This window comes from Nostoc sp., from assembly GCF_036917515.1.
In the GTDB taxonomy this organism is placed as follows: Bacteria; Cyanobacteriota; Cyanobacteriia; order Cyanobacteriales; family Nostocaceae; genus Nostoc.
The window spans coordinates 1-49,405 of sequence record NZ_JBALDE010000056.1; the positions used below are offsets into that span (position 1 = coordinate 1).

Consider the following 49,405-nt stretch of genomic DNA (forward strand, 5'->3'; position numbering starts at 1 on the left):
CCGAGACTTTTATTTATATTGCGATGATACGTATTATGCTTCGACGACTCGCATGAGTTTTTACTTTCTTGGACTTTTAAAACATCCTCTAAGTTGTATGTGGTTGGTGAGCCTGATGTACTTATCTGCTTAACTTCCCTAGCATCAAGAAAAGTTGCTTCTTTGATTGCACCATGTTTAGGCTGGTTAGTAGGAGTGGTAATGAAAGTGGTTGTAGGGTCCAGAATTGAAACCGCACAAAGAGCTGTGTCAATTGCTGAATAATCAGCTAGCTGCAAACCAGTATTAGGCACTGTAGTATTAGTTCCAACTTTTGCTAGAGCATCTTGTAAAGGTTTATTAACCCAGCGCCCGTTGGGGAATTTCAAGTTGGCTTGTCGTTGTAGACGAGTCTTATTACTCGTAAAAAATGCGCCTCTTCCATTTGTCGGGTAATCGTAAACAACACCATTGTTTGACCTGCCGTTAGTACCACTTAAAGGTAGTGTAGGTGTATTATTTTTTGTCTCCTCGGTTGAGGGATCGTAGTAGCTACTTACACAAGCGATCGGTTCTTGGTCAGTGCCATAATCTACTTTGTAGTGATAAACAGCCGTGGCTCGCATGAGTAGATCGCCTTTGCGAGTCTCTCCAGGTGCTGACATCAGCATTGTGTCAGGCCAGACAACTGTACTACTACCCGTAAGCGGTAAAAATGAATTAGTACCTCGTGGGTAAAACGGACCAGTTGTTGTGTTTACAGTATTACCAATGCCATCTACATAAATACCTGCGCCAGTAACAATCCGCACACCACCCACGTTATCTAAATCGTTTATGGGATTTGCTGCAGCATTTTCTTCCCAAAAGCCATTACGGTCAGATAAACCTAAGTCAGTAACTGCCTGTATTTGAGTGTTACGCCATCTTGCTGGTGGTTCTGAACCATATCTAGTCCAGTTAATCGCAGTGCCAGAACTGTTCAAAATTGGCTGTTCAGCCTCTGAACCAACATATTTTCCGTCTTTTAGCCACAGAGCAGGGAGGTTATTGCCGACAAAAACGCGATCGCCTAATTTGGTTTGAACGCCTTCTTTCTTTTGTAAATTTGGTTGTGTGGCTTCTAATTGAGATGTATCTACAGAGGGAGGTGATGTTGTTACACTAGTGAGCTCGTTACTGGATGTTAGTGGTTGCCTCCAACTTGCCTGAGGTTCTAAAGTGGCACCAATAGCAGTATATCCAGTTGTTGCGTATGCTCCTGTGGCGTCTGACACTTCTGCAAAAGGTACTCGACGAGTACGATTTTGCAAATAAATTTGTATTTCGTCGTAGAGGATATTTTTGGCTGTAGTAGCATCGTCAGTATTTAATACTTTGACATCGACGTTGGTTTTCACATCTGTCGGATAACCACTTAATTTAACAGCCGCTTTAAGAGTAGTACCGTTAGTTGCACTATTGCAATCTGTACATAAAGCGATCGCAGTAGTCTTCATTGCAGCAATGCGTTGATTGTATGCCGCATCGTTGAATCCGATACTACTACCACCAGTAGCGCTTGTAGATTTATTGGTGCTGTTAATCGCAGCAGTGCTGATACTCTTCCCAAAACCTTGGTATAGGTCAACGGTTACATTTTTAGTACTAGTTTGAGCGAGACTACCATTTCCGACGTTCCCCCCAACGCTAATTTGCCCGTTTTCTTGATTATAAAAACAGGATGTTTTGCTGCTAACTTGCCGGAAAGTTATATTACCGTCACTGTCAATAACCCCAACTAGCAAGTTGCCATTGGTGTGAACTCTTCCATTTAAAAGTAACTCTGTACTACCAACTATGACTTCTAGATCATTCTCAAAGAAAACAGCGTTATTTGCTAGAGGAACGCGACTACGGTCTTGCTGAAACTCTAGTGCTACAACACTTTTGTTACCTTTGTATTCTTCAGAATTACTTTTATTAATAGACGTAGTACTTGCTGGGAGACTATCATAAATCTGTTTAGTAATTGGCACGTTAACGGTATAAACAAAGAAGCTTTTACCCAGATTGCCACTATTTAATTTATACCAACTAGAATTGCCCACTAAGCTAGAAAAACCAGATGCATTACACTGCTGGTTTGACGCATCATTATCCATTGGTGGGGTTCTCGCATCTAGGGGTTTTCTTTCGCGATTAAACTGCCCTGTAGTAGAGTCTCTACTGGGTGAGCGGAAGAAGATTCCATAAAGAGTAAAAGTATCTTTTTTGCCGTTATTATCTGTGTCAACGGCATATTTCCAAGCTGTTTTTAGTGTTTCATCATACTCTATTGGTGTGGTGCTGGTTGGATTTTGAATGCCCGCAGTATTAGCAGTGCCATCAGGATTTAAAGGAAGTTCAAAAGCCAGCTTCAGGCGAGTTTCATCACCAAGTCTATATTTGTCTTTTTTAAAAGCATCATATAAGGCGCTATCAGTAGGAGTTCCTCGTGGTAGTGTTGGGTCTTCTATCAATGCATCTAATTTAGCTCTAGCACGATCAATAGCTGGCGTAGCAGCGTTAAGCACAGCCTCATTAACGCGGACATTACTAGCATTTTTAGATCGTTCAAAAGACCGAAATAAAATTGCAGTTGTTAACAGTACGACTACCAAAACTACCATCGCCACTGTTGGCAACACAAAGCCAGAATTAACCGAACTGCGACTTCTTCGAGTACCAGAAATAGTTCGCAAAAGCCAAATAATTTGCTTGTTAATTGCAGATAAAAATTGCTTGCTAGTGTGTCTGAAGGTTTTTTTAATTACCTTGACTAGCTGACGTTTTCGAGACATAGCTGCTTCCAGTTCAAGTAGGATATAGGAGATTTTCTCTTTTCCAAAGTCTTCATTGATGCCTATTAATTATTTATACAGAATCAAATGAGACAATGTTTATTTAATTACTATATTTGGCCTTACTAACTTCCAAATAAAAGAGCTATAACAAAAGATAATTTATTAAAGTTATATCATTTATGAATTGTTCATTTTATCCGGTAAATACTGATTTTTTCAGAATTATTTAGTTCAAGTCTGATAAATAATAAGAGCATTACTTCACAGTATATTTGCGTAAATGTGTTTTATTTGAAGACAAATTTATGAAGATGTTGTCAGCAGAGTAGGCTTATAATACCCATCTATTAAAGAAAAGATATCAGTGAGATACAAAATAATCAGATGTGCGGTTTAGATTCCCGACTTCTTTAATTAAGAAGTCGGGAATCTTGTTGTTCACATTGCTTTAATTAATTACTAATTACTCACTAGTAAACCTTGACGTAAATCCCACTACTACCTTGAAAAACAAGCAAGCTTCTGCCACAAGGTACGAAAAATTAGTACCTTGTGGCAGAAGCTACTAGGCATCATAGATGCAACATGCAGTCACATTAATGTTAAAAAGATGGTTATAAACCGCAACTATACGGGGTTTAAACATCTCCGTGGGTTTCAAACCCTCAATTATTCTTAGACTTTGTTTGTCTATCCAAGGCAGTTTGGTTTTTTAGTTTTCTCCCTACAACCCTTTGGATACGCCAGGTGCTAGCCTCTCTTGTTGAGTGAAGGGGAGACACCAGATGCTATGTAGCAATTTGTGGTACTGACACCTTCACCAGCATTTTTTTGCTAAAAGACAGCCCGTTTTCATTTTTGTCGATGATAATCGTGTCTCCAGAGATAAAAGTATTCTCCAATAACTTGGTGGCAAGGGGGTTTTCTACTTCTCGCTGAATTGCCCGTTTGAGTGGGCGGGCACCGTAAACTGGGTCATAGCCTGATTCGACAAGGTGATCGCAGGCAGATTGGGATATCTCAAAAAAGATTTTTTGCTCGCGTAAGAGATTTTCTACACGCTTGAGTTGAATACGGATGATATGCCGCATTTCCGTGCGACTGAGGGCATGGAAGAGAATAATATCATCAAGGCGGGTGAGAAATTCTGGGCGGAAATGCGATCGCAAAGCATCCATTACGCGCTTCCGCATCGTTTCATACTTGGAATCATCACCAGATACATCCAAGATATGTTCGCTACCAATATTACTGGTCATCACAATGACAGTGTTACGAAAATCTACCGTCCTTCCTTGAGAGTCAGTAACTCTCCCATCATCCAACACCTGCAATAAAATATTGAACACATCAGGGTGCGCTTTTTCCACTTCATCCAACAGCACCACTGAGTAAGGACGGCGACGAATCGCCTCGGAAAGTTGACCGCCTTCTTCATATCCTATGTATCCAGGAGGCGCACCCACTAAGCGAGAAACTGAGTGTTTTTCCATATATTCAGACATATCCAAGCGCACCAATGCATCATCAGAATCAAAGAGAAACTGAGCTAAAGCACGGGCAAGTTCGGTTTTGCCTACGCCCGTGGGGCCCATGAACAAAAATGAACCAATAGGACGAGAGGGATCTTTCATCCCCGCACGAGCACGGCGAATTGCGGCTGCTACTGCTTCTACAGCCTCTTCTTGCCCAATGACTCGTTGATGCAAATGACTTTCTAATTGCAGTAATTTTTGTCGTTCCGATTCCAACAAGCGATTGACGGGGATTCCTGTCCACTTTGCGACGATTTCGGCAATATCGGCTTCGGTGACTTGTTCTCGCAGCAACGTGGAACCTTGGTTTTGAATTTCTAAAAGGCTCGCTTCTTTGGCTTCGCGCTCATGCTGCACTCCCTCCAATTTGCCATACTTCAGTTGGGCAGCTTTATTTAGATCATAGGCGCGTTCTGCCTGTTCAATTTGCACTCGCAGCGCATCTTCTTCTTTCTTTAAGGCGCTTATAGCCTCCAATATCTGCTTTTCACCTTGCCATTGCTCATTAAATATTTGCTGTTTTTCCGTTAAATTGGCGATTTCTTGTTCAATGCGCTCTAAACGTTCTTTCGTTTGGAGAGTACCCTTTTCTTCGCCAGCTAATGACAGCTTTTCCATTTCTAACTGCATGAGGCGGCGCTCAATAGTTTCCAATTCCGCTGGTTTGGAGGTAATCTCCATTTTCAACTGTGCTGCTGCCTCATCTACTAAGTCAATGGCTTTATCTGGTAAGAAGCGATCGCTAATATAACGTGCTGAAAGAGTTGCTGCTGCTACCAAAGCCGAATCAGAAATTTTGACGTTGTGATGAACTTCGTAGCGTTCTTTCAATCCCCGCAGAATGGAAATAGTATTTTCCACACTTGGCTGATCGACAAATACTTGCTGAAAACGGCGTTCTAGGGCAGCGTCTTTCTCAATATGTTTGCGGAATTCGTCGAGGGTAGTAGCACCAATACAACGCAGTTCTCCCCGCGCCAGCATTGGTTTGAGCAGATTTCCCGCATCCATTGCCCCTTGTTGAGTAGAGCCTGCGCCGACTACGGTGTGCAGTTCGTCAATAAACAGAACAATGTCACCATTAGATTCAGTAACTTCCTTAAGAACCGCTTTTAGGCGTTCTTCAAATTCACCTCGTAATTTTGCACCAGCAATTAAACTGCCGATATCTAACGAGATCAACTTGCGGTTTTTCAGAGATTCAGGAACATCACCGTTTACCATTCGTTGTGCTAAAGCTTCGGCGATCGCTGTTTTACCTACTCCAGGTTCACCAATCAGTACGGGGTTATTTTTACTACGACGAGACAATACTTGAATTATCCGCCGAATTTCATCATCCCGCCCAATCACCGGGTCGAGTTTTCCAGTTTTTGCTTGTTCTGTCAAATCTCTACCAAATTTTTGTAGGGCTTCATAGCGGGATTCTGGGCTTTGATCTGTTACCTTTTGGCTACCGCGAATAGTTTTGATCGTAGCTTCAAGTTTAGGTGCATCCGCACTAAAGCCTTTGAGCATCTTTCGCCCAATGCGATCGTCTTCAGCAAAGGCCAAAAGTATATGTTCCACAGAAATGTAGGAGTCTTTCATCCTAGCTCTAGCTTCTTCGGCTCGGTCTAGTAAAACATCTAAACTGCGGCTAAGGTAAAGCTGATCGCTTTTACCAACTTTCGGCTGACGTTGGGTAAAGGCTTCTAGCTGCTGCTGCAAGCGGATTGGATCGACCTCAGATCGAGCCAGGATACGTATTGCTAGACTAGTGGGTTCTTCTAACAGGGCAATAATTAAATGTTCAACATCTAGTTGCTGTTGTTGATAAGCACGGACTATATCCTGAGATTTAACAATTGCTTCCCAGGCTTTATCAGTAAATTTATTGGGATCTGTAGGTTGCATCTTTAAAAAAATTTTGGAATTTGGATTTTTAGTTTAGGGATTGGGAGTTGGGATTGGGAGTGGGGATTGGGCATTGGGGATTGGGCATTGGAAAAACTTTTCCCTAGTCACTAATTCCTAGTCTCTAGTCCCCAGTCCTAATTATCCAAACATTCTTAGCGTATATCCGCGTGTATCTCCTGTGGCAATTTAGGATTGGCAATTGATGATAGTTTGATCCATTACCTATTTCCTAATTTAAAACGAAAACACTGTTATGAGCAGACTTTCCCCAATGGTATTGTTGCGAGCGTTATTAGTGTTGATCGTTAACGACAGTGTGGGGGTAATATGAATAGGATTTACCCAGAGAAGATCCCTAACCCGCCTAAAAAGAGAGGCAAAAAGGGAAAAGTCTCGCTTATCTGGGTTGATTGGCACGATATCCCAGTATGCTAGAAGAATCAATCTCCCTCTAGCTCAACTTTTCAAGACATCAGTGTAGATTTTCTTATCGCTCTTAAGCAAAAGTTGCTGCCCAGATCCCCAACTTCTTTAAGAAGTCAGGAATCTGAATCCAGCTTAAACCAGTGACATTCCACCCTACCGGATAATTTATTTTTTGGAAATTCCTGATAGAAATTACTGACTTACAAGTTGCTCTTGTGATTCTTGTTTGACTGCCGAGCCTTGAGTTCCCAGTTGAATCAGTTCAATTTTATACCCATCTGGATCTTCTACAAAAGCAATTACTGTCGAACCATGTTTCATCGCCCCTGGTTCGCGCACAACTTTGCCACCCTGATTGCGAATTTCTTCACACGTAGCGTAAATATCATCAACGCCAAGGGCAATGTGACCGTAAGCATTACCTAATTCGTATTTTTCCACGCCCCAGTTGTAGGTTAGTTCGATCACCGAGTTATCGCTTTCATCGCCATAGCCAACAAAAGCCAGGGTAAATTCTCCCCCCGGATAATCTTTTTGGCGCAGTAGTTTCATTCCTAGAATTTCACAGTAGAACTTTAAGGACTCTTCAAGGTTGCCCACCCGCAGCATTGTGTGTAGTAATCGCATATTGACTTGTTCTCTGTAATTGATTTAGTGTTACTCTCTGCCAACAACATTTTAAAGGAGTTCAGGAGTTCAGGAATTCAAAAGTTCAATAACTCAGATGTTGCATCTATCAACAGATAAACCAGAAATAAATCTATTTAATTCGCTGCTACATAAGCAAATTGCGTGTAGGCGGGTTTCAGAATCTTATCAACTCTCCTGTTAGTTGACTCCAACTGTGGAAATCTTCTTTAATCTCAGCCTACAAAGTCACTTAAACGCCTATGCTAGCGATTGGGTAAGCTACTGGATTGTGTGCGGTAAAGGCTAAGAACGCACTTGAATAAAGGACAAAAACAGATGACTAACATTTTAGATACTGCCATTGAGGCGATCGCAGCCCGTGAAATTCTTGATTCACGCGGTAGACCGACAATTGAAGCCGAAGTACATTTAGCCAACGGTGTTGTAGGATTGGCGCAAGTTCCTAGTGGTGCTTCTACTGGCACTTTTGAGGCTCACGAACTGCGTGATGGCGATAAAAGCCGTTATGGGGGCAAAGGCGTACTCAAAGCAGTAAAAAACGTCAAAGAAGCACTTGCGCCAAAATTGTTAGGCTTGGATGTCCTCAACCAAGAACTGCTAGACCGCACAATGATTGCGATAGATGGTTCTGCTAACAAAAAAAATTTGGGAGCTAATGCGATTTTAGCAGTTTCCCTCGCAGCAGCTAAAGCTGGTGCTGAGTCTCTAGAAATTCCTCTATATCGCTATTTGGGTGGTCCTTTAGCGAATTTGCTCCCAGTGCCGTTGATGAACGTGATTAACGGTGGCGCACACGCCTCAAATAACGTGGATTTTCAAGAGTTTATGATTGTTCCAATTGGCGCAACTTCCTTCCGAGAAGCGTTGCGCTGGGGTGCAGAGGTGTTTGCTACCCTCAGTCAAGTATTAGATGAAAAGGGTTTGCTTACTGGTGTGGGTGATGAAGGCGGCTTTGCCCCTAACCTAGAGTCAAATCAGGTGGCTTTGGAATTGTTGGTTGCTGCGATTAAGAAAGCTGGTTACAAACCAGGGGAGCAAGTAGCTTTGGCGTTAGATGTAGCGGCTAGCGAATTTTACAAGAATGGCCAGTATGTTTACGATGGTAAACCTCACGCCCCAACTGAGTTTATTGATTATTTAGGACAACTAGTTGACCAATACCCAATTGTGTCAATTGAGGATGGTTTACACGAAGAAGATTGGCAAAGTTGGCAATTGTTGACCCAGAAGTTAGGTTCGCGGGTGCAATTGGTAGGGGATGACTTGTTTGTGACTAACGCCACTCGCTTGCAAAGAGGCATCCAGGAAAAAGCCGCTAATGCCATTTTGATTAAACTCAATCAAATTGGTTCACTCACCGAAACCTTGGAAACGATTGATTTGGCAACTCGCAATAGTATCCGTTCAGTAATTAGCCATCGTTCTGGTGAAACTGAAGATACAACGATCGCTGATTTAGCTGTAGCCACTCGTGCCGGTCAAATCAAAACAGGTTCTCTGTGTCGCAGCGAACGAGTAGCAAAATATAATCGCTTGCTGCGAATTGAAGATGAACTAGGGGATCGTGCCATTTATGCTGGTGCTGTGGGGTTAGGGGCGAAGTAGGGACTAGGGACTGGGGCAAGAATTTTTCCCAATACCTAATTCCCAATCCCCAATCAAGGATAAAACCCCAACTTGGGCAACCCCAAGGTTTCATCCCAGCCCATCATTAGGTTCAGACATTGAATAGCTTGGCCCGCCTGTCCTTTAATTAGATTGTCAATTGCTGACATGACAATTACGCGACCCGTGCGTGGGTCAACTTCTACACCGATGTAACAAAGATTGCTGCCGTTAGCCCACTTGGTTTGCGGGTAAACGCCGCTACCGCAAACTCTTATCCAAGGAGAGTTGCGGTAGAAGGCCGAGAAAATTGTGATTAAGTCATCTCGCACTAGACCGGGGTCGCTCATTGTGGCATATACTGTTGCCAAAATACCGCGTACTATTGGGATAAGGTGCGGTGTAAATTGGATCGTGAGTTCGTGACCGGCTAAGTCACTGCAAATTTGCTCAATTTCTGGAGTATGACGGTGACGACCAACATTGAAAGCTGCGATGGAGTTGTCTGCTTCAGCTAGTAATAAGTTGGTTTGAGCCTGCCGTCCACTGCTAGATGTGCCAGACTTAGCATCGATAATAGCTGTTTCTGGTCTGATTAAGCCTTGCTTTAAAAGTGGCGAAAGCGCAAGGAGACTAGCAGTGGCATAGGAACCAGGGCAACCAATAAGTTGAGCTTCAGCAATGCGATCGCGGTAAAGTTCTGGTAATCCATAAACTGCTGTCGCTGCAATTGTGCGATCGCTTCTCTCTGTACCATACCAATTTGTATAAGTTGTCAAATTACTAAATCGATAGTCTGCACTCAAATCTAGTACTTTACATCCTTTTTCCAGCAGTTTGGGTGCGATTTGGCAAGCCAGACCATTTGGTAAAGATAGGAAAACTACTTCACAGCGGTGAGCAATTATTTCTGGTTCTATTGTCTCTATTAGCAAGTTAGTTGCATGAGCCAGATGCGGGTAGAGATCCCCAAAGGATTTCCCGATACTACTCTCACCTCCTAAATAAACCATTTCGACTTCTGGGTGATCCATCAGTAGTCGTACTAACTGCACTCCACCATAGCCCGACGCGCCAACAATCCCAACGGGTACGCGTCTAAATTTGCCCATGATCCCAAATCCTTATCCCATGAATGGTTAATTCGTTCTCAGCTATCAACAATATCAGCGACTAGACGCGCAGCGCACAAAACGTCTCAAACCCCTCTACTTTGTTCTAGAAAGATGGGGGAGCAAACAAACAATTATTCCTCATCCCCTTCATCCTTGTACTGTCGACTACACTTGATCGCCACTTTTAATGGCAAAAATTTTTGCCCCGTTATCAAATCATTGCTAGTCTACTTCTCTGCCTTATAAAGGAGTTACAATCTAAAAGAAGAAATTGTTAAAAAAATTTACGTTTATAGCTGGAAATCTTTCTGTGTCACAGACTAATCCTACCCAAGCTTTTAAATTTGATTCGATTGATGCCGCTTTAGCAGACCTAAAAGCTGGTCGCGTCATTGTAGTGGTAGATGATGAAAATAGAGAAAATGAAGGCGACTTAATTTGTGCTGCCCAATTTGCCACACCAGACACAATTAATTTCATGGCGGTGGAAGCAAGAGGACTAATTTGTTTGGCAATGATGGGCGATCGCTTAGACGAGCTAGACTTACCCTTAATGGTAAGCAACATTACAGATACTAACCAAACTGCCTTCACTGTCAGTATTGATGCTGGGCCAGAATTAGGTGTCACCACAGGCATTTCAGCAGAAGACCGCGCCCGAACTATCCAAATTACTCTCAATCCAGCCACAAAACCTACCGATTTACGTCGTCCTGGTCATATTTTTCCCATTCGCGCTAAGGCTGGAGGCGTACTCAAACGCGCAGGACATACGGAAGCGGCTGTGGACTTAGCTAGGCTAGCAGGGCTATACCCGGCGGGGGTAATTTGTGAAATTCAAAACTCCGATGGTTCAATGGCGCGGTTGCAGCAGTTGGGTGAATACGCTAAACGTCACAATTTAAAAATTATTAGTATTGCGGATTTAATCAGCTATCGCCTACAGCACGATCGCTTAGTATATCGTGAGGTAATTACCAAACTGCCTAGTCAATTCGGTCAGTTTGAAATTTACGCCTACCGTCACACTTTAGATAATACAGAACATGTGGCAATTGTCAAGGGCGATCCAGCTAACTTCAAAGATAAGCCAGTGATGGTGCGGATGCATTCAGAATGCCTAACTGGTGACGCTTTGGGTTCTTTGCGCTGCGACTGTCGGATGCAGCTTGTAGCTGCACTGAAAATGATTGAGTCTGCTGGTCAAGGTGTAGTTGTATACCTGCGTCAAGAAGGGCGGGGAATCGGCTTGATTAACAAGCTGAAAGCCTACTCGTTGCAGGATATGGGACTGGATACAGTAGAAGCAAATGAGCGTTTGGGATTTCCTGCTGACTTGCGAGACTACGGCATGGGGGCACAAATGCTCATGGACTTGGGCATCAAAAAGATACGTTTGATTACCAATAATCCCCGCAAAATTGCTGGTGTCAAGGGTTATGGGTTGGAAGTAGTGGATCGCGTGCCATTGTTAATTGAGGCAAACGACTACAATTCCTATTATTTGGCGACAAAGGCGAAAAAGCTGGGTCACATGCTGTTACAGACTTATCTAGTAACAGTAGCAATCCACTGGCAAGATGACCCGGAAGCTGTGACGGAACGTTATGAACGCTTAGAAAAACTGCGACACTTAGCCAGAAGTAACGATCTATTGTTGCAGGAAGAGGCGCGTCCCTTGGCGATCGCTCTATTTGACGAGCCATCTTTAACAGTACACTTGGGTTTCGATCAGGCAAAAGTTGCTAGCTGTGATTGGTATCAGCAAAGTGGTCATCCTTATATACACGCAATCTTCCAAATTCTGGATAACTTAGTAACTGTGCCTAACATCCAGAAACTAGAATTTCTGATTTCTTCTGGTTGCGATCCTTTGAGTAATTTACAAGTCCAACTAGATCGGCAGACATTCCCGCATGGTACATTGCCTTCATCGATTAGCGATCGCTTGGAAACGCAGCAAATTTACAGCTTTAGCAAATAGCCACAACTTTAAAAGCCAACTTTTTAAGGGGTTGGAGGATTTATTGTGTGTAAGTCCTACATTCCTCCCGAACTTTTCAGCCGTTCTTTTATATGACAATGAGAGCAATCAAAATTATTGTTGAAAAATATAATGACGGTTACGTAGCATATCCCTTGGGTATCAAGGGGGTTGTAGTTGGCGAAGGTGACAGCTATGAAGAAGCACTAGCTGATGTAAAATCTGCTATCCACTGCCATATAGATATATTTGGTCAAGAGGTTTTAAAAGAGGAATCACCAGTCCTAAAAGCTTTTGTGGCGGAAGCTGAGGTTCCTATTTAATAGTTAAATTCCCAATAGACGTACCTAAAGCTAAAGTAATTAAGACATTGAATTTCTGGGATTCACTGTTATTAGGGAGCGGGAAAACGAAGATGGAACAAAAACTCCACTGACTATGCTAACCATTCTCAAATTAAAGGTTCGACGTTGAGATCCATCTGTACTCAAGCGGGTATCTCAAGAGAGGATTTTTTATCTGCTTATGAGCAAATCTGAAAGTCTGTATTCCGTTTTCACTCAAAACACTCTAAAATATACAGTCACAAATAAATTCTTTTACTAAGCGATCGCATCTCTCCAGACAAGCTTACCAATAGACAATTCGTGAAAACAAGATGATCGGCGATCGCTCTCCAAACTTCTATTTTTTAGCTGAAACAAAAAGAAGACTCTCACTCACACGAAGGGGAATGATCAGATTAACTTTTGGGCGATGAGGAGTTGACTTCATGCCCCATTCCCCATACCCAATTAATAATGAGTTGCTGACTTGCGATGATGCACGGCTGTAACGCCATCTGTATCTAACAATTTGCCACTCTCAACAGTCGCATAAACCAGCCAGTGGTCGCCAGATTCCATCCGGTTTTGTACGGAACATTCGAGATATGCTAGAGCATCCGTGAGTATGGGAGAACCGCTTTCAGCTTCTTCGGCGGCGACATCAGTAAATCGGTCTTGTCCTGGACCAAAAGGTTTGAGGAAGTGCTTCATCAACCCCAAGTGATTCCCCTCTTTGAGGATATTAAGGACAAATTTGTTTCCTGTATGCGTTAGTGTTTCTACTGCGCGGTCTTTGGCGACGGCGATGGTTAAACCAGGTGGACTAAAGCTGGCTTGAGACACCCAAGAAGCTAACATGGCACTAGAGCGATCGCCTTCCTTGGCAGTGAGAACGCAAAGAGAACCGACAATCCGACCAACTGCTTGTTCTACATTTGTTGCTGGTTGACGTGGCGATCGCACTTTCTTAGCTTTCTTCAGTGCTTGGGCAAAGTCGGTTCCAGCTTCTTCGCATAATTGTAAGGTGGCATCGTCGGGTTTGAATTTTACGCGGATGGTATCAAAACCAAACCGATAGCCAGCATCTTTTAATTTACTCTCAATTAAATCAACCGCTTCCCCACTCCAGCCAAAGGAACCAAAAGCACCAGCAAGTTTATTGTTAGTAGCGGTGGATAGCACAATTCCTAATGCTGTTTGTACAGGCGTAGGTGCATGACCGCCGAGAGTAGGAGAACCGATGATAAAACCACCGGCTTTTTCCACAGCCGCTCGGATTTCTTCTGGTTCCGTAAATTCGCAGTTAATCGATTCTACGGCAACGCCAGCTTTTGTGATCCCACGAGCGATCGCTTGGGCTAATGTTGCTGTATTCCCATAAGCGGATGCATAAATCAGCGCTACTGTCAAGTCAGCAGATGCTTGCTGTTGAATCCATTCCCGATAAGCTTTGGTTAAGTCGATTAAGCCATAGCGCACCAAAGGCCCGTGTCCAGTGCCATACATTCTCGCAGGAAAATCGACTAGTTTATCCAACGCTGTTTCAACTTGACGAGCGTGGGGAGCCATAAGGCAATCAAAATAATAGCGCCGATCTTCGTTATATACTTCCCAGCCTTCATCAAATACCTGATCTCCACAAACGTGTGCCCCAAATAACTTATCTGTGTACAGAATTTCCGTTTGGGGATCGTAAGTGCAGAGTTGATCAGCATAGCGGGGATTGGGAGTGGGAATAAATTGTAAATTATGTCCATTACCCAAATCTAGAGTTTCTTCGCCCCGCATGACAAGAATTTGCAAATCTGGATTTTCCAGCGCCGCACGTAAATTTCTCGCCCCTGGATTAGAACACACAAAGGTAATTTGCGGAGCAATTTCTAACAAAGCTTTTAAAGTTGCAGCACGGTTAGGATTTACGTGTCCCAAAATTACATAATCTAAATCTTCAAGATGGAAACGTTTTTGCAAAGCTTCTAAATAAATTTGCGTAAAGGTTTCCCCTGGAGGATCTATAATGGCACTTTTTTCACTTTCGATTAAATAAGAATTAGCAGTTGTACCTTTTGCAAGAGCATATTCAATTTCAAATCTCAGCCTTGACCAACTGCGCGATCGCAGTATTCTCGTATCTGTAGCAATGGGGAAAACTTGAACGTCACGAGGTTTATTTTTTGACATAGCTTTATTGGGGAATAGGGCATGGGGCATTGGGCATTGGGCATTGGTTATTAATTATTCTCCCTGCTCCTGTGCCCCTCTGCTCCTCTGCTTTGCTTGTTAATAATGGTTGCCGACTTTGCGGTGATGCACAGCAGTTAAAGCATCTGGCTTAGAAACCCTTCCGGCGTAGACTGTACTATATACTCCCCAATGGTCGCCGCAATCCATTCTACTGATGACTTCGCACTCCATGTAGGCGAGGGCGTCGTTAAGGATAGGCGCACCATTTTCGGCTGGCTGAGTTCTTACACCTTGAAAACGATCTGCACCAGGGACAAACCGTTTCAAAAAGTGTTTCATTAGTGGTTGGAAATTGCCTTCTTCTAAGACATTGAGAACAAAGCGATCGCCTACTTGCATGAGTGATTCAATTGCCCGATCTTTGGCGACTGCAATGGAGAATCCCAATGGTTTAAAGCTAGCTTGAGCAACCCAGGATGCTAGCATGGCACTGGAAACATCGCCTTTTTTGGCAGTAATAATATATAACCCACCGCTGATTCTACCTAGTGCTTTATCTAAGTCAGCACCAAGGGATTTCATCGCTTTGATGTTGCGATCGCGTGTTACCCATTGAGCTAAGTCTGTACCTGCTTCTTCACACAACTTGTAGGTATTTTCCGTAGGCGTTTGTTTAATCCGAATCGCTGGAAAAACTGTTATCAAACCCAAATTACGGAATTTACTCACCAAAGGATCTATCGGCTCATCATCGCCACTGCCGGTTTCAAACACGCCGATAGCTTGCTTTTCTTTGGCAGATCCTAAAACTGTGCTGAGTGCAGCTTGGATATTCGCACCACCAGAAGCCGGAGGTAATCCAACGACTAGTCCAGCACAACGGCTAACTATTTCCCGCAGTTCTTGTAAATCGACTTCAGATCCCAAATCGACAATTTCCACGGCGACACCAGTTTTACTGATACCGTTGGCAATTGCTTGCGCGAGGCGATCGCTATATCCGTATTCGGAAACGTAAAATATTCCAACTGCCGTTTCTGCCTTGGTTTGGCTTTGGCTCCAAGTGCGATAACGTCCAACTAGTTCTTCAACATTGTGAGATAATAATGGCCCGTGTCCTGTGGCAATCATGTCGATGGTTTTCAGTTCCGCCATCCGCTTCAGGGCAGACAGAACTGACCGGGCATTCGGCCCCATCAAGCAATCGTAGTAGTAATGAAAATCTTCTTCGATAGCTGCTAAGTCCTCATCAAAGGTGCTATCTGAGCAATAGTGCAACCCAAAAGCGTCGCAAGTATAGAGAGTTTTGGTTTTGTGGTCAAAGCTGAAAATGGTATCAGGCCAATGTAAATTTGGAGCAATCACGAATTCAAATTCATGCCCATTGCCCAAATCTAAGCGATCGCCATTTTTCACAATCCGCCGTTTAAATGGCTGATGTACCAAATTCTCCAGAAACTGAATCGCCACTTTAGAACCAACAACGGTTATTTCTGGAGCCATAAGCAGCAAATCTTTAACTAAACCGCTGTGGTCTGGCTCAGTGTGGCTGATAATTAAATAATCAATCTCTGTTGGATTGATTAGTCCAGTGAGCGTATCGAAGTATAGTTGACGAAACTTTTCATGGGAGGTATCAACTAAGGCGGTCTGCTCCCCACGGATGATAAACGAGTTATAGGTGGTGCCGTTTTGCAGACCAAACTCAATATCGAAGCGATCGCGATCCCAGTCCAAAGAGCGAATAGCCGTCGTCTCTTGAGCAATTTCTACAGTCTGTATAGTGAGGCGTTTTTCAGTTTTTTCGGTGAGCGCTACCATAACTCCCCTCCTTGACAAATTGAGTATTTATTCCTCTAGGTTTATTGTTACACGGCTTGAATGTTAATTTTTATTAAAAAACCTACAACTGACTTAAAAAACTTAAAAGTGTGAAACTACAAAGGCACACAGAGGAAATTTGGTTAGCATTGGAAATTGGTAATTCTCGGCTGCATTGGGCATTCTTTGTAGGCGAGACGCTTTACTTAGCTTGGGATACCGACTATCTTCCTGAGTCTGTCATACAACACCTAGCTGAATGTCAAACCTTAGATGATTTATTACTAGCAATTTCTCCACCCCATCAACAAAGTAATTTTCTTACAAATACTCCACCCCTTTGCGCCTTTTCGCCTCTGCTCCCCTGCCCTCTCCTCCTCGCCTCCGTAGTTCCCAGCCAAACTGCTATTTGGCAAAGTTATTCCAACATTCACGTTATTACCTTAGACCAAATACCACTAACAGGTGTGTATCCCACATTAGGAATTGACCGCGCTTTAGCTTTGTGGGGTGCGGGGAAAACTTGGGGTTTTCCTATGTTGGTAATTGATGCTGGAACAGCGGTGACATTTATAGCTGCGGATGCTAATAAGTGTCTAGTTGGAGGTGCAATTTTACCGGGATTAGGTTTGCAATTTGCAACTCTCGGTCAACAAACAGGACAATTACCATTTGTAGAAATGCAAAATCTTGCCTCTTTACCATCACGTTTTGCACTTAATACAACAGAAGCAATTCAGAGCGGGGTAATTTACACTTTAATAGCTGGAATTAAAGATTTTCTTGAGGCATGGTGGCAGTTATTTCCTGATGGGAATATTGCAATTAAAGGGGGCGATCGCACTTTATTACTAAATTATCTACAAACCTTATATCCTGAAATTACAGGACGCTTGATTATGGAACCAAATTTAATTTTTTGGGGAATGCGAGAAATAGTAAAACTGCTCTAAGTTAGACCCAGAGCAGCTTAAGATTTATCAATTAGAAGGTCGGAATTGAGCTTTGATTCTCTGAGCAATGGAAGTAGCTTCACGGCGAATCCTTTCAGGGTCAATCGTGAGCATCCGACGTTTTTCCATTAGAATCTGCCCATTTACAATCACAGTATCAACATCTTGGGCATCTGCTGCATAAACAAGATGCGAGATGACATCGTAAAGTGGGAGCAAGTGTGGTTCTTTAAGCTGGACTTGAATTAGGTCTGCTTGAAGTCCCACCTTAATCGCACCAATTTTATCTGATAAGCCGAGTGCTTCTGCACCGCCAAGTGTTGCCATACGCAAAACTGTCTTAGCCGGTATAGCAGTGGGATCAAGGGTAGTCCCTTTATGAATGAGGGCGGTGAGTCGAATTGCCTTCCACATATCAAGAGTGTTGTTCGACGCGGCTCCATCCGTACCTAGACCAACCTTAACTCCCGCTTTCAGCATCGCTGGAATCGGTGCAAAGCCAGAAGCCAGTTTCAAATTCGAGTCAGGATTGTGGATAACACCAACACCGCGTTTGGCCAGCAGGGCGATTTCACTTGCGTTAGGCCAGACAACGTGTGCGGCAAATACACGCGGCTCCAGAAAACCGAGATTTTCTAGATGTTTCACTGGGGTTGCATTATAGCGCTGCTGAACATCTTTAACTTCAGTTTGTGTCTCTGCTAGGTGAATCGTCAACGGGACATCGTAATGACGCGCAGCCTGAATAGCTTGTACCAGATGCTCTGGCGAGACGGTGTAGGGAGCGTGTGCAGCAATCGCTGGTATTATACGTTCGTTCTTGCCTTTCCAAAGTTTCAGAAAATTTATCGCTGAGGCAAAGGCATCATCCCATCCTTTGAAACCAGGGCTAGGAAAATCTATTGATGAGGGCGCAATAATGGCGCGTAAGCCGCACTCACTAACGACTTTGGCAGCGACATCTGGCTGAAAGTACATATCAACAAACGTTGTTGTGCCACCACGTATCATCTCCCAGCAAGCAAGCTGTTCGCCAACGCGGACAAAATTTTCATCAACGAACTTCCCTTCTGCTGGGAAGATGTAATTCTGAAGCCAATCCTGTAATGCTAAGTCGTCCGCAAGACCGCGAAATAGAACCATTGCTGAGTGAGAGTGACCATTGACAAGACCCGGCATCAGCACCAGACCCTCGCCTGGGAGCGTCCTATCAGCTCTGTAAGATGCCATGATTTTGTATTGTGTGTCTACCGCAATAATTTTGCCATCCCTAATGGCAACCGCCCCATTCTGGATGACGGGTTGTGCCTTGTTCATAGTAACGATGAAATCGCTACCCACAATCAGTTCTACTTTTTGCTTCCCTTGATTGCCTAGATTATAGTTACTCTGAGCAATAACTATCTGACCAAAAAAGACAAACAACGTCGTACAAACAAAAAGAACTAACAGCTTATAGTATTTTGTTAGATGATATTTCACACTAAAATATCCTTGTTGAATTTTTGTCGTGACTTTATCATCCGTCTAATTGCTACTAATTTCACAACTAAAAACTGTGGTTTATACCAACTAATCTGTAAATATTCTTTATAAATTGGTAGTCTTGAATAGCGCTATTTAAATCACTCTCTCCAAAAAAAAAGAAAAATCACTCCTATACAAGACATTCATTTCAAAAAGATGATTGGAAGTGTATGTTAAAAAATAAACCTTCAAACCCAGTTATTGTCTAAAGTTTAAAAACTAAAAGTAGTTGATTTTAATTTGCAGGAATGTTTGCAATAATTCAAAGTAATTCATCATTGATAATTCATAATTTCAATCAGTATAGCCGTAGTCACACAGGTTAGGACATTTGGAAAGGGTGAATGCTAGAGTTAGCAATAGTTTTACCTCCTGCCTACTGCTATATTAGTTCTGAACTTTCCACGCTCTTTAAGACCACTGAACTAAAAATTCAGTGAACAGCTTTGTACAGTGTCTTTAATTATGAATTATGAATTAATAATTATTTGTCAAGTGATTAAGCTTTGGCTTTTTGACCAGCAACTTGTCTACACTTCACCAACCAGGCTATGCCACCAGTGAGAACTGTGCCACCCGTTGTTAATGGTTCAAGAATTGGGGTCGTAGGGCTAAGATTAATTAATCCATTGTTCTGGTCTATTGTTCCCTCAGTAGGATTTCTCAAACTAAGGCCTAAACCGACAGTTCCGAACAGATAATAATCTGTACTTTGCGCATTATCCTGACCTACATCAAAGTACCTAAACAAAGACTTCGTGGCTGTATCGTAGTTGAGGTCTAAAAAATCATAAACAATACTCCCATTAGTAATTGGTGCAAAACTATTCAATAATTTTTGACTTGGGTCAAAAAAAGAAACTGCGATGGATTGAAGTTTTGAATTGTCTATGGTTATGTAACCTTAAGTCTCATCATAGGAAAACGAGCCTTTAGCTGAATATCCAGCATTACCAATCCAATCAAAGTTGAGTGTAACTGCGTGGACTGGGACAGCTTTTAGTAAACTCAGGCTCATCACTACACCAGCAGTAGTAGCGATACAAAGCTTTTGAGTTAATTTCATCAGAAAAGTTTTTTCAATTTAATAATCTGTATAAAGCTACTCTGTGCTTAGTATAGATTATTGCATTGCTTTGTTAAGAAATAATTTTAATACTAATTCTTTGTAAACTTGTGTACTTTGCGGTAGCATCTACCAAGACGGTAAGTCAAAATGCTCAATTCCCTTTAATAAACTCTCGAATCTTGATCGCCACTACTCCAGCACAAGATTCTGGTAAGTCATTTCCGGCATGGGCAATCATTTTCAACTCAACTTTCGGCATCAGTTGAGCATAAACCTGACTTTTAGCTAAAGCATCTGGTGTATCTTGCCCACCTTGTAAAATAAAAACTGGGACATCTATCATATAAAGCTGCTTTTGCAGTAATTCCGCCTCAATTTCTACTTGTCGCCGTTTGAAAAGTAACTGGCAACCTATGGGATACGGCAATAGCGATTGACGCAACTGCAAGTCTTGTGCAATTTTTTCATGCCAACCCAGGATTTTAGTCAAGGGAGTTAGCGATCGCAAAAATTTAACTATTAGTGATGGATAATTCAATAATCGCCGCATCTTCTGGCAATACTCTTCTTGTCCTGCTATCTCTACGCCCTCTGGTGCTAGCAGTACCACACCATCAACTTTCTCTGGATACTTTAAAGTATAGCTAGCAGCAATCCAACCCCCAAGAGAATGCCCCACTAAATATACTTTTTCTAGCTTCACAGCTTGTAAAAATTCAGCTAGACACTCAACTTGTAAATCTATCGAATGGTAGATATTAGGATTTTCTGATTCACCAAACCCTAACAAATCAGGTGCAAAACAATGAAAATCTTGTGCAAGGGATTCCATCACAGATAACCATTGACTGCTCTCATTCCAAGCACCATGTAAAAAAATTATAGGAGTTTTTTCACCGACTTCACGCCAGAATAATAGCCCTTGAGAGAGCTTTCTTCGGGAGTTACGGAATAGTGTATCCATTTTATTTAGTAGTTTACTTTTAGCACCATAATAAATAGTCATTAGTCATTGGTCATTATTAACTAGTTCTGGGCAAATTACAAACAGAGAAGTGTGAGCCAAGGCTTCCTGAGATCATAACTTTGGCGGCAAATGATAAAGGACTAATGACTAATGACTAATTTAAAAATATTGTTATGCCAGTGTTGTCAAGCCATTCAAGTAGTCTTGCAACTGCCGAGTATGGTCGTGAGACATCTTTCCTGAAGGTAGTAAACTGGGAGAGAAAGCTTGGATTTCCATGACTTCTAAAGTGTCTTGAATCTCCATTGTCCCATGCACCTCGGCTTCAACCACAATACAAATTGAATGGATTCTGGGATCGCGGTCTGGTGCAGAGTAAACTCCTACTAAACGGTTAATTTTCACCAATTCTAGCCCGGTTTCCTCTATCAATTCCCGGCGGACTGTATTGGGAATATCTTCTCCCCAATCTACAATCCCTCCAGGCAATGACCAAAGACCATTATCGCGCCGCCGGATCAGTACAATCCGACCATCAGGTAAAATTGGGATAATACTAGTGCCAGTAATGGGATGACGAAATATTATACCCAGTACTGTTTGTCCAATACGCCATAAGCTACGTGTGGACTCTACAGCTGCCGGAAAAAAAGCAATAACGTTCAATCTTCAAAATTTATGTGTTGTATTCTATAGTTCCCTACCACCTACATAGGCTCAACTAATAAAATTATTATTGAGTTTTGTTTTATACAAAAATGTTTGTGGATTGAGATTTTATTCTCACGATTTACGTAGAATATTATCAATTCTAACATCAAGTTTCATGAGAAGCATTGTATTTATATATACATGATATTTCTTTAACCAGGTAAATTTTCAGTTTATAGCTAGCATTAGTACTGCTGAAACTAGCTGTTACTAATAGATTAGGACTTACGCAATGACAAAAAACATTATCTATGAAATCTAAATAATGCCATCACTGCTAAGGTTTGCAAAAATATGCTCACGTACAACTAATGTGAACATATTCCGTTGTACTTCGTACCAATGCATTTTTTGGGTCGCTGTAAATCTTTTCTATTACTGTATCGTCTACACTTAGTATTCCTCCTACCAAATCAATGATTTTCTCTATTATCTTGAACAAATCTTTCAGTTCGTATCTCTCTCTCAATAAAAAGCTATTCACAATATCATGTGAAACATCTCCCAATATCTCTGCTAGCCTGCTGCACTCCCCAAACTTTGGCTCTGACAGCAAAAATAAGGTGTAGAGGTCTAGATTGCATTGTGCTGTCGATGGTTTAGTAATTTCTCTGATTGTTCGATACCTGGAAAGTAGACGACCCCTATTTATGAATTCACTATTTTGTTATTTTGTCAATGCGTAAGTCCTATAGATTAGCTCTTTCAAGGTGAGCATATGTACTATCCAAATTTTTACCGCATTTCAGGCATCGGCGAGAATTGAAGAAAAAATTTTCGGATGTAAATTCAGCTATCGCCTGCGCCAAAATCCTAAAAAAGAGTGAAAAACATTATTTTCTCGGTAGTACAAATGTTCACATTGAAAGGGCTAGTCCTATAGATTTTTAGAACATATTAAAAGAAATAATATGAATAATAAGTCAAAATCCAAAATTCTGAATTCTGAATTTATAAGAGGCAATTAAGTAGGGTTTTAAACCTACAATTAATTAAAGACCACTAAATCAAAAATTAGACACTATGCTTAAACTTCCCTATACCTCCTGAGTCTTAATGACCGACTCCTGAATTATTTCTTGATAATATTGGTTTGTTTTAAGAACAACAACTAATGAGCTAATTTACAATCATTTGACAGATTGGAATCTCAGAAAAGGTATTTTTCGTCTTACTGGCGAGGATAATTCAGAATTTTTATTGACAAAGTTAGGTATAATGCGATAGACTAGTACACTGTTTAAAGCGTATTTATTGCTGCACTAGGCTAAAAGTATATCAATAACATTGGTAGCTAATATTGCCTACGTGATGCCTAGTTGCTACTTTTTTGTTGTTTATTAATAGAGGTGAACATGGCCAAGCGCCGTAACCCAAAAAAAGAAAAGGCGCTACGTAACCAGGCGTATGCCAGAAAGTTTCGTAAACGGACTACGACAGGAAGAATGCAGAGAAGGTTCCAACAAAGACCACCAAAAAGTGAGGAAGAAGAAGGCGCAGCAGCAGCTGACACTGAATAAGCTGCTTGCCTAAATCCTTATTATTTGGGTTATTTACCTTTTAGGGCGCACATTTATTTGTACGCCCTTATTTATTTTTGGGGATTAGGCATTGGGCATAGAGAAAAGACAAGGGACACAAGGGAGAGATTTATTCAATAATTCCCCTTATCCCCTCACTCCGCAATCCCTCTATTGAGCAATTTGAGTGCGGGCAGCTACGAGTGCTTTGTTTACTTGTACAAAGCCAGTACCTCCGTAACTATTGCGGGCAGCAACAACTTGATGGGGGGATATTGCCTCATAGATATCTGCTGCAAATGCCGGATGTAGTTGTTGCCACTCTTCCAATTTTAAATCTTTTAAGAGTTTACCTGCGGCAATACTAGTTTTTACCACCTTACCCACAAGATTGTAAGCTTCCCGAAAAGGAACGCCCCGTGCTGCCAAATAGTCTGCTACATCGGTGGCATTAGAAAAATCCTCCGCTACAGCTGATGCTAACCGCTGGGTACGAAATTCTAAGCCTTCCCTGAGCAAAATTGTCATCGCTTCTAGAGACGCTTTGACTGTATTAACACTATCAAATAGACCTTCTTTATCTTCTTGTAAATCTTTGTTATATGCCAGGGGTAGCCCTTTCATGATGACTAACATCGCCTGGAGATGACCGAATACACGTCCCGTTTTCCCCCGCACCAATTCTGGGACATCGGGGTTTTTCTTTTGGGGCATGATACTAGAACCAGTAGCACAGCTATCCTTGAGGGTGACAAAGCGAAATTCTTCAGATGACCAAAGAATCACTTCTTCTGCAAAGCGGCTGAGGTGAACCATAATCAAGCTAGTAGCACACAAGAATTCGATCGCAAAATCGCGATCGCTTACTCCATCGAGGCTATTAGCATAAATATCGTCAAAATTTAATAGTTTGGCTGTGTAGTGGCGGTCTATAGGGAAAGTAGTTCCTGCTAAAGCACCACATCCCAAAGGTGAGATATTCACGCGGCGAGAAACATCTCCTAAGCGTTCCCAGTCACGTTGTACCATTTGAAAATATGCCAAGAGGTGATGAGCTAAACTCACAGGTTGGGCACGTTGGAGGTGAGTATAACCAGGAATCAGGGTCTCAACGTGCTTTTCGGCTATATTCAGTAAAACACTTTGAAATTCTCGTAATTTGCTTTTGATTTGTTGGATTTGGTCGCGCAGGTAGAGTCTGGTATCGGTGCCTACTTGGTCATTACGCGATCGCGCCGTATGCAACTTTTTACCGACATCGCCGACAATTTCTGTCAGTCGGCGTTCAACTGCAAAGTGTACATCTTCAGCATCGACACCAGGCTGAAATTTTCCCTGGCGGTACTCTTGGCGAATTTGTTCTAAACCGGCAACAAGTTGCTCTCCTTCTTCTGAAGAGATGATGCCTGTGTGAGCAAGCATTTTGGCATGAGCTTGAGAACCAGTAAGGTCATATTCGATTAATTCAATATCAAAACTTATACTGGCATTAAAACGAGCGATCGCTGGATGCAACGCTGATTCAAACCGCTGGCTCCAAGTTTGTTTTTCAGTCATAAATTATTAAGGAAGGGGCATCAATTTTGAATTTTGGATTAATTATCAATCCAAAATTCCAAATTCCAAATTACTTTAACCGTAGCTAGTTAGATTCCGAATCATATAGCCAATGACTAAACCAATCAACAATGCCCACACTTGACCTGTTTGTATAAAGTGGCTCCAAGCTTTTTGCATCTGACCCATAACGTTTGGATCGGTGATTGTTTGTGCTAGGGCTGTCCAATTTACAGGCAAATGCCAAAGTAACTGAGATATCAAATCGCTGTAATGGCTCATATTTGGTGATTAAGAAGTTAGGGGTGGCAAATTCCAGCATCAGTTTCTTATTTACCTTAATTACTGATATTTACTGAAATATTTGGATATAACTTCAATGTCTTAACTCAAGATGCAGTCGATGCCAACCGCAATTTCTCGGCAGTCCGCAAAATCTGCCCCGCCAAAACTGCTGCACCAAAACCATTATCGATATTTACTACGCCTACTCCCGCTGCACAAGAGTTAAGCATTGTCAATAGTGGTGCTAAACCACCAAAACTTGCGCCATAACCGATGCTGGTAGGTACGGCAATCACGGGACAACTTGCTAAACCTGCAACAACGCTGGGTAAAGCGCCTTCCATCCCCGCCACTACAATCAACACCGATGCTGATTCAATCAGGTGGCGGTTACTCAGTAAACGGTGAATCCCAGCAACGCCGACATCCCAGAGACGCTGGACGCGAAAACTAGAAAGTTCAGCAGTGACAGCTGCTTCTTCAGCAACGGGTAAATCGGCAGTACCAGCTGAAAGAATACCAATTTCACCCGCAAATTGTGGTTCGATGGTAACAGGAGCGATCGCACAAATTCGCGCTGATTCGTAATATCGCAAACCGCTAACTTTTGATTGCAGTACGCCATAAACTGCTGGTTCAATGCGAGTCGCCATCACCACCGGGTTGCGGAGGCGCATCACCTCCATAATTTGAGCAATTTGATCGGGAGTTTTACCAGGGCCCCAAATCACCTCTGGGAAACCAGTTCTGAGTTGGCGATGATGGTCAATTTTGGCAAACTCACCTACAGATTCGTAGGCTAAGTCTTTGAGTGAGTCTAATGCCGTATCTGGGGTAACTTTACCATTAGCAACCGCTTCGAGGAGCGATCGCAAAGTTTCATGTTGAGACACTGGTCAGTTGTTTTGATTTTATAATTGTTCTCAAATGTGCTCTAAAGGGCGGAGATTATAGTACTTTAAATAAATAAAAATATCACGAATTATTTCGGATAGTATCTATAAAAATATAATCCCCAGTATTCCATTTAAACTCTATTCTGTGACTTTCAGTTCATATTTGTTCCATAGTGTTCCTTTTTGGGAACCAAGTGCAGAGAATTTGACGTTTTGAATGCGATCGCGCACTGCTACCAAAGATAAAGGATTCACTAAATAAATGTAAGGTAAATATTCTTGAGAGAGGCGTTGCGTTTTTGCATAAATCTCTTTGCGCTTTACTTCGTCTAACTCTCGTGCAGCTTGAATGTAAAGACGACCAATTTCTGCCTCCCAATCTGCTACTTGCCAACCAATAAGTGGTTCTTGCCCTGCTTGAAGTTTCTGATTGAAGGTATGTAGTCCGCCTGACGGGAGCCAAACATTAGCCCCGTCATTTGGTTCAATCCCTCCAATAAAGCCTAGCAGATAACATTCCCAGTCGAGGGAATTAGAAAGTTTGTCTGTGAGAGTATTGAAAGCAATTGGATTAAAATCAACTTGAATCCCGATTTTACTCAAATCTTGCTTGATTTGCGCTCCCATTAACACCCGAGTTTTATTTTCAGCATTTGTTAATAAACTAAAGCGTACACGATTACCATCAGCATCTAGTAATTGTTTATTAGCATTATATTTAAAACCTGCACTGAAGAATAACTTTTTAGCTTTTTCTTGATTATATTCATAAACTTTCAGACCTTTTTCTGGAGAAAAATAATAAGGACTTTGAATCTCGATTGGCGAATTTTGTAATACACCAATTCCGCGAAAAACGTTATTTAACATTGATTGACGGTCGATTGCATGGGCAACTGCTTGTCTAAAAGCAAGGGTATTAAACCAGCGAGATTTAATTGGGTCAATTACAGACTGTCCATTTTGTCGCCGACCTTTGTTGAGATTAAACGAAATATAAGTATTGCTGAATTCTGCGCCTCCATTATAAATAGTAAACTTTCCCCGCTTTTCTTCGCGCTTAAGTAGTGAAAAGTTTTCTGGAGAAACAGTAACTGTATCTAATCCTCCAGAGCGAAACTGAAGAATTATTGTATCTGTAGATTCAATAATTTGCCAAACAATGCGTTCAATATAAGGTAACTGATTACCTTGGCTATCTTTGCGCCAGTAATAAGGATTGCGCCGGAATACCACACGCTGACTAGGAGTATAACTTTCTATTTTATAGGCACCGTTGACGATAATTTTACCGGGTTCTGTATCCGTTCCCCAAGTAGATAAAAATTTGGGATTACCTTTAGTATCTTTAGATTTCAATGATTCAGCTAAAGCATGTTTTGGTAATATGCCAACTGAGTTTGTTGATGCTCCAGAGGTAGTAGAAAGGAAGGGAGCAAAAGGTTCAGGTAGAATAAATTCAATCTGGCGATCGCCGATTTTTCTGATTTTAGGAAAACTACCACTAGAACCAATTTTAAGACTATCTTTCCAATCGGTAGGAATCTGTGGATTGAAAATCACATTCTCATAAGTAAAGATAACATCGTCTACGGTAAGTGGTTCGCCATCTGACCATTTCAAGTTTTCTCGTAAAGTAAAAGCAATTCGTTTTTTATCATCAGAAATATTCCATGATTCAGCTAAAGCTGGCTCAAATTTGCCTGTAATACCGTTGAGAGTCGTTAGTCCTTCAGTCGTGAACAGAAAAACATGAGGATATTCTTGATTAAAAGCGTAGTTAAATGTTTTCGGGTCACCAATGGTACTTGTAACCCATTGTGATACTTGCGCCGCCTTACTCTTAAAATTAATTGGGTTGCAACTGATAAGAGCTATCTGACAGATCAAGAATAGACCGAATATTCCTAAAACTGCAAACCCACGGCGGTAGCTAGGCAAGAGGGCAAAAATCATAAGACTGAAAGACTAAACTGTTAGCATAATACACCTCGTGTTCAGCCTTGATTGCATAAAGGTAAGTGGGGAGATGAGGGAGCAGGGGAAAGAATAATTCCTGACAAATGACAAATGACTAATGACCAATGACAAATGCTCATGAAAATTAACTAGCTTTTTTATCTACTACTTTGAGTTCATAAATATTCCAATTGTAACTTCCTATGGCAGAGTATTTTACGTTTTCAATAGTATTACGCACAGCTACTAAAGCTAGAGAATTGAATAGGTGAATAAAAGGCAAATACTCTTGTGAAAGTTGTTGTGTTTCTCCATAGATAGCTTTGCGTTTTGCTTCATCGAACTCTCTTGCACCTTGAATGTAAAGGTCTTCAATTTTCTGCTCCCAATCGGTAGCTTTCCAACCTACCGTTGGGGATTGTCCGGCTTGAGCTTTTTGATTAAATACATGAAAGTTACCTTCTATAGACCAGACATTGAAACCATCTTGCGGCTCAATACCACCTGTGATGGCTCCATACCAAGATTCCCAATCTAGAGTGTTAGAGATTTTTTCTCCAATAATACTGAAGTCAAGGAATTGTAAATCAACTTTAATGCCTATCTTGCCGAGATCCTGTTGGATTTTCGGTGTGATTGTGGGTCTATTACCAGCAACAGCCATGATTGTGAAGCGGACTCGATTGCCATCTGCGTCTAACAGCTGACCTTTATTATCATATTTGAATCCTGCTCCTAGTAAAAGTTGTTTAGCTTTTTCTGGATTGTAGTCATAGGTTTTTAAACCTTCTTTTGGAGAGAAATAATAAGGACTGGGAACAGAAATCGGAGAGTCTTGCGGTTCCCCTAATCCCCGCAAAGTGTTGTTAATCATCGTTTGGCGATCAATAGCGTAGGCAACAGCCTGTCTAAAAGCAACGTTGTTAAAAACACGGGACTTAATCGGATCTACAACAGGCTTGCCATTGCGACTACCTTTGTTGAGATTGAAAGTTATAAAACTTGTCCCAGAGTCAGGCCCAGCATTTTTAATAGTAAAGTTACCCCGTTTTTCTTGACGCTTAAGTAATTGAAAATTTCCAGGGCCAATTTCTAGTAAATCTAACCCTCCAGAACGAAATTGCAGCAAAGCTGTATCAGGCGATTCCACAATTTGCCAAATTATACGCTCAATATATGGCAGTTCTTTTCCTTGTGCATCTTTTTGGCGCCAGTAGTAAGGGTTGCGCCGGAATGTTACGCGTTGATTAGTTGAATAACTCTCGATTGCGTAAGGGCCATTAACAATAATTTTTTTCGGATCTGTGTCGGTTCCCCAAGTGTACATAAACACAGGCTTACCGTCAGAGTTTTTGGCTTCCACTGCTGCACGCAGGGCGTGTTCTGGTAGTATTCCTACCCCTGCTGCAATTGATCGCAAGAAAGGAGAAAACGGTTCTGGCAGAATAAATTCTACCCGGCGTTCATCGACTTTGCGGACTTTGAAAAAAGCCTTACTGATACCAATGCGAAGACCATCTTGGATATAAGTGGGAATGCGCTTGTTCATGTAGATGTCATTGAAAGAAAAAACGACATCATCGGCTGTTAATGGCTGACCATCCGACCACTTCAATCCTTCTCGCAAGGTAAAAACAAACCGCAGTTTGTCTGGGGAAACTTCCCAAGATTCAGCCAAAGCTGGCTCAATTTCCTTAGTTATTCCATTTTGAGTAGCTAATGCCTCATAAGTGAAACCAGAAATATTGGGAGATTCTTGAATAAGGGCGTAGTTAAAAGTCTTAGGGTCGCTCGTAGTAGAAATCACCAACTGGGGAACTTGTGCAGCCGCAGTTTTAAAGTTAGATGGATTGCAGGCGGTAAGTGTAAGTGCTGTTGCAAACGTTAGAATTATTGGTAAAAAACGCTTAATTGTGTTAAAAATTGGAGAATATTTCATAATTTTTCTTGTTTCAAAAGCAAGACAACAGCATAAGCACAGATGCCTTCTTCACGTCCAACAGGCCCTAATTTTTCATTGGTTGTAGCTTTGATGCCAATTTGATTTGATTCTAATTCTAAAACCGCTGCTAGTTTGTCACGCATATTGTGAATATGCGGCTTTAATTTTGGACGTTCTGCTACTACCACTGAGTCAATATTTCCTACCTGCCAGCCTTGATCCCGAATCAATTGATTTACTTGAGTTAATAGTACTAAACTATCTGCTCCTGCCCATTGGGGATCGCTGGGCGGAAAATAATGACCAATATCTCCCAAAGATAATGCCCCAAGCATGGCATCCATAATCGCATGGGTTAGTACATCAGCGTCACTGTGACCTAATAAACCCAGTTCATGGGGAATTTGAATTCCACCTAAAATCAAAGCGCGATCGCTCACTAGTTGATGAATATCATAGCCATTACCAATACGAATTTTAGTCATTTGTCATTTGTCATTTGTCATTGGTTATTTGTCATTGGGCATGGGTTATTCTCCTTGTCCCCTTGTCCCCTTGTCCCCCCAGCCTCCCCTGCTCCCCTGCTCCCCCTGCTCCCCCTGCTTCAATTTCTCCAAAAGATCGGGGCGGCGATCGCGGGTTTTTTGAATTTGTTGTTCGTAACGCCACCGGGCGATCGCTGCATGATTTCCACTGAGCAGGACATCAGGCACTTTCAAGCCGCGAAAATTCGCAGGACGAGTATATTGGGGATAGTCCAATAATCCTTCCTCAAAACTTTCTGCTGTCAGGGATTCAGTTTTGGCTACGGTTCCTGGTATTAGACGCACTACACCATTAATCAAAGCCATTGCTGGAATTTCCCCACCAGTCAGAATAAAATCGCCCAAAGATACCTCACGAGTTACCAAATGTAGCACCCTCTCATCCACTCCTTCGTAATGCCCACAAATAACTACTAACTGGTCATAATTTGTCACCAATTCTTTCAAAAGAGGTTGATTAATTGTTTGACCCTGTGGACTCATCAAAATTACTTCTCTTCGGGGTAGAATCGGCAGCGACTCTACAGCGGTAAAAATAGGTTCTGGCTTCATTAGCATCCCAACACCGCCGCCGTAAGGTTCATCATCTACTTTTCGGTGCTTGTCAGTCGTAAAGTCCCGTGGATTAATCAGATGCACTTGGGCAATCTGTTTGGCTAAGGCTTTACCTAGCAGCCCAGAATTGAGAACAGAGTTAAAACAGTCAGGAAAAAGCGTAACTATATCAAAGCGCACAGTTATTCGTATTCGAGGATACTAATCTAAAGAATGAATGTCTAGCAAACACCAGCAAGCCAAGGTCGGGTTAAACTCCAGTTAAACTTTTATCAATAGTATCTAAAACTACCAGACCTCCTGGATTTTAGATGGGATCAAAAGTTTTTCTAATTACTTAATTTATGTTTAAATGTTGTCACAACTACATTTAAATTAATAATCATATCAAGTTAACAACTTCCAGGATGCATCGAGCCAGCCTCAGAAAAAAGCGTAGTCTTAACTGCTCGTCCCCAACTTTAAAGGGGAAATCTAGCTACTTAAAGACTATTTTGCCCTGCTGCAAGTGGACAGGTGAAAAACAAGGTGCTGGTGAGAGAGGAATGGGAATAAACACGTTTAGACTGAGATAACGCGAGCGTTAAGCGAGAATTTGGAGAGTTGCTTTCCCTAGTTCCAAACTTCCAAAAAGTGTCCTCTCAAAGAAGCAAAGCGCAAAAATTATCAGGCAACTGAACCTTGTTAAATTCACACGCCATTCGCCACAAGCCGGGGAACCATGCACAGCAGTTCCTTATGGGGGAAACCCCCTCTGAGCGACTGCCTCTCCTGACGGAGACGCTATGCGAACACCAAGGCGATGGCTCCTGAAGTTGTTGACAGGAGAACCAAAATGCCGCAACTACAAGCTAAATCGCTAGAAATGAGGATACCCCAAGCAACTAAAACAGCCGTTCTGGTTATCGGAGGTGCAGAAGATAAAGTTCATGGGCGCGAAATCCTACGAACTTTTTTTGGACGCGCCGGTGCTAGTAAAGCTTATATTACAATAATTCCATCTGCCTCTCGCGAACCTGCCATTATCGGTGGTCGGTATATTCGCATTTTTGAAGAAATGGGTGCCCAGAAGGTAGAGATTTTAGACATCCGCGAACGAGAACAGTGTGAAGCTTCCCAGATCAAAGCATCCTTAGAAGCCTGTAGTGGGGTATTTTTGACAGGAGGAGACCAGCTGCGTCTTTGTGGCGTATTGGCAGATACGCCAGCAATGGAAATTATTCGTCAGCGAGTGAGGGCGGGGCAACTTACGTTAGCAGGCACCAGTGCAGGAGCAGCGGTGATGGGGCATCACATGATTGCTGGCGGCGGTAGTGGAGAGGCGCCCAATCGTTCCCTAGTGGATATGGCAACGGGTTTGGGATTTATTCCGGAAGTAATCGTAGACCAACACTTTCACAACCGTAATCGCATGGGGCGACTGATTAGTGCGATCGCAGCTCATCCCGATCGCTTAGGTATTGGCATTGACGAAGATACTTGTGCAGTGTTTGAACGTGATGGTTGGCTACAAGTTATGGGTAAAGGTAGTGTCACCATTGTCGATCCCACCGAGCTCACCCATACCAACGAACCCCATGTCGGTGCTAATGAACCGTTAACCGTGCATAATTTACGTCTCCATATCCTCAGCTTAGGCGATCGCTTCCACTTGTACCAGCGGACTGTATTGCCTGCTGTACACCGAATCTCCAGCTGACGGGATAGAGTATCTGAGGTTACACTGAGTTGACCGCACATTTATTATTTCTTTCTGTAGAAAGAAAAATGATAAGAATACCATGTAAAAAGAAAAAACTGTTTTTAATGAACAGTTTAGCGGTCAATTCCAGTAAGAAACTAGAATTTTGGTTCCGAATCTCCATCTACCTATTCCCATGAGAATCCTCAAGATCCAGACATTACGCGGCCCAAACTATTGGAGCATTCGACGCCACAAACTGATCGTCATGCGCCTCGATTTAGAAAACCTTGGCGAGACGCCCTCGAATGAAATCCCTGGCTTTTATGAAGGATTAGTTGAGGCGCTGCCAAGTCTGGAGGGTCACTATTGTTCACCTGGCTGTCGTGGTGGTTTTCTGATGCGAGTCAAAGAAGGCACTATGATCGGCCACATAGTAGAACACGTAGCCTTAGAACTCCAAGAATTAGCTGGGATGCATGTCGGCTTTGGTCGCACCCGCGAAACTGCCACACCCGGAATTTACCAAGTAGTAATCGAATACCTGAATGAGGAAGCGGGACGCTACGCTGGACGAGCCGCAGTAAGGCTGTGCCAGAGTATCGTTGATCGAGGCCGTTATCCTAAGGCAGAACTAGAGCAAGATATCCAAGACCTAAAAGACTATTCCCGTGATGCTTCTTTAGGCCCTTCCACGGAAGCGATCGTCAAAGAAGCAGAAAAAAGAGGTATTCCCTGGATGGCGCTGGAAGCCCGCTTTTTAATTCAGCTAGGCCATGGCGTGAATCAGAAGCGAATGCAGGCCACAATGACGGACAACACTAGCATTCTGGGCGTAGAACTAGCTTGCGATAAAGAAGCCACTAAACGTATCCTCGCTGCTGCTGGTGTGCCAGTACCTAGAGGTACAGTGATCAACTTTTTAGACGATTTGGAACAAGCCATTGAATACGTTGGCGGCTATCCTATCGTCATCAAGCCCCTAGATGGCAATCATGGACGTGGGATCACCATTGATATTAGAACTTGGGAAGAAGCTGAAGCTGGATACGAAGCTGCCAGACAAGTTTCCCGGTCAATTATTGTCGAAAGATATTACGTTGGACGCGACCACAGGGTACTGGTAGTAAATGGCAAAGTAGTAGCAGTTGCCGAACGTGTCCCGGCTCATGTCATTGGCAACGGTAGATCCACCATCGCCGAACTGATTGAGGAAACAAACCTTGACCCAAATCGCGGTGAAGGGCATGATAACGTCCTAACCAAGATTGAACTAGACCGCACCAGCTACCAACTCTTAGAAAGGCAAGGCTATACCATAAATAGCGTACCACCCAAAGGCACTATCTGTTATCTCAGAGCAACGGCAAACTTAAGTACAGGTGGTAGTGCCGTAGACCGTACCGATGAAATTCATCCAGAAAACCGTTGGTTAGCACAACGGGTAGTCAAGATTATCGGTTTGGATATCGCCGGACTCGATATCGTCACCTCGGATATTAGCCGTCCTCTGCGGGAAGTGGATGGTGTGATTGTCGAAGTTAACGCCGCTCCTGGTTTTCGGATGCATGTCGCCCCAAGCGTAGGTATTCCTCGTAACGTTGCTGGCGCAGTGATGGATATGCTGTTTACTAACGAGCAATCTAGCCAAATTCCCATCCTCAGCGTCACGGGTACTAATGGCAAAACCACCACGACTCGACTACTAGCACATATTTATAAACAGACAGGTAAAGTAGTAGGTTATACTACTACCGATGGAACATATATCGGTGATTACTTGGTAGAATCTGGTGATAATACAGGCCCCCAAAGTGCCCACCTCATCCTCCAAGATCCCACAGTAGAAGTAGCAGTACTGGAAACGGCTCGCGGTGGCATTCTTCGCTCTGGATTGGGCTTTGAAGCCGCAAATGTAGGGGTAGTATTGAATGTGGCTGCCGACCACTTAGGAATAGGCGATATAGATACCATTGAGCAGTTAGCTAATCTCAAAAGCGTAGTAGCGGAAGCCGTATTCCCGGATGGCTATGCGGTACTTAACGCTGACGATCGCCGCGTCGCCGCCATGTCAGAAAAAACTAAAGCTAATATTGCTTACTTCACGATGAACCCCAATTCGGAATTAGTGCGGAAGCACATTTTAAAGGGTGGAGTCGCGGCAGTGTATGAAAATGGCTATTTGTCAATTGTTAAAGGTGATTGGACACACCGCATAGAAAGAGCCGAAAATATACCTTTAACAATGGGCGGACGTGCGCCGTTTATGATTGCCAACGCTTTAGCTGCCAGTTTGGCAGCGTTTGTGCAAAACGTCACAATTGAGCAGATTCGTGCTGGTTTGAAAACCTTCCGGGCTTCAGTTAGCCAAACACCAGGACGAATGAATCTATTTAATTTAGGCAACTACCATGCTTTGGTGGACTATGCCCACAACGCAGCCAGTTACGAAGCTGTAGGTTCCTTTGTGCGGAACTGGACTACAGGACAACGGATTGGGGTAATTGGTGGGCCAGGCGATCGCCGCGACGAAGACTTTGTTACTTTGGGTAAATTAGCAGCACAAATTTTTGATTACATCATCGTTAAAGAAGACGATGACACACGGGGACGCTTACGTGGTTCAGCTGCCCAGTTGATTATTCAAGGTATCACGGAAGTTAAGCCTGATAGCCGCTATGAATCGATTCTGGATGAAACTCAAGCGATCGATAAAGGTTTAGACATGGCTCCTGATAACAGCCTAGTGGTAATTTTGCCAGAAAGTGTTAGTAGGGCTATTAAGTTAATTAAGCTGCGTGGTTTAGCCAAGGAAGAGACACACCAACAAAATCCCGGCACAACTGTCATCGATTCCCAAAATGGAATCACACCTTCTTCTGTTGTTAATAGGTTGCTGTAGTCAGGAATCAGGAGGAAGCATCGCGCTAGCTTCTCCTGACTTTTTTAATTACTGTTTTTCTTCTTCCTGATTGGTTTCTTCGCTAGGAGTTTTCATCTCCTCCTTAAAACCTCGTAGGGTTTTGCCCAGTGCAGTCCCCAGTTCGGGAATTTTTTTTGGGCCGAAAATTAGAATAGCGACAATGCTAATTACAGCTATTTCTGGCCATCCCAGTCCAAACATATAAATTTCCTCTAAGGCATCTGTAATTAAATATAGACATTGATGGCTCAAGTCCGATAAGTTCGCTACTGATAAGCACTCTACATTTTGGAAAACAGGGTATAAATAGAACTAAATTCTTCAAGTATTTTTACATATAGCAATACCGATATACCAATAAATATCTCAACTTTTATCATCTATTTCATCTTCAATAGCTTCAGCCATTAAATCTTCTTCCTGTTCAATTTCATTTAACTCTTCGTCAGAAACGTCGAGTTCTTTCTTCGCAAAGACTCGCCTAGCTTTTCTGTCAAAAATTTCAACAATATTCGTCTTATCCCTTTTAATTGCTTCGATATCATTTTTTTGTAACAAAATCATATAATAGCGGGATACTTCCATCATTCTATAAGCATATTGATAAGCATCCCTTGTAAACTCACCAGTTGTTACAACCATTACCACATCTGCCCCTATAACAAATGTCAGCCCGATTTCTTTGGCTAAGACATCAATATCAACCTTATTTGTGTTTTTGCATTGAATCTGCCACCGACTATAAACAAACCTGTCTGAAGCTGCCAAAACATCTACTTCCCCTTTGCCATTCTCTCTACTGCGCCATCTTGTAAAACGCAGACTGGTTAGGCGTATCATCCAGACTGCTAAAAGCTCTAATGCTTTGCCTTTAATATGTTTATCTGGATGATTTAATTCATTTACAACATCATCAAAAGTACGGTTGAGTTCAATTTCTGAAAGCCTTGTTTCGTTAGCGATTGATTTTAGAAGAGGTACTAATAGTTCAGACTGAGCTTTGCTGGTTCATCTGACTTTATTCGGTTTAGCTCCTCTGCCACCTGTGGTTTTTTCTGTTTCTATTAAACCGAGAGTTGCAAGAGGTTCAATAACATCCTTGACTAAATTTTTAGTTGTGAGTCTTAATTTATAAATACTTCTGATATGTTGTGCAACTTTATTAGCTGGTATAAGTTCTTTCACATCAAGATTCAGCAGACTAAGCAGAAAATGTTTTTGTCCTGGAGTCAGGGTATAAAGCTCGTCGATAAAATCTTTATTGATGCCTAGAATTTCGGAAACAATATCCCAGTTTATTTCGTATTCCCGTTCAAAGACACCTGTCAAAGACAACCAACTTCTCATGGTACTTGTGTAAATAGCGTTGGGTGATATGGTATATCCCCTTTCTTGTAATTCATAAGCTATCGACTCTAACTGTGGTTCTTCTCCTCTGGAATTAATTGCGTCGATAGCTTTTAATAAAGCCATGCCTGACAGATTATTTAATATATGAGTCGCAAACCGTCGATTTACAAAAAAAGTATTGTTGGATTTCGATAAAATTTCCTCAACAAGAGGAGTGATTTTATATTGACGTGGCTGTTCCAAGTTCTCAATCAGCTGATAAGCTCTGAGTGATAAGAAACAATTCATTGCTAATTTCCTGATATTTTCTGAAGCCAGCCTAGATAATGCCCGTTTAGAATGTTGGGAAAAATAACGTTGGGCAATATTGGCTTCCAGTGTATCTCGACTTGGTTGACACTCTTTACATAATTCCAGAATTTCAACTAAAGAGAATTTTGCTGGTTCAAACTGATGTCCATAAGTAAACCTTTTTAATTTATTAGACTCCATTGTGCAATTTCCTTAAAGCATCTGATGGTTGAAGCGCCTTCTTTAAAACAGTCCTAACTGTACTGACTGATTATTATCAGCATTTTCTATTGCTATTGATGGTAAATCTGCTGGAGGTTCGACAACCAAAGGAGCATTTTGTTCAAATCTCAGTTTTGAGCTTTTGATGTAGTTTTCATCAATCTCAAAAGCTAACCAGCGTCTTTGTAACGTTTCTGCGACTCGACCTGTCATATTAGAACCAGCAAAAGGTTCTAAAACAATATCACCTGGTTCTGTACAAAGGTTAATGACAAACTCTGGTAAAGCTTGAGGGAATCTTGCTGGATGTGGCTTAAAATTTTCTTGTTTGCAACGCCTTTGGTAATAATCGTTGGAAGCAGTATTCGAGGCAGAAATTACATTTATGGGCTGGACTAAATCTTCAAATAAAGTTTCTTGTATAAGAGTCTGTTCCCCTATTTCTTCTTTGTCTGTACTACAACGTCCATCAATAATATTCGGGGGAATGGCTCCTCCCCTGTCCTTCCCAAATTTATCGGAAATATCATGGCCTGATGGTCTAATTTTGGGTTTATACCCATTATTTAGAAGGTTTTTCATCGCATCACTATAAGGCTTTAAAACCCTTCTGTTATTAGCTTTAGGATGCGGTTCTTTTGACAGCCACCAAATTGTATTTACTGAATCTTTAACTCTTTCCCTGCGAACTGTTACCCATTCGGCAGGAGTGGGTAGTTTTGCTGGGTTATACCAATACAATTCTTGTGCCAGATAAAATCCAAGTCCGCCTTTTTCTTTTGCTTTGCACAAAGCAACAACTAGTTCAAAATGATATAGAGAACGAACTGGCATTCCTTTAATCCAACTGCCACCTATATCAATAACTAGTGAGCCTGTTGGTTTAAGAATACGGTAAAACTGGGCTGCATAATCTTTAAACCATTCAATATATTCCTCAGCATCAACGTTTCCGTATTCTTTTTTACGAACCAGTGCAAATGGTGGAGAGGTGCAAATTAAGTCGATACTTTCGTCGAGAATACCTGCCATTAATTCTAGGCTGTTTCCCAAATAAGCAGCACCAAATTTTGTTTCGTAGTAAGGGTTACAATTAAGTCTCATCTAAACTTTGTTAGTACAGTTGTACGTCTCTGAAAACAGTATCATTCATAAAAGCATAAGTTCTCCAACTATTAGCTATTTTTTTGATCAATTTGCTGAATAAATAGGGCAATGTGCCAAGTATCTGCACTTATATAGTACATTTGTTCTATATTGAGGATAGTAGAGATAGAAATGGACACGTTGAACAAAGTAATAATCAGCACAACTAACTTCTAATTGGATTGGTAATTGGTAAATCTAACCAATTGCTTAATTCCTGAGCTAGCCATTCTAGTTCCGCTTCAGATTTAATTGCACCATCACTACCACCAAGTTGATATTTTTTTACTCCTACCCAAATATCTAATTGTGCGGGAACGGCAATTCTAATGCCTTCAGAATCTTTCGTAAAATGTTTGGGAATATAAACTAACTTATTAATACTTTGTCTTGGCGATGCACGGGGACGATAAAATTTCCAAGCAAACAACTCCCAGCTGAGGGAAATTTGTTTAGGATTCAAGCGTAAGCAGATGCGTCCAAAAAAATGAAAGAAAAATTTATATACCATCATAAAGCCAGCACCCCAAAAAGGAATTGAAAACAAAGCAAAGGGGATGTTGACAGGAAAAGGTGCTGAGAGTGCGCCTATTGTCCAAAATAAGATAAATGAATTCCAGACGATCGCAAATAAACCTGTGAATACTATTGATAAATCAAAACCAGATGGTGGAACGATAATTTCTAGAGAATCCCCATTTTTGGTTAGTTGAATCTTACTCCCATCTGGTTTGCCAACAACTAAAGTAGGCAAGTTTATTGATTGTGGTTTCTCTAAAGCTGCGTAGGCGCAGCCCATCGTAGATATCGCTTGCTCGGCAGAACTCAAACGCCGTTCTAAACTAGGTTCAATCATCCACTTTAAGCAATTGGTAAAGCTGGGACTGAGATTAGCCAGTTGTTCAAACTGAATGCGAAAATCCTTTTGGGGTAAATCGGCTGGGTGAGTACCCGTTACTAAATAAATTAAGGTTGCGCCTAAACTATAAAGGTCGGATGCTGCAACAGTGCGTCCGCCAAATTGCTCTGGTGGCATATAACCATAAGTTCCTACCACAGTCCTTGTGCCGCTTTCGCTAGCCAGGACTGTCTGCACTGAGCCAAAATCTACTAAATAAACTTGACCAACACTATTGCCAGAACGCTCCCCCAATAAAATATTGCTAGGCTTAATATCACGGTGAATTACAGGCGGATACAGCCTATGTAGATAAACGAGAATCTCTAAAAGTGCCTTGGCTATCTGTTTGACTTCAGCTTCAGTAAAACTTCGCCCAGTCTGTAAGCATTGCTCTAAAGTTTGTGCTCTTATATAAGTTTGTACTAAAGCAAATCCTTTGATGGTTGGTAAATTTACCTCAAAATAGTTTAAATAGCCAGGAATTGAGGGATGTGCTAGGTTTTTTAAAGTTTCAGCTTCTCGCTCAAACAACTTGAGTGAATCCCACTCAAAATCACTACTAAAAGAGAGTAATTTGATAACAACTAATTCCTGAGTTTGCAAATCACGAGCTAATAGCGTCCGCCGCCCTGCTTTTTTTCCTAATAGCTGCTGAACTTCGTAGCGTTCGCCTAAAATTTCGCCAATCATTATGGTTTCTTGTAATGCTACGGTTGAAAAGTTTTATAGCTTATAGCTTTTCAATTTGGCAAATCGATATCTTTAGTATAATTGCGTAGTTCTATGCCCTCCCAACTTTGGCCTTATATTACCCCTGGTATTCCCGATGAATTATTCGAGCATTTGCCAGGAATTCCCCTGAGCCAGCGAGAAGTCCGACTACTATTGATTGCTCAACTGCGGCTAAAATCAGATTCCGTGTTGTGGGATATTGGCGCCGGGACAGGTACAATTCCGGTAGAGGTAGGGCTATTGTCTCCAGATGGACAGATTATCGCTATCGAAAGGGATGAAGAAGTAGCTAATCTGATCAAGCGTAACTGCGATCGCTTTGATGTAAAAAATGTCGAAGTTGTTGAAGGCAGTGCCCCAGAGTGTTTACATGACCTAAAAATTACCCCTCACCGCGTTTGTATTGAGGGAGGTCGCCCCATTCAAGAAATTCTACAAGCAGCTTGGCATTATTTGCCGCCATCCGGTCGGGTTGTAGCCACAGCTGCTAATCTAGAAAGTCTGTATGCTATTTCCCAGAGCTTTTCCCTGTTAAGGGCTAGAAATATCGAAGTTGTCCAATCTGCGGTTAATCGCCTAGAAACACGCGGCTTTTCTCAAACCTTTACCGCCGTTGATCCCATTTTTATCCTCAGTGGTGAGAAACTGGATTAGGGAATGGGGCATGGGGAAGCCACTGCGGTCTTGGGGTCTCCCCAAAGTGGAGCAAGTGGCGCATAGGGCATTGGAAGAGGCAACAAAGGAAGGAGGAAAACAAAGATGACGGAAGTAGGGGGAGCAGAAGAAGCAGGGGAGAAATCAATTCAAAATTCAAAATTCAAAATTCAAAATTGAAGATTCAATCCCAATGCCCAATGCCCCATGCCCCATGCCCCATTCCCAATGCCCCATTCTCAATGCCCCATTCCCAATATTTAATACTTCTATGCCTTGGTCTCGGATTATTAGTGGAATTGTTGCGATCGCTCTTGCTCTTTTTGCAACCCTTTTGGGGGGTTGGTACTTTACCATCATCTTTGCGGTTATCATCTTTTTGGGTCAACAGGAATATTTTAATTTAGTGCGAGCTAGAGGCATCGCTCCTGCCGCTAAAACCACTATGGCTGTCAGCCAAATCTTACTGGTTATTTGTACCCTTGATGGCAGTTTAGCTGATGCTGTGATGCCAATAGCTGGCACACTTATTTGTTTTTACCTGCTGTTTCAACCCAAATTTGCCACGATCGCTGATGTTTCCGCTTCTATTATGGGGCTATTTTACGTCGGTTACTTACCAAGTTACTGGGTGCGGTTACGAGCAATTGATAGCACTACTTTTAGCAATCTCCCTTTTGGAGGTTACTGGCCTACAACCTGGACAGATTTCTGGGAAAAGGCAAATTCCGCTTCTTTAGCACAAGGTTTTACAGCCACACTACTGACTTTTTTGTGTATTTGGGCAGCTGATATCGGTGCTTACACCATTGGCAAATTCTTTGGTAAAACCCGTCTATCTGACATTAGCCCGAAAAAAACTGTAGAAGGTGCTGTCTTTGGCATTACTTCAAGTGTTGCCGTAGCCATAGCAGGAGCCTATTATCTTCACTTGCCTAAATCTCTCTTCACTGGTTTAGCATTGGGTTTGCTGATTGGTATTGCTAGTCTTTTAGGGGATCTCACAGAATCTATGCTCAAGCGGGATGCTGGAGTTAAAGATTCTGGACAATTAATCCCCGGTCATGGTGGTATTTTAGACCGTACCGATAGTTATATTTTCACAGCTCCTTTGGTTTACTATTTTGTGACATTACTTTTGCCACTACTTAGTAAATAGGTGAATTGGGCATTGGGAATGGGGCATTGGGCATGGGGATTGAATCTTCAATTTTGAATTTTAAATTTTGAATTTTGAATTTTGAATTGATTTCTCCCCTGCTCCCCAGTCTTGACTAGACGCTATACCATCTAAAATAGAGTATTAATATTTTTTAATTTGCGATCGTCAAGGGTTAACGTTAATCCGCCCACGACACACCAGCTTACCTGGGATCAGCGTTAGTTCTTGGATATCGACATCTGAGCCAAGATCCAGCTTGTACTTATGATTGTCCTTTAATATATCTCCCTGGTCGGGGTTGATTGGGATATGTGCTACTTGCAATTCATGCCCACTGAGTAATTGTAAGCCCAGACAAATCTCTAGAGGCGTTTCACTATTGGTTACTCTCAAACCTCGCAGTATAATTTGGTTGTTTCCAAGGAGAATTTCTTGCCACTTGATTGGTTGTGACTGCGGGTAATCTGTTGGTAAAACCTTAACCAATAGATCGCTCAAAGCAGTCGATAATAAATCAGATGAGAGAGAATCGTTAAGATCCTTCTCATCTACGATCAAATCGCCAACCACTGGTACTGTTTCTAACAGTCGTAGGGCTTTTCCCTTGAGTACGGAACCGATATTTACCCGAATATTTTCTGCTATTAATTGAATTTGTGTAATTAGGAGACCTTGATAAACTGCATGAGTAGCAAAAACAGATACCGAAGGAATACGTCCAGAGAAAAGTTGGCGATCGCTAGCTTTAATCTCTACTTCTAATTCCGATATTTGGCTGACTTGCGCTCTTAACCAGAGCTTGACTGCTGTTGTGAGTACCTGCGTAATTATGCGGATTTTATTTGTACTTGTTTTTTGGGAATTTTGATCTGGCATCTAAACTAATTTATTTATGAGTATTTATTCAACAACCGAACATAAATTAAATAAGCTTTAAATGTAACATTTATGCCTACTCGCTACATAATGCAAATATCATTTAATTGATAACAATAAATAAGCAATTTCTACATGGAGGTACGGTTACAAAAAATTCTCGCTCAATGGGGTATCGCCTCACGTCGTGAAGCCGAAGAAATGATTAGGCACTCACGGGTGCGGATTAATGGGGTATTGGCACATTTAGGTCAAAAAGTCGATCCCGAAAAAGATGCGATCGCAATTGATGGTAAGTCTGTATCCCAAAAGCAGCGTCCGGCTTTAATATATCTATTGCTGCATAAACCACCGGGAGTGGTTTCGACTTGCTACGACCCTCATCGAAGACCAATAGTCCTAGATTTACTACCGAAAGAATTACGGGAGGGTTCAGGTATTCACCCAGTTGGTCGTTTAGATACAGACTCGACAGGAGCATTAATCCTGACTAATGACGGAGAATTGACGTTTGGATTAACCCATCCACGTCACAGTATTTCCAAGATATATCATGTCTTGGTCAAAGGACATCCTTCAGAAACAGTACTGCAAATGTGGCGTCAAGGTGTGATGCTGGAGGGTAGAAAAACCAGGGCCGCTAAGGTACACCTAATAGAACGTCGTACCGAGGAAAGTGTTTTAGAAATAGTCTTGCAGGAGGGAAGAAATCGCCAAATTCGCCGGATAGCTCAACAGTTAGGATACCCAGTAATCAAGCTGCATCGGACTGCGATCGGCCCAATTCAATTACAAACTCTAAAAGAACCCTTTTTGTCAGAGGGTAAATATCGTTTCCTCAAAGATTATGAGATTCGCTTTTTGCAAGATCAGATAACGCAACCTAATTATTGATTCAGTGGAATTAAGGAGTGTCAGTAGGCATGAAATGGCTAAGAAAGAAGAATAATCACCAGCCATCACTTTCATTAGAGGAACAACGAGCCGAAAAGTTGGCAGAATTAGGCGCTCAACTTTGGGCATTGCGTCAAGAACAGGGTTTATCTCTAGAGCAAGTGGTTGCATTGACCAAGATTCCCCGACGATTATTGCAGGCGATCGAAGAAGGTAATTTAAACGAACTACCAGAACCAGTCTATATTCAGGGTTTGATCAGGCAATTTGCCGATGCACTAGGCTTGAATGGAGTAGAATTTTCTGGCACTTTTCCGATCAGTTCTGCACAAGTTAGCCCTCTAAGTAAAGGGAATACTTCACCCCTGGCTCAACTACGTCCGATTCATCTTTACTTTCTTTACATAATACTAATAGTATGCTCTGTAAATGGCTTATCTCAGTTATTAAATAACGCGTTACTACAAGCAAGTAATAGCCCAAACCAGCAATATCCAAAACAAAAGTCTGTTGTTAAACCAGAAATAGCTCAACTAAAAGAGTCAACGCAGGTACAACCTGTCAGCGATACCCTCAACGGTGTGCAAAAGGGACAGGTTGTCCAGGTTGGTGTGACTTTGAAAGCCTCATCTTGGATTCGTGTAGTAGCCGATGGCAAAACCGAGTTTGAGGGTATTCTGCCACAGGGAACTCACCGAATTTGGAAAGCCCAAGAGCAACTGACAGTGAAAACTGATAATGCTGGTGGTGTATTGGTAAGCGTCAACCAAGAGAAAGCTAAAAAAATGGGAGAGCCAGGGAAAGAGGAAGAATTTAGGATTGCTGCCAAGCCTAAGTTTTAAAATATGGGGCATAGGGCATGGGGCATTGGGCATTGAGGATTGAAAAGAGACAGGGTAGACAAGGAAGAGGGGGAAGAACAGGAAAAGATTTATTCAATAATTTCTCCTTGTCCCCCTTGTCCCCTTGTCTTCTCCTCCCCTGCTCCCCTGCTCACTCAGCCCCACTCCTTACTGGACTTGATCTTCCGGGGCGCGTCCATTGAGTTTGGTAAGAACTTTCAAGCGATCGCGCAATTCGTCTGTTATCGCTCCTGTTCGATAGCGCCACTCCCAGTTCCCCTCAGCAACACTAGGAAAATTCATCCGCGCTTCGTTTCCTAATCCCAAAATATCTTGCAAGGGAATAATCGCTTGGTTGGCTACAGAATTCAAAGCTAGGCGAATCAAATCCCAGTGAATGCCATCAGGGCTGATAGAACCTAAATAAAGCAACAAGTTTTGCTTTTCCTCCTCCTCAGCTGTATTGAACCAGCCTATAGTTGTATCATTATCGTGAGTCCCGGTATAAACTACAGCATTGTGCGGATAATTGAATGGTAAAAATGGATTAGCGGAATCAGCACTAAAGGCAAATTGTAAAATTTTCATCCCCGGAAATTCATACTTGTCTCGCAGCGCTTCTACCCCCGGTGTAATTACTCCCAAATCTTCTGCTAAAACGGGTAGCTTGCCTAACTTTTGCCTAATCACTTCAAAAAAAGCATCTCCAGGCGCTTCCACCCATTTACCATTGATAGCAGTTTGTTCACCTTGCGGCACAGCCCAATAAGCCTCGAAGCCCCGGAAGTGATCGATACGAATTATATCTACATAATCCAGCATTGCTTCAAACCGCTGTACCCACCACTTAAAGTCTTGTTTTTGCAATTCCTCCCAGTTGTAAACCGGGTTGCCCCACAATTGACCGGTGGCGCTAAAGTAATCTGGTGGAACTCCTGCCATTAGAGCAGCAGCTCCTGTCTCTTGATCTAAGCAAAACATGTCAGGATGCGCCCACACATCAGCGCTATCGTGAGCTACGTAGATAGGGATATCGCCAATAATATGAATACCGCGCATATTAGCGTAGCTTTTAAGCTCTGACCACTGACGGAAAAACTCAAATTGGACAAACTTGTAATAAATAATCTCTCCATTGAGCCGCTCCTGTACTTGTTCCATTGCTTGGGGATCGCGCTTGACAAGTTCTGACTGCCATGCGTGCCAGTTTGCATTCTCGTTGGCATCTTTCAACGCCATAAATAAGGCGTAATTATCTAGCCAATAGGCTTTGCTGTCGCAAAAACCTTCAAATTCTTTTTGTTGAATGGGTGTGGCATTCACTCTAAAATTTTCATAGGCTTTTTTGAGTAGCCCAATCTTAACCTGCACAACCTTCTCGTAATCAACTTTTTCTTCTGGAAATTCTGGTAAATTAGCAAAGTCTTCTTCTGTTAACAAATTCTCATCTTGCAGTTTTTCTGGGCTAATCAGCAGGGGACTTCCCGCCATTGCCGAGTAGCACATATACGGAGAATTACCGTATCCAGTGGGGCCCAAAGGTAAAACTTGCCAATATTGTTGATGGCTTTCTTTAAGAAAATCAATGAAGCGATAAGCTTCTAAGCCTAAATCCCCAATGCCAAATCGACTGGGAAAGGAGGTAGGATGCAGCAAAATACCACTTGATCTAGGAAAAGGCATAAGTAATCTGAATTATGGGAGGAAGCTATTGTCTAAACGATACGCTAGGCGATCGCATCAAATTTATCACGGAACAGTATTTGCAGGGGAAATCAAGTAAACTCATTTTGTTTGTCATTTGTCCTTTGGAAATAATCAATGACTAATGACTAATGACCAATGACTAATGACTAAATAACTATGACTTACCGAAATCCTACACCGACAGTTGATATCATTATTGAATTAGTAGATCGACCTCATCGGCCAATAGTGTTAATTGAAAGACATAATCTACCTTTAGGTTGGGCTATTCCTGGTGGGTTTGTAGATTATGGGGAAGCGGTGGAAGTGGCGGCGCGGCGAGAAGCTCAGGAAGAAACGGGTTTGCAGGTGGAGTTAGTTGAACAATTACTAGTGTATTCTGACCCCGATCGCGATCCGCGTCAGCATACGATCAGCATTGTGTTTTTGGCGACAGCTACGGGGGAACCTCTGGCTGGAGATGATGCTAAGGGTGTAGGCATTTTTGAGTATTGGCGTGTGCCTGGTGATTTATGTTTTGACCACGATCGCATTTTGCGGGATTATTGGCGATATCGGCATTATGGGATACGTCCGAGGTTGGGGTAAAAGAGACGAACCGCAGAGGCACAGAGAGCGCAGACAGAAGAGGGGAGAGGAATACCTGTGACACAAAGTTTTTGTGATTATACTGTGTCAGTGGTATTTAAAGGTGCATTATGGACGCTGAGATGCTGTTAGAGAAATATGCTGAAGGACAAAGGCAATTTCACAACGAGAATTTTAGAGGAGTAGACCTCAAATATGCAAATCTAAGTGGAATAGACCTAAAAGGTGCAGATTTGACAGGTGTAGATTTGAATGATGCCAACCTGAGTAACGCTTCTCTTCAAAGTATTAACCTCACTAGGGCATCTTTAACAGGTGCAAATTTGAGTAGTTTGGTGAAAAGTTCTAGTTTAAATTTGAGTTGGGCAGACCTAAGTAGTGCTGACTTGAGTAAAGCAACTCTGGATAGCGTGAATTTCAGTAATGCCAATCTAGAGAATGCCAATTTGAGTGGAGCAAACTTAAGTGGCGCGAATTTCAGTAACGCCAAGCTAGATAATGCTAACCTGAGTCAAGCAAACTTGACTAGCGTTAACTTTAGTAATGCCAACCTAGATAACGCCAACTTGAGTGACGCTACACTCGACTGTGCAAACTTAACCGAAGCATCCTTGAATGAGGCAAAAGTAGTTAGAGCTAACCTTAGTACTGCTAATTTAACTGGGGCTAACTTGTTTAAAGCTGATTTAAGTCAAGCAAACTTAACTCGTGTGATACTCAAAGATGCTAATTTGCAGGGAGCCAAGATTCGGGGTGTTAATTTATCTCAAAAAGATTTGTCAGGCATGAATCTGGCTGAAGCCGATCTAGGTGCAGCAAATCTCATAGGCGTAAATTTCAGAAAAGCTTGTCTCAAAGGGATAAATTTAGAGAAAGCAGAACTACAAAAAGTAGATTTGATCAACGCTAATCTAAACGAGGCAAACCTGAAGAAGGTAGATTTAACTGGGGCAAATATCTATGGGGCTACTTTTAAAGATGCAGACCTGACTGGTGCGATAATGCCTGATGGAGAAGTCTACAAGCCGATCGCAACTGAAGCAGAAATCGGTAATCAGCAAACATCGTTAAATAAAGTAATATCTATGACTCGTAAAGTAATTAATACTGATAACGCACCCGCACCAGTCGGCCCTTATAATCAAGCGATCGCAGCTTCAGGTCAATTTGTATTCATTGCTGGACAAATTGCCATCGATCCCCGCCTTGGTGATGTCGTCTACACTGATGATGTCAAAAAGCAAACTGAGCAAGTATTAGCTAATCTTGAAGCCATCCTCACAGCAGCCGGGGCTACTTTTCAAGATGTGGTGAAGACCACTGTATTTTTAGCTGATATGAATGATTTCGCAGCGGTGAATGCCGTTTATGCGAAATATTTCCCGGAAGATACAGCCCCAGCGCGGGCTTGTGTCCAAGTATCGCGCTTACCTAAAGATGTGTTGGTGGAAATTGATGCGATCGCTGTGATTAGAGTTTAGTATCAGCATCGGTTATTTTAATCCAAATTCCTTAGTACTCTTTGAGTAAAGCTAGATTTCAACGGATACGGATAAATGTTGACAAATAACTTTTAACAAATGACTTTATCTAATGAATTATGGGCAGCAAATCAAGACTTAGCCCAAGCTTGCCTAGAGCATCCTTTCGTTCAAGGCATTGGCGATGGTATTCTTGAGCAGGTGAAATTTGCTTACTACGTGGGGCAAGATGTTTTTTTCTTAGAAGCTTTTGCGCGTGCGTATAGTATCGCCGCAGCGAAAGCACCAGACTGGTTAGGTTTCACCACATTTCATAACTTAGCTAGTGGAGTTTTAGAGGAACTGCGGCTGCATAGTGGCTATGCTTCCCAGTGGGGAATCAATTTGGATTCTGTGGAACCTGGATCTGCCACGCGTCGCTATACTGATTTTTTGTTAGCAACTGCTTGGCGTGGAGATGTGGGTTTAACTGCTGCGGCGATGTCTCCTTGTATGCGTTTGTATGGCTTTTTGGGAGAACAGTTGTCTGGTAACGGTATTCCTAATCATCAATATGCAGACTGGATTCGTACTTACAGCAGTGCAGATTTTCAATCACTAACAAAACAATTAGAAAGTTTAGTTGAGAATTATGCCACTGCTAATGCTGTTGTGAATTCAACCTACCGTTATGCTATGTTTTGTGAGCGCGATTTTTTTCAGGCTGCGTGGATTTTGGAATAGTCTGCCTAATGAATTTTGTTAATTAGGATGAGGGAATGTAGGCACTCTTTTCGGCTTGCCATAAGGTGCAGATAGAACTCTGTTAATTACTTATTAACAATGGCGATCGCCTTTATAACTTTGGGAATACTGAAACCAAGTACCCTAGATGAGTATTAAAAATGGCAGTAAATCGCATCAGTGCCAGCCTAGCTCCAGCAGACAAGGAAGCAGTCATGCAGGCGATCGCTACAATTAGAGAAAAGTTACCGTTTTTGATTGATTTGACCCCTGAAGATCGGCGAACAATGCTGAAGATGGGAGATATAGCAACCGCCAGGTTGGTTAGGACACTAAACTCAGAACATACTCCATTGCCGCTCGCAAGGTAGGGAAGTACTCCAGTTGCTTGCGGAT

Annotated in this window: 40 protein-coding genes and 1 pseudogene; 15 read left to right on the top strand and 26 right to left on the bottom strand. The window is 42.1% G+C overall.

What is annotated here, in order from left to right; genetic code table 11:
• The 3 genes from hpsA to gloA form a co-directional block, all read right to left on the bottom strand.
• Positions 1-2,801: hormogonium polysaccharide biosynthesis protein HpsA (gene hpsA, locus V7K89_RS07025; protein WP_335185634.1), on the bottom strand; the 2,801-nt coding region annotated here is incomplete at its 3' end.
• A gap of 791 nt (positions 2,802-3,592) precedes the next feature.
• On the bottom strand, positions 3,593-6,235 hold the full coding sequence (gene clpB / locus V7K89_RS07030) for an ATP-dependent chaperone ClpB (RefSeq protein ID WP_335185636.1): 2,643 nt from the start codon (positions 6,233-6,235) through the stop codon (positions 3,593-3,595).
• Between the two features lie 621 nt (positions 6,236-6,856).
• Entirely contained in the window at positions 6,857-7,291 is a 435-nt protein-coding gene (gene gloA, locus V7K89_RS07035; RefSeq protein WP_335153562.1) for a lactoylglutathione lyase, read from the bottom strand.
• 339 nt (positions 7,292-7,630) lie between these two features.
• Between gloA and eno the strand changes: the two genes are divergently transcribed.
• A complete protein-coding gene (gene eno / locus V7K89_RS07040; RefSeq protein WP_335185639.1) occupies positions 7,631-8,920 on the top strand; it encodes a phosphopyruvate hydratase in 1,290 nt (429 codons plus the stop codon).
• Positions 8,921-8,973: 53 nt separating this feature from the next.
• Here eno and argC read toward each other — a convergent pair whose 3' ends face one another.
• Entirely contained in the window at positions 8,974-10,032 is a 1,059-nt protein-coding gene (gene argC, locus V7K89_RS07045) for an N-acetyl-gamma-glutamyl-phosphate reductase (RefSeq protein ID WP_335185641.1), read from the bottom strand.
• A gap of 313 nt (positions 10,033-10,345) precedes the next feature.
• Here argC and ribBA point away from each other — a divergent pair, with 313 nt between their 5' ends.
• Together ribBA and V7K89_RS07055 are read left to right on the top strand one after the other, a co-directional pair.
• Entirely contained in the window at positions 10,346-12,019 is a 1,674-nt protein-coding gene (gene ribBA, locus V7K89_RS07050; RefSeq protein ID WP_335185643.1) for a bifunctional 3,4-dihydroxy-2-butanone-4-phosphate synthase/GTP cyclohydrolase II, read from the top strand.
• Between the two features lie 92 nt (positions 12,020-12,111).
• Positions 12,112-12,342: a type II toxin-antitoxin system HicB family antitoxin gene (locus V7K89_RS07055; RefSeq protein ID WP_335185645.1), complete on the top strand. Its 231-nt coding sequence runs from the start codon at positions 12,112-12,114 to the stop codon at positions 12,340-12,342.
• Positions 12,343-12,813: 471 nt separating this feature from the next.
• Here the strand turns inward: V7K89_RS07055 and V7K89_RS07060 are convergent, their stop codons facing one another.
• Positions 12,814-14,526, bottom strand: a complete 1,713-nt coding sequence (locus tag V7K89_RS07060; protein ID WP_335185700.1) for a diflavin flavoprotein — start codon at positions 14,524-14,526, stop codon at positions 12,814-12,816.
• Between the two features lie 99 nt (positions 14,527-14,625).
• Positions 14,626-16,350, bottom strand: coding sequence for a diflavin flavoprotein (locus tag V7K89_RS07065; protein ID WP_335185647.1), 1,725 nt, complete (start codon positions 16,348-16,350; stop codon positions 14,626-14,628).
• Positions 16,351-16,460: 110 nt separating this feature from the next.
• Here V7K89_RS07065 and V7K89_RS07070 point away from each other — a divergent pair, with 110 nt between their 5' ends.
• Complete coding sequence (locus V7K89_RS07070) at positions 16,461-17,303, top strand: pantothenate kinase (protein WP_335185649.1); 843 nt, start codon at positions 16,461-16,463, stop codon at positions 17,301-17,303.
• Positions 17,304-17,330: 27 nt separating this feature from the next.
• Here the strand turns inward: V7K89_RS07070 and V7K89_RS07075 are convergent, their stop codons facing one another.
• The 6 genes and pseudogenes from V7K89_RS07075 to V7K89_RS07100 all read right to left on the bottom strand — a co-directional run.
• Positions 17,331-18,785, bottom strand: coding sequence for an amidohydrolase (locus V7K89_RS07075; RefSeq protein ID WP_335185651.1), 1,455 nt, complete (start codon positions 18,783-18,785; stop codon positions 17,331-17,333).
• A 544-nt stretch (positions 18,786-19,329) separates the two neighbouring features.
• Entirely contained in the window at positions 19,330-19,662 is a 333-nt protein-coding gene (locus tag V7K89_RS07080) for a hypothetical protein (protein ID WP_335185653.1), read from the bottom strand.
• Between the two features lie 72 nt (positions 19,663-19,734).
• On the bottom strand, positions 19,735-19,896 hold the full coding sequence (locus V7K89_RS07085; protein WP_335185655.1) for a hypothetical protein: 162 nt from the start codon (positions 19,894-19,896) through the stop codon (positions 19,735-19,737).
• 154 nt (positions 19,897-20,050) lie between these two features.
• Complete coding sequence (locus V7K89_RS07090) at positions 20,051-20,863, bottom strand: alpha/beta fold hydrolase (protein ID WP_335185702.1); 813 nt, start codon at positions 20,861-20,863, stop codon at positions 20,051-20,053.
• Positions 20,864-21,037: 174 nt separating this feature from the next.
• Positions 21,038-21,532 (bottom strand): NUDIX hydrolase, encoded by a 495-nt coding sequence (locus tag V7K89_RS07095; RefSeq protein WP_335185656.1) that lies wholly within the window; start codon positions 21,530-21,532, stop codon positions 21,038-21,040.
• A 394-nt stretch (positions 21,533-21,926) separates the two neighbouring features.
• Positions 21,927-22,193: pseudogene (locus tag V7K89_RS07100) on the bottom strand (IS701 family transposase); the annotation flags it as partial.
• 739 nt (positions 22,194-22,932) lie between these two features.
• On the opposite strand from V7K89_RS07100, the gene V7K89_RS07105 reads away from it, so the two are divergent.
• A complete protein-coding gene (locus tag V7K89_RS07105; RefSeq protein ID WP_167407613.1) occupies positions 22,933-23,097 on the top strand; it encodes a hypothetical protein in 165 nt (54 codons plus the stop codon).
• A gap of 171 nt (positions 23,098-23,268) precedes the next feature.
• Here V7K89_RS07105 and argH read toward each other — a convergent pair whose 3' ends face one another.
• The 7 genes from argH to trmD all read right to left on the bottom strand — a co-directional run bounded on the left by argH (position 23,269) and on the right by trmD (position 31,016).
• The gene (gene argH / locus V7K89_RS07110; protein ID WP_335185658.1) at positions 23,269-24,654 is read right to left on the bottom strand and encodes an argininosuccinate lyase; all 1,386 of its coding nucleotides are present in this window, start codon (positions 24,652-24,654) and stop codon (positions 23,269-23,271) included.
• 75 nt (positions 24,655-24,729) lie between these two features.
• Positions 24,730-24,936: a hypothetical protein gene (locus V7K89_RS07115; RefSeq protein ID WP_335185660.1), complete on the bottom strand. Its 207-nt coding sequence runs from the start codon at positions 24,934-24,936 to the stop codon at positions 24,730-24,732.
• Between the two features lie 107 nt (positions 24,937-25,043).
• A complete protein-coding gene (gene larB, locus V7K89_RS07120; protein ID WP_335185662.1) occupies positions 25,044-25,832 on the bottom strand; it encodes a nickel pincer cofactor biosynthesis protein LarB in 789 nt (262 codons plus the stop codon).
• A 141-nt stretch (positions 25,833-25,973) separates the two neighbouring features.
• Positions 25,974-27,791 (bottom strand): ABC transporter substrate-binding protein, encoded by a 1,818-nt coding sequence (locus tag V7K89_RS07125; RefSeq protein ID WP_335185664.1) that lies wholly within the window; start codon positions 27,789-27,791, stop codon positions 25,974-25,976.
• 148 nt (positions 27,792-27,939) lie between these two features.
• Positions 27,940-29,733, bottom strand: a complete 1,794-nt coding sequence (locus V7K89_RS07130; protein ID WP_335185666.1) for an ABC transporter substrate-binding protein — start codon at positions 29,731-29,733, stop codon at positions 27,940-27,942.
• Positions 29,730-30,221, bottom strand: coding sequence for a 2-C-methyl-D-erythritol 2,4-cyclodiphosphate synthase (gene ispF / locus V7K89_RS07135; protein ID WP_335185668.1), 492 nt, complete (start codon positions 30,219-30,221; stop codon positions 29,730-29,732). The genes V7K89_RS07130 and ispF overlap by 4 nt, the downstream gene beginning before the upstream one ends.
• Before the next feature lie 45 nt (positions 30,222-30,266).
• On the bottom strand, positions 30,267-31,016 hold the full coding sequence (trmD, locus tag V7K89_RS07140) for a tRNA (guanosine(37)-N1)-methyltransferase TrmD (protein ID WP_335185670.1): 750 nt from the start codon (positions 31,014-31,016) through the stop codon (positions 30,267-30,269).
• Between the two features lie 655 nt (positions 31,017-31,671).
• Between trmD and V7K89_RS07145 the strand changes: the two genes are divergently transcribed.
• Together V7K89_RS07145 and cphA are read left to right on the top strand one after the other, a co-directional pair.
• Positions 31,672-32,535 carry a cyanophycinase gene (locus tag V7K89_RS07145; RefSeq protein ID WP_335185672.1) on the top strand — a complete coding sequence of 288 codons (864 nt, stop codon included), beginning with the start codon at positions 31,672-31,674 and terminating at the stop codon, positions 32,533-32,535.
• Between the two features lie 178 nt (positions 32,536-32,713).
• Positions 32,714-35,419, top strand: a complete 2,706-nt coding sequence (cphA, locus tag V7K89_RS07150; RefSeq protein WP_335185704.1) for a cyanophycin synthetase — start codon at positions 32,714-32,716, stop codon at positions 35,417-35,419.
• A gap of 48 nt (positions 35,420-35,467) precedes the next feature.
• Here cphA and tatA read toward each other — a convergent pair whose 3' ends face one another.
• The 5 genes from tatA to V7K89_RS07175 form a co-directional block, all read right to left on the bottom strand.
• The gene (gene tatA, locus V7K89_RS07155) at positions 35,468-35,641 is read right to left on the bottom strand and encodes a twin-arginine translocase TatA/TatE family subunit (RefSeq protein WP_094348761.1); all 174 of its coding nucleotides are present in this window, start codon (positions 35,639-35,641) and stop codon (positions 35,468-35,470) included.
• Between the two features lie 165 nt (positions 35,642-35,806).
• Positions 35,807-36,280, bottom strand: a complete 474-nt coding sequence (locus tag V7K89_RS07160) for a restriction endonuclease (RefSeq protein WP_335185674.1) — start codon at positions 36,278-36,280, stop codon at positions 35,807-35,809.
• A gap of 168 nt (positions 36,281-36,448) precedes the next feature.
• A complete protein-coding gene (locus V7K89_RS07165) occupies positions 36,449-37,282 on the bottom strand; it encodes a hypothetical protein (RefSeq protein ID WP_335185676.1) in 834 nt (277 codons plus the stop codon).
• A gap of 42 nt (positions 37,283-37,324) precedes the next feature.
• Positions 37,325-38,407 (bottom strand): DNA-methyltransferase, encoded by a 1,083-nt coding sequence (locus V7K89_RS07170; protein ID WP_335185678.1) that lies wholly within the window; start codon positions 38,405-38,407, stop codon positions 37,325-37,327.
• A gap of 208 nt (positions 38,408-38,615) precedes the next feature.
• Positions 38,616-40,040, bottom strand: coding sequence for a serine/threonine protein kinase (locus tag V7K89_RS07175; RefSeq protein WP_335185680.1), 1,425 nt, complete (start codon positions 40,038-40,040; stop codon positions 38,616-38,618).
• A gap of 93 nt (positions 40,041-40,133) precedes the next feature.
• Here V7K89_RS07175 and cbiT point away from each other — a divergent pair, with 93 nt between their 5' ends.
• Both cbiT and V7K89_RS07185 read left to right on the top strand, forming a co-directional pair.
• On the top strand, positions 40,134-40,736 hold the full coding sequence (gene cbiT, locus V7K89_RS07180) for a precorrin-6Y C5,15-methyltransferase subunit CbiT (RefSeq protein ID WP_335185682.1): 603 nt from the start codon (positions 40,134-40,136) through the stop codon (positions 40,734-40,736).
• A gap of 271 nt (positions 40,737-41,007) precedes the next feature.
• Positions 41,008-41,895 (top strand): phosphatidate cytidylyltransferase, encoded by an 888-nt coding sequence (locus V7K89_RS07185; protein ID WP_335185706.1) that lies wholly within the window; start codon positions 41,008-41,010, stop codon positions 41,893-41,895.
• Positions 41,896-42,063: 168 nt separating this feature from the next.
• Here the strand turns inward: V7K89_RS07185 and V7K89_RS07190 are convergent, their stop codons facing one another.
• A complete protein-coding gene (locus V7K89_RS07190) occupies positions 42,064-42,774 on the bottom strand; it encodes an LmeA family phospholipid-binding protein (protein WP_335185684.1) in 711 nt (236 codons plus the stop codon).
• Between the two features lie 135 nt (positions 42,775-42,909).
• Between V7K89_RS07190 and V7K89_RS07195 the strand changes: the two genes are divergently transcribed.
• Positions 42,910-43,668: a pseudouridine synthase gene (locus tag V7K89_RS07195; protein ID WP_335185686.1), complete on the top strand. Its 759-nt coding sequence runs from the start codon at positions 42,910-42,912 to the stop codon at positions 43,666-43,668.
• 29 nt (positions 43,669-43,697) lie between these two features.
• Positions 43,698-44,510 (top strand): helix-turn-helix domain-containing protein, encoded by an 813-nt coding sequence (locus V7K89_RS07200; RefSeq protein ID WP_335185688.1) that lies wholly within the window; start codon positions 43,698-43,700, stop codon positions 44,508-44,510.
• Between the two features lie 168 nt (positions 44,511-44,678).
• On the opposite strand, the gene malQ is transcribed toward V7K89_RS07200, so the two are convergent.
• The gene (gene malQ, locus V7K89_RS07205) at positions 44,679-46,193 is read right to left on the bottom strand and encodes a 4-alpha-glucanotransferase (protein WP_335185690.1); all 1,515 of its coding nucleotides are present in this window, start codon (positions 46,191-46,193) and stop codon (positions 44,679-44,681) included.
• A gap of 180 nt (positions 46,194-46,373) precedes the next feature.
• On the opposite strand from malQ, the gene V7K89_RS07210 reads away from it, so the two are divergent.
• The 4 genes from V7K89_RS07210 to V7K89_RS07225 all read left to right on the top strand — a co-directional run bounded on the left by V7K89_RS07210 (position 46,374) and on the right by V7K89_RS07225 (position 49,380).
• Positions 46,374-46,805, top strand: a complete 432-nt coding sequence (locus V7K89_RS07210; RefSeq protein ID WP_335185692.1) for an NUDIX hydrolase — start codon at positions 46,374-46,376, stop codon at positions 46,803-46,805.
• Between the two features lie 110 nt (positions 46,806-46,915).
• Complete coding sequence (locus tag V7K89_RS07215) at positions 46,916-48,286, top strand: Rid family detoxifying hydrolase (protein ID WP_335185694.1); 1,371 nt, start codon at positions 46,916-46,918, stop codon at positions 48,284-48,286.
• 99 nt (positions 48,287-48,385) lie between these two features.
• Positions 48,386-49,009, top strand: a complete 624-nt coding sequence (locus V7K89_RS07220; protein WP_335185696.1) for a TenA family protein — start codon at positions 48,386-48,388, stop codon at positions 49,007-49,009.
• Between the two features lie 161 nt (positions 49,010-49,170).
• Positions 49,171-49,380 carry a hypothetical protein gene (locus tag V7K89_RS07225; RefSeq protein ID WP_335185698.1) on the top strand — a complete coding sequence of 70 codons (210 nt, stop codon included), beginning with the start codon at positions 49,171-49,173 and terminating at the stop codon, positions 49,378-49,380.
• Positions 49,381-49,405 lie beyond the last annotated feature (25 nt).

Excerpts from the sequence above, each read along its gene's own strand:
- V7K89_RS07165 (WP_335185676.1), bottom strand. The coding sequence starts at position 37,282 with ATGGAGTCTAATAAATTAAAAAGGTTTACTTATGGACATCAGTTTGAA.
- argC (WP_335185641.1), bottom strand. The coding sequence starts at position 10,032 with ATGGGCAAATTTAGACGCGTACCCGTTGGGATTGTTGGCGCGTCGGGC.
- V7K89_RS07090 (WP_335185702.1), bottom strand. The coding sequence starts at position 20,863 with ATGGATACACTATTCCGTAACTCCCGAAGAAAGCTCTCTCAAGGGCTA.
- V7K89_RS07170 (WP_335185678.1), bottom strand. The coding sequence starts at position 38,407 with ATGAGACTTAATTGTAACCCTTACTACGAAACAAAATTTGGTGCTGCT.
- V7K89_RS07225 (WP_335185698.1), top strand. The coding sequence starts at position 49,171 with ATGGCAGTAAATCGCATCAGTGCCAGCCTAGCTCCAGCAGACAAGGAA.
- V7K89_RS07215 (WP_335185694.1), top strand. The coding sequence starts at position 46,916 with ATGGACGCTGAGATGCTGTTAGAGAAATATGCTGAAGGACAAAGGCAA.
- argH (WP_335185658.1), bottom strand. The coding sequence starts at position 24,654 with ATGACTGAAAAACAAACTTGGAGCCAGCGGTTTGAATCAGCGTTGCAT.
- cbiT (WP_335185682.1), top strand. The coding sequence starts at position 40,134 with ATGCCCTCCCAACTTTGGCCTTATATTACCCCTGGTATTCCCGATGAA.
- V7K89_RS07085 (WP_335185655.1), bottom strand. The coding sequence starts at position 19,896 with ATGAAATTAACTCAAAAGCTTTGTATCGCTACTACTGCTGGTGTAGTG.
- V7K89_RS07200 (WP_335185688.1), top strand. The coding sequence starts at position 43,698 with ATGAAATGGCTAAGAAAGAAGAATAATCACCAGCCATCACTTTCATTA.
- V7K89_RS07185 (WP_335185706.1), top strand. The coding sequence starts at position 41,008 with ATGCCTTGGTCTCGGATTATTAGTGGAATTGTTGCGATCGCTCTTGCT.
- V7K89_RS07220 (WP_335185696.1), top strand. The coding sequence starts at position 48,386 with ATGACTTTATCTAATGAATTATGGGCAGCAAATCAAGACTTAGCCCAA.
- cphA (WP_335185704.1), top strand. The coding sequence starts at position 32,714 with ATGAGAATCCTCAAGATCCAGACATTACGCGGCCCAAACTATTGGAGC.
- ispF (WP_335185668.1), bottom strand. The coding sequence starts at position 30,221 with ATGACTAAAATTCGTATTGGTAATGGCTATGATATTCATCAACTAGTG.
- V7K89_RS07065 (WP_335185647.1), bottom strand. The coding sequence starts at position 16,350 with ATGGTAGCGCTCACCGAAAAAACTGAAAAACGCCTCACTATACAGACT.
- V7K89_RS07060 (WP_335185700.1), bottom strand. The coding sequence starts at position 14,526 with ATGTCAAAAAATAAACCTCGTGACGTTCAAGTTTTCCCCATTGCTACA.
- V7K89_RS07105 (WP_167407613.1), top strand. The coding sequence starts at position 22,933 with ATGGCCAAGCGCCGTAACCCAAAAAAAGAAAAGGCGCTACGTAACCAG.
- V7K89_RS07210 (WP_335185692.1), top strand. The coding sequence starts at position 46,374 with ATGACTTACCGAAATCCTACACCGACAGTTGATATCATTATTGAATTA.
- malQ (WP_335185690.1), bottom strand. The coding sequence starts at position 46,193 with ATGCCTTTTCCTAGATCAAGTGGTATTTTGCTGCATCCTACCTCCTTT.
- V7K89_RS07115 (WP_335185660.1), bottom strand. The coding sequence starts at position 24,936 with ATGAGCCATTACAGCGATTTGATATCTCAGTTACTTTGGCATTTGCCT.
- V7K89_RS07190 (WP_335185684.1), bottom strand. The coding sequence starts at position 42,774 with ATGCCAGATCAAAATTCCCAAAAAACAAGTACAAATAAAATCCGCATA.
- gloA (WP_335153562.1), bottom strand. The coding sequence starts at position 7,291 with ATGCGATTACTACACACAATGCTGCGGGTGGGCAACCTTGAAGAGTCC.
- V7K89_RS07145 (WP_335185672.1), top strand. The coding sequence starts at position 31,672 with ATGCCGCAACTACAAGCTAAATCGCTAGAAATGAGGATACCCCAAGCA.
- V7K89_RS07130 (WP_335185666.1), bottom strand. The coding sequence starts at position 29,733 with ATGAAATATTCTCCAATTTTTAACACAATTAAGCGTTTTTTACCAATA.
- V7K89_RS07160 (WP_335185674.1), bottom strand. The coding sequence starts at position 36,280 with ATGATACGCCTAACCAGTCTGCGTTTTACAAGATGGCGCAGTAGAGAG.
- V7K89_RS07055 (WP_335185645.1), top strand. The coding sequence starts at position 12,112 with ATGACAATGAGAGCAATCAAAATTATTGTTGAAAAATATAATGACGGT.
- V7K89_RS07195 (WP_335185686.1), top strand. The coding sequence starts at position 42,910 with ATGGAGGTACGGTTACAAAAAATTCTCGCTCAATGGGGTATCGCCTCA.
- V7K89_RS07125 (WP_335185664.1), bottom strand. The coding sequence starts at position 27,791 with ATGATTTTTGCCCTCTTGCCTAGCTACCGCCGTGGGTTTGCAGTTTTA.
- V7K89_RS07175 (WP_335185680.1), bottom strand. The coding sequence starts at position 40,040 with ATGATTGGCGAAATTTTAGGCGAACGCTACGAAGTTCAGCAGCTATTA.
- eno (WP_335185639.1), top strand. The coding sequence starts at position 7,631 with ATGACTAACATTTTAGATACTGCCATTGAGGCGATCGCAGCCCGTGAA.
- tatA (WP_094348761.1), bottom strand. The coding sequence starts at position 35,641 with ATGTTTGGACTGGGATGGCCAGAAATAGCTGTAATTAGCATTGTCGCT.
- clpB (WP_335185636.1), bottom strand. The coding sequence starts at position 6,235 with ATGCAACCTACAGATCCCAATAAATTTACTGATAAAGCCTGGGAAGCA.